Here is a 57,671-nt window from a genome sequence, read left to right as displayed (position 1 = left end):
ACATCCTCGGGACAATTAAGAAAAAACTGCCTTGGCTGAACAGGATAGGTATCTATGCCAATGCAAAGAGTATTGCCATGAAGGCGGAACAGGAACTGCTGGAACTGCATCAGGCAGGTTTGGATATCGCCTATATGGGGGTTGAATCAGGGGACGACGTGACCCTTAAGAGGATTTGTAAAGGGGCTGACAGCAAGCGCCTGATTGAAATGGGACAAAAGCTTGCAGCGAGCGGAATGACCCTGTCTCTGACTGTGCTGATCGGCGTTGCCGGTCGAGAACGCTCCCTGATTCATGCCAGGGAAACCGGCAGGGTGCTCACAGCCATTGATCCGAAGTATGTCGGTGGGCTAAGCCTCATGCTCAATCCTGGAACTCCGTTGTGTAGGGAGTATGAGCGGGGCGAATTTCAACTGCCCAATCCCATGGAGATGCTTGCGGAATTGCGGACAATGATTGAGCATACCGAACTGACAGACGGTTCTTTTCATGCCAACCATGCGTCCAACTATTTTCCGGTCAAGGCGCGGCTTCCCAAGGAAAAATCTGAAACGATTCGCCTTATTGACAGAGCGCTTAACGGGGATGTCAGCCTCAAGCCTGACTATCTGAGGGCGTTTTAACCTAGACCGTAACTGCTCGTAGGTAAATAATTTTTATATTTGATTTCTACCAGAGCGAAAGCAAAGGCCATGGCCCCATGAGATTCGCTCTCATTACATAACAGATGCTGCCGAGTTCCCCATGGCCGCACAGTGGAAGGGCCTTCGAACAATAGGTGTTGTTGTATCAGAGGCACGGAAAAGATAAAAGAACTACAGAATGCCGCTACTATATTTCGAGCCAAGAAAACAACGATGAACTATTTGCCAAAGCTGTACACTTTCATTGGGGGATAGAAAATTCTCTTCACTATGTACCTGATGTTACCTTTCGTGAAGATGAGTGCCGAATCCGAAAAGACGACGCTCCCGAAAATTTTGCCGTACTGAGGCATATAGCTCGTAATCTGCTCCAACGAGAGAAAACCAAAATGAGTATCAAGCAAAAACAATTCAGAGCAGCCTGCGACAGTCGATTTCTAGGCAGTGTACTTGCTGGCTAGGAATTTCGTGCGCTTGCCCTGTTCCTCCATGCTGACCACTGAAGACGCCGAGGACTTAAGAAAACTTATTATCAATAACAATTTAAAAGAGACAATTGGATCAAGACATGAACATCGGCCTAAAACAGTGATTTGCAGAAGGTCAAAAAAAGTATAATTGAAAATTTCAGTAAAAATGCCAACAAATTGCTCAAAGCAAGGATGTCAAGATAAAAAACTTTATAAAGGCATAAAATATAGCTATATTGTATCAATATCAATTTAATTTTTTAGGGTGTCTTGAATAATTAGATTTTTCAATCAAGGTCAAGGATTGCTGACAATTTCACCGCAGGCATATAGTTGATATTCCGAGGATAAAATTTTCAGCATGACGAGGTAAGCGTCAGACTCCGCGAGATTGGCAGGAAAAGCAATTATTCAAGATTCCCTTTATTTATTTCAATGGCCATCCTATATTTACTACATTTTTTTCAAATATACTAAGGAGGCATCAAATGACAGAAAAAACGCTGCTCTTACTCCTGGCCCTTCTTTTTTTGGGCACATTCCTGGCAAGAAATATCCAGGTACAAACCAAAACCAAACAGAAAGTAAAGGCCTCAGATTCTCTCCTGACCCTGTCAATACTAGCAACGACCTCCTGCATCGCGGCAACGCTCTTTTCCACCTCTTCAGAGAACTTCTACCATTTTTTTGGCCCCATAGCCTTTTTGCACATCCCTGCCGTTTCCTCATTTGGACTCTTGGTCTTTGCTCTTAGCATTGTTCTGGGGTGGATTTTTTCGGGACAACTAGGTGAATCCTGGCGGGTTGGGGTGCATGAAACCCAGAAAACTGAACTCATCCAAAGTGGAATTTACCAGTATATTCGCAACCCATATTTTCTTTCCCACTTCATCATGTACATGGGCCTTTTTCTGATACGTCCGAGCCTGGTGCTCCTTGTTCTCGTTGCAGCCACAATGGTGCTGTTCCATCGCCTGGTGCTCAGAGAAGAGGCCCATCTCCTGTCCACTCACGGAAAGGAATATGAAGCATACAAGGAGAGTACCGGGAGATACCTGCCTCGTCTTTTAAAAGCTAGACAGGAATAGAGGAGTAATTCGAATTTCCCTCTCTTCTATTTCCAGGCGGAAAGATGGGATTATTCACAAGGAGTTGCCGGTATTCACACACCGCCAACCTACCACAGTCCGGGGAGATGAAGTATTGTGATGGCGAGATACGAACACCATCGTGATACTGCAGGAATTTTTTATTCTCAGACGAGAATTTGATTATTCTTCAGGAAAACAATAACTTCTTCGGCGAGTGACTCTGGAGTTTTTTCACCAGCCAGGAGAAGCACTTCGGGGGAGATGGGAGGTTCATAGGGAGAATCAATACCGGTAAATCCTTTAAGTTCACCAGCTTTTGCCTTTTTATACAGGCCTTTTGGATCCCTTCTTTCGCATACAGCTAGTGGGGTATCAACAAATATTTCTATAAATTCACCAGGCAGGAGCGCATCTCGAACACGATCCCGGTCTATACGGTATGGGCTGATAAATGCTGTAATGGCTATTATTCCGTTCTGCGAAAATAATTTGGCAACAGAGCCGATACGCCGAATGTTTTCTTCGCGATCAATTGCGGAAAATCCTAAGCCGAAACGTCGTGCAAAATCCTCTTTATGTGTCCCCTTTAACATTTCAGTGCTCGCATTGAGCCCATGACGGATATTATCTCCATCCAAAACCACACTTCGAGCCTTGTACTGATGGAAAAGTATGTGATCAAGGACATTTGCAACAGTGCTTTTTCCGGATGCACTCAGGCCGGTGAACCAGATGACGCAACCTTTATGAGTGTTTAAGGATTCCCTCTGCTGACGCGTTACCATCAGATCATGCCAGTAAACATTCATAGCTGTTTCCCTAATTTTTATTCTTAATAAGACTCTGCCAAGAACAGGGAGTTCTCAAGAGATCAAGGACAAAAATTAAATTACCGATCTATGAACTTCACTATATAAGCAAAATTGATTTTTTAATACAAAATTATTTATCAATCGAAAAAAAATTTCGCCCCTCACCGTTTCCGCCGCGATCCATCGCCGCCATAGAACTCAATCCTCCTTGTACCGCTGCAGCTTGCGATAGAGCGTTTTTCGATCCACCCCCATAATCCGGGCTGCCAGAGTACGATTGCCCTGGGTGTTTTCCAGCACATACATGATATAGCGCCGCTCCATCTCTTCCAGAGTGATCAGCTCAGAAGGATCCTTGGAAGAGAGGAGAAAGTGTTCCTGATCTGCCACACGGATTTTTTCCGGCAGGTCGTCCACAACGATTTTATCGTAGAGGGTCAGGGCTACCGCATGTTCCATGGCGTTGCGCAGCTCGCGCACATTGCCCGGCCAAGGGTAGTTGAGCAATTTTTCAGCAGCAGGCTCGGAAATGCCGGTAACCGCCTTATCCTGCCGTTTGGAGAACTGCTTGATGAAGTGGTTGGCCAGTAAAAGGATATCCCCGCCCCGTGCCCTGAGTGGCGGCAGGTGCATATGAATGACGTTGAGGCGATAAAAAAGATCTTCGCGAAAAAAACCATCTTCAACCGCTGACTCCAGATCCCGGTTAGTGGCGGCAATGATGCGCACGTTAAAGGCACGTTCGGCGCTGCCGCCAATGGGACGCACCTTGCGCTCTTCAAGTGCACGCAAGAGCTTGGGCTGTAGTTCCAGGGGGATTTCCCCCACCTCGTCAAGAAAGAGGGTGCCCCCATCCGCCTCAAGAAAAAGTCCCTTGGTCGCCTGGGAGGCGCTGGTAAAGGCACCCTTGGTATGGCCAAAGAGCTCACTTTCCAAAAGCTGCGCAGGCATGGCAGCACAGTTGATGGCAATCAGGGGACGTGCTCCCCTCTGGCTCTGGTGATGAACCGCCCGGGCGACCACCTCTTTGCCCGAACCACTCTCCCCGGTAATGAGCAGCGAGGCATCGGAGTCGACAATACGATTGAGCTGAGAGAACAATTCCTCCATCACCGAGCTCTGACCAATAATATTGTCAAACTTCTGCGGCTGCCCCACCTCCTGGCTCAGCAGCTTGACTGTTCGCTGCAGCCCCCGGTACTTGGCGGCCCGCTCAAGGGCCAGCGCCAGAATATCCATATCCAGCGGCTTGGTGACAAAGTCATAGGCTCCGGCACGGATGGCGGAGATGGCAGTATCCATGCTGCCAAAGGCGGTCATGATGACCACGGGGATATCACGCATATGGGTCACGATTTCGCTACAGATATCAAGCCCGTTCATATCCGGGATATTGATATCGGCCAGCACCACATCGGTGGTGTTAATATCGACAGCGGCCAGACCTTCCCGGCCGCTGGTGTAGCTGGTCACCGTAAAATTCCGACGGCTCAAGCCTGCGGCCAGCAGGTCGCACATCTCCTGTTCGTCTTCGATAACAAGAATATTGCCCTTCATACCGCCGCCTTTTTAACCGGAAGATAAATACTAAAACAGGTCCCCTTCCCTGGCGCACTTTCCACATCTATCCAGCCGCCGTGTTCTTCAACAATACCATGGGCAATGGAAAGCCCCAGGCCGGTACCGGTCCCCAGAGTCTTGGTGGTGAAAAACGGGGTGAAGATATGTTTCAGGTTTTTTTCTGCGATTCCTTCCCCCTCATCCTCGATACGCAGCTCAATAATCGACGAAAGTGTGCCTTTGGGCACCAGCTTGGAATGGGCCGCAAGGTTCCCCACCGAGATATCGACCTTGCCGCCTTCGGGCATGGCTTGGATAGCGTTCATCAACAGGTTGACAAAGACCTGCTGCAACTGTGAGCCATCGGCCTGCAGCATCACCTCCGCCTTCGGGGTGACATGGAGGGCAAACTCGACATTCTGCTTATTGGCCATGGGGGAGAGAAACTGAAACACCTGCTTCATCAAAAAAACGATGTTCTCTTGGGCCGGTTTATATTTGGGCCTGCGGGTAAAATCCAAAAGCTGGCGAATAATGGTGGTCATCCGTTCGGCCTGGTTTTGAATGATGGTGGCGCATTCGTTGATTTCCTCGGGGCTGAGTTCTTCCCGAATTATCATCTTGGCCCGGCCATCCACCACATTGAGCGGGGTCCCGATTTCATGGGCGATACCAGCGGAGAGCAGGCCAAAGGTCGAGAGCCGCTCTGTATGCCGGAGCTGCTCCAGGGTTTTTAAGCGAGCATCACATTCAAATTTAATTTTTTCCTTGGCGATCAAGAGGCGCGAACACATTTCATTGAGCGTCTGCGCCAGGCGGGACAGTTCATCATTCCCCTTGAAGGCCACCGTGGTACAGAGATCACCATGGCCTATGCGCTCGACCTGTTCAATGAGCCTTTTTAAGGGGACGCGGATACTCCTGTTCATGAAGAAATAGAGAATAGCCGCGTTAATGCAAGTAAAAAGAAGGATAATAAGAATGGCCCGCAGCATCATTTTGTGTGAATAGTCGCTGACAGCCACCATGGGCTGTTTGATCTCAAGCGCCCCCCATTTTTCCCGTTCCGTACCCACGGGAATAAAGGTAAAAAAATCAATCTCCCCTTGCTGGTCCTGATGCTGGCCATGGACAACCATTCCCTGCTCCAGCTGATGCAGCTCATCAGCGCTCAAGACAAACTGGCCCTGTGACTTCGCCCCCTGGTCAATCCAGCGCACAGCAAACTGGTGGGGAACCTGAGCATGGGCAAGCAGCTCAAGGGCTGCCGCCTCGCCCTCCCGTTCCCAGGCGTGACGTAGCACACCGGATAGACTGGTGCCGATTTGCTCAGCACTGCGCATCAGGTCCAGCTTAAACTGTTTGGTCTCGATCTTGTAATTGATGTACTCATCCAGGCAGATCAGAGCCATTGTGCCGATGAGCAAAGAACTGAGCAAGCGGTAGAATAGTTTCATAATCCTTTAGATTGGGTTTCAAAATCTGTGGCAGCGATTTTTTTATTCGACAACCTGATCTTTGCCTGCGACCAAGCGATCAGGAAACGGGGGATTGTGGCTGCCGATACTCACTAAACAGATCGGCCGCCTCTTCAAGCACGACTGCAATCTCCTCCCAACTGAGCACGCCCTTAACCGTATTCTGCATGTTTCCATGCTCTCCACGCCCAAGGACCAAGGCTACTGCTGCATGGGGTGTATGCATTCGTTCGACCACGTTAACAAGTTTTTCGCGCTCACCCACATAAATAAAATCACGGCGCATATACGCGGCCACCTGCTGGGATTCTTCGGCCTGGTTAATCACATTTGCCCAGGCACCATCGCGGGGAATAACCCCCACAACCTTCTGCCCGTCTACCACCAAAAACCAACGTTTTTGAGGATGGGACAGGGCAAGATTCCAGAGATCCTGCAGCGATGCCTCATGATCAATACTCGCGGGTTTTTCCTGCATCACATCCTGCGAAGTTCGCATTTGCAGCAAGTTTACCTGCAAGCCAGCGGGCATGAAATGACCTCGCCGAACCAGCTTGAGCGTGTAAATGGAATCTTTTAACAGCAGCGTCCGTAGGGCAAAGCTCAGGATCACGGTTATAGTAATAGGCAGGATAACACTGTAATCCAGAGTCATCTCAAAAATCATGACAATGGCTGTCATGGGAGCACCGGTGGCACCGCCAACCATCCCCGCCATCCCGGCGACGGCAAAGGCAGCCGGGCTAATCTCCATATTCGGAAAGACCATCTGGCAGAGCACGCCAAACGCACAGCCTGCGATCGCCCCCAAAAAAAGCGCCGGCGAAAAAATGCCGCCCGACCCCCCTGAGCCCAGAGTAAGACAGGTCGCCAACAACTTGAGGGCAAAAAGGGCAGCCATCAGCCCCAAGGCCGACATCTGCCCGGAGAGTGCATCATTAATTGCACTGTAACCGACGCCATCAATGTAGTAATGGCCGGTGACGCGCATGATCAAATACATCAGGATGCCGACAAGCAGCATACCGCCGGCATGACAGCGGTAGGGATGCGCTTTGGAATACTCGGCAAAGAGATCCTCAAAACGATAGAGAGAACGTATATAGAGGGTCGCCAACACGCCCATACCAATCCCAAGGACTGCATAGTAAAGCAGTAACCAGGGACTCAGAACTGAGAAATAGGGTTGTTCCAGCGCAGGAATAACAAAGGCGGGGTGTACCCCAAAAAAAAGCTGACCAATGTAGGTGGCGGTGACGGTGGCCAAGGCAACCGGGACCAGGGTCGAAACACTGACCTCATGCATCAAAAGCTCGATGGCAAAAAGCAGCCCACCGATGGGAGTGTTAAACGTTGCGGCAATGCCGCCCCCTGCCCCGGCTGCGATCAGGGTTATGCGCTGCTTGGCAGTCATGGGAAAAATCTGACTCATGGTCGAGCCAAAGGCGGAACCGATCTGGGCTATGGGGCCTTCACGGCCAACCGAGCCTCCGGTGCCGATGCAGAAGGCTGAGGCCAGGGCCTTAAACAGAGCCACCATCGGGCGAATGAGACCTTTCCCATAATATACCGCATCCATCACTTCTGGGACACCGTGCCCCTTGGCCTCTGGTGCGAATTTGGTAACAAGAAAGGTAACAATCAGGGCGCCAAGCACTGGCACAAAAATGACTGCCAGCCCCCAGGGACTCAGGGGAGTGTGCTGGTTGGCATCATAACTCAGGCCATAGGTTCCCAGAAATAATCCATTATGCACAAGGGCGATAAGACCGCGAAACAAAAGGGCGCCAATACCGGCAACAACACCGGTGAGTACTGCCAGCAGCAGTAACGATATACGGGAAAGAGGGGGATGAATGGGTGGTGATTCCTGTTGCCCAAGCTGACTCATGGCAAGCCTCCAATGTGGCGGCAAAGGCGGAAAGCGGTTACCGCAAGGTGTGAAAAAACAGACAACACGCCTCCCCTGTCACGAACACAGAGTGGGTTGATCCTTTTTCACCTGGGGGCTCAGGTTGGAGGGACGAACAGAGTGAAGGGGGCGGAGAGCTGTTACTAACCGCCTGTAAGAGTAACGCGCTCCCAATGGAGGGCAACAAATTTTTTAAACAATCAAGCCTGTTGCCAGCAAAAAATTGCTCTGCTTGAACGAGGTTTCTTGATTGAGTTTCAGGAGAGCAGATCAGCTAACTCTTCTTGGCTCAGCAAGGAGGTAGGGGTGAATTGCCGGCGGTCATATTGCCGACGACGGTCGCGATTTTTTCTACGGTCCACCCCCAGTCGCAGACGGGTAATGGAACGCACCCACTCTATGATGGATCTGTTAGGCTTACGTGAGGTAAGGCGGGGATCGATTCGTCGTTCACGGCCACAGCGGCGATCCCCTTTTCGCCTTCGGTCGGTTGTTGCCACTCGTCGTTCAACAAAACCACTTTGTGGCTCAGCCAAAGCGACGTTTTGATCAGATATTTCTAAATCCATGGTGCAGTGTACATTTGTTTAATAGCAATATTTGCGGCACTATACAGGGAAACAAATACGAGGGAAACACCAGAGACAATAATTTTTGTTATTCCCGTAAACCTAGGAAAATTTTCCAACATACCTCCTGGGAAATCACCAGCCTCTTCCTTGGTCATAGCCTGATGAGCATATTTAGGCTTCTTAACACGATTCAAATCGAGGCTTGCTTGACGTCATCAAAAAATCCTGCATATACTCAAAGTATATGCACAATTACTGCATCAGACGATGCGGTTTCCTTCTCTCTTCAGCCCGCGAACAACTGCAATGAACATTTTCAAAAAAATCCTTCTTACCTCCAGCGCCGGTCTGCTTCTGCTTGGCCTCCTCTCCCTCTACTGGTCTTCACAATCGCTTAACCGGCAGGGGCAAAAAGAACTCGAGACCATCCGAGCTTCCATGATAGAAGATAAAACCTCGATGATCAAAAACCTGGTGGAAGTGGCCTATAAGGTCATTGAACATGCCGCAAGCCAGGATAATCTAACACTGGACCAACGCAAACAGTTGGCGATGGAGACACTTCGCTCCATGCGGTACGGAGACAACAACTACCTTTGGGTCAACACACTGGATTCAACCATGGTCATGCATCCTGCCAGTCCCAACCTGGAAGGAAAGAACATGGTCAACTTCCAGGACGCCAAGGGTGAATACATGTTTCAGCACTTCAGTCAGATTGCCCGCACCAAAGGCGAAGGGATGGTTAGGTATTCCTGGCAGAAACCTGGACACAATCAACCTGAGGATAAAATGGCCTATGTAAAAGCCTTTCCCGCCTGGAACTGGCTGGTGGGCACGGGGATATACCTCAGTGATATCGACCTGGCCATTGCCAAGAAGAAGGCGGAAATCAGCTCTGTTATTTCTACACAGCGTCTGCACCTGGGGCTGATCATTGCCGTCACCTTTGTCCTGACGTTGGTCCTGGTGGCTTTTTTAAGCAAGCGCATCACCGCCCCCATCGTCAATACGGGTGAGATCCTGCGGGAGATCGCTCAGGGGGAAGGTGATTTAACCAAACGACTCGATGTACATGGCAAAGATGAAGTGGGCAGAATGGCGGGTTGGTTTAACGCCTTTATCAGCAAACTGCATGACATTGTCCGTAACATTGCTGAATATTTCGAAACCGTGACTGCCTCTGCCAATCAGCTTTTGATCATCTCCAAACAGATGGATGAAGGCGTAACTTCCATGGGGAAAAAATCATCGGCTGTTGCCCGAGCAGCAAGTGAGATGAGTCAAAATATGCATTCAGTGGCAGCTGCCACTGAAGAGGCTGCGACCAATGTCCGTATCGTGGCCTCAACCGTTGATAATCTCAATCAGATGATGCAGGAAATAGGGAACAGTTCAGAGACTGCCCGCTCCATCTCCAATAAGGCGGTGGATGAAATGCTGCAGGCCTCAACCAAAGTCAATGACCTGGGCAAGGCGGCAGCGGAAATAAACAAGGTAACCGAGGTTATTACTGAAATTTCCGAACAGACCAATCTGCTGGCCCTCAATGCCACCATTGAGGCGGCAAGGGCTGGTGAGTCGGGCAAGGGCTTTGCCGTGGTTGCCAACGAGATTAAGGAGCTGGCCAAGCAAACTGCTGAGGCCACCTTGAATATTAGGCGACAAATTGAGGGGATTCAGAACCACATTCAGGAAACAGTGGGTGATATCGGCAACATTGCCGAGGTAATCAACGAGGTGGACACCACGGTATCTTCGATCAGTTCCTCGGTGGAGACGCAGAGAAACGCATCGGTGGAAATCATCGAGAACCTGCACCAGGCCTCAACCGGCATAGACGAAGTCAGCCGCAATGTGGCCACCAGTAGTACCTTTTCCGGCGAGATTGCATCGGATATCACCGAGGTCAACACCATCGCCCGCACCATCGCCGACAGTAGTCATAAGGTGAGTGTCAATGCCAGCGATCTCACCCGTCTGGCGTCTGATTTAAAGGTCATGATTGGTGAGTTCAAGGTGGATAGGACCCAGGCCAAGGGACCTGCCCAGACGGACGATGCCCCGGATCTCATCACCTGGGACAGTTCCATCAGCTTTGGTATCGACGCCATCGATCAACAGCATCACCACTTGGTGGATCTGGTGAACAAACTGCATCACGCCATGCGTGTTCGCGCGGGGAAATCAGTCCTTGGCGCAACCCTTGCGGAACTGGCCCAGTATACGGTGGAACATTTTAAAGACGAAGAACGAATGATGGAGGAGGCGGGATATCCAAAACTTGACGCTCACAAACGTGAACACGAGAAGCTGGTGGCTCAGGTGGTTGATTTTCAAAAACAATTCGAAAGTGGCAGCGTCACCATCACGCTGGATCTGATGAATTTCCTCAGCGACTGGCTGATCAACCATATCAAAAGGGTAGATCGTGGTTATGTGAGTTGTCTCAAAAAGGCCTGAATCCGTGAGCAACTGTCGGCACCGATTAAGAGTCAGATAAAGCGCTGCATTAATTGATCACAGATTCGATCCACATTTTCCGGAGTCACCATCCACTGCTCCACATACTGCTGGGCACGGGCTCTGAGTGAAGGGTGCTTGAGATCAGCAAGTGCATGAAAGACACCGCAACGGCGTCCTATCTGATAGAGGATCCGCTCGTCTGATGAAAGAGCAAGGAAGGTGTCAATGACCTTCAGCATTCGTGACTGGTCCTCTGGAAGCCGCCCTTCAATCTCCTCAAAGAGATTGAGAATATGATCGCTTTTCACCTGACTGGTTATCCCGGAGAGCGAGCGGAGAAAGAGGTGGAGTTCCTCAGCCGTTTGTTTATCGCCGAGTTTTTTAAAACGACCTGCAACCTGCTCTTTCGTCAGCTCAAGGGAGTCTGGCAGGGCCAAGGTCCGCAGACGGATAAAATCCGGATTGATCTGATTTAAGACCGCCGCACTCTCCTGGGCATGCGCCTGGGAGAGTTCCTCCCCTCCCAGTCCCGGCATGAAATATTCCGAGAGTTCAATACCTGCCTCTTTGACCATGATTCCCGCCTTGACATGGATGTGCGCATCGGCACCCTTTTTCACGCGGACGAGGACTGCATCGGAGCCCGATTCCAACCCAATATGAATGCGATTGAGCCCCGTTGCGGCAATGGAGGCAAGATCAGAGGCATCCATGCGGGCGATAGTCTGCGAACGGGCATAGGAGGTGATCCGCTCTATCTGGGGAAAGGCGCTACGGAGCGCCTCCAGTATGGTTATCAGTTCCTGAGGCTTAATGATCAGGCTGTTGGAATCCTGGAGAAAAACCGACTGACAGCCATCCATCACCCAGGTCCGGGCAGCATAATAGGCCACCTGCTCACTCCAGCTTAAAGCATCCACATCAACGGGATCCTTGCGCTGGAGCTGTCCAACAAAGCCTTGAACGGTCTTTATATCTTCCAATACATGCGCAAGCGGGCGGCGACTGAATTGCTGCCCTTTGTAGAGCCCGCAAAAGGTACACTTATTCCAGGGGCAGTTGCGAGTTACCCGAAGAAGCAGGCTGTTGGCCTCACTGGGGGGCCGAATCGGTCCCTGTTCAAATCCACCGTAGGGCTCTGCTGTCAAAGGTTGCTTGCTTGAGCTCATCCTTTTCGCGCCAGTTTGCGTTTAAAAGTCCAGAAATCAGGATGGAGCATCGCCAAAAAGGGAATAAGCTCCAGCCTGCCTACCACCATATCAACAATAAAAATCCCCTTGGTCCAGGGAGAGAGATTACCAAAGCTGCCCATGGGGCCGATGGTTCCATAGCCGGGGCCGATGTTGCCAATAGTGGCGGCTGTTCCGATGATGCCGACCACAGGATCATGCTCGATCACCGTGACGATCAATGAGGAAAGGGTCGCAAGAGCAATATAAAAGAGAAGAAACCCCAGGATCTGGCGTTGAATATCCCCTGGCACCGTGACCCGGTCGATTTTGATGGGCAACACCGCCTTGGGGTGCACCACCTGGGCGATCTCTCGTTTGAGATATTTAAGCCCAAAAAGCACACGTACCACTTTCACGCCGCCACCGGCGGAACCGGCGCAGCCCCCCACAAGCATCATGGTAAAGAGAATGGTCTGGGCAGGGATGGCCCAGAGGCCGAAGTCCTCAGAGGCAAAGCCTGTGGTGGTGATGATGGAGGCTATCTGGAAAAAGCTCTCCCGCAGCCCTGTCTGCCAGTCATCCCCTTCAACCAACATCAGGGAGGAGCAGAGCAGAAGCGACATGACCACCACGATAATCAGGTAGAACCGAAACTCCTCATTGTTGATCAGCGAACGGAACTTGGCCTGAAAAAAGACCCGGTACTGCAAGGCAAAGTTCCCCCCGGCAAGAAACATGAACAGGGTAATGGTCCAGGTAATACTGCTGCTGTTGTAGCCTTGAATTGACTGACCATTAGGAGAGAAACCACCGGCGGCCATGGTGGAAAAGGAGTTGCAGACCGCATCAAAGACCGGCATGCCCTGCAGTGAGAGTACCACCATCTCCAAGAGGGTCAGGAGGATGTAAATCATCCACAGGGCTTTTGCCGTATGGGTGATACGCGGGGTCACTTTTTCTTCTGTGGGGCCTGGGGCCTCGGCAAAAAACATCTGTCGCCCGGCCACGGCAAACTGGGGCAGGATGGCGACAAACAAAACGATGATCCCCATACCGCCCAGCCACTGACTGAGACTGCGCCAGAAAAAAAAGGTCTTGGGATACGGAGCAAAATCCTTGAGGATGGTGGCACCGGTGGTGGTAAAGCCCGATATTGACTCAAAATAAGCATCCAGTGGCCCCAACTGGTAAAAAAGGAAGGGAATGGCACCGATACAGCCGGTGACCAACCAGGCCAGGGTCACGATCAACATGCCCTCTGTACGCTTGAGGTTGTCAAAGTCCCGGGAAAAGCCTCCGTACCACTGGAACAAAAACCCCAGCGCCACACTGGAGCCACAGGCAACAACAAAGGGCAGGATGGAACCATACTCACCGGTGATCAGCGCCACCGATATGGGAGTGAGCATAATGGTGCCCAGGGCTACCAGTATAATCCCGATAACATTGACAATCGCGGTTATCTTCATTTGGCGAAGGCCGCCTTGATGGCCTCGGCATCCTTGGCCATGGTGAAGATGATAAGCTGATCGCCCTTCATCAGGGCAGTCTCACCATGGGGAAAGATCACGTTGCGGCCACGAATCACCAGGCCGATGATAGCACGAGCCGGAAGCTTGAACTCACGGACCAGGGTTTCGGTAAAGCTCTCCGGCAGGGTCAACCGCAGAACCTCGCCCTGCCCTCCCTCAACAAGGGCCAGGATATTGACATCCTTAGCGTGCAGTCGGTTGAGCAACTCTTTGAGCGCTGACTCGCGCGGCGAGACCACCACATCGATCCCCACCCGCTCAAACAGGGCCGAGTTGCGCACGTTGCCCACACGGGTGATGATACGCTCGCAACCGAGCTGCTTGGCCAGGAGCGAACAGAGCAGGTTTTTTTCATCGTTGTTGGTGACGCAGACGGTGACATCACTCTCGCCGATACTCTCACCTTCCAGCAGTTCCAGATCCGTCCCGTCGCCTTCCAGGATCAGACTTTTTTTCAGGTTATCTGCAAGATAGACACAACGGGCGTTATCGTGCTCGATCAGTTTGACCCGAATACCTGCCTGCTCCAGCTTCTGCGCCAGCATAAAACCGACGGAGCCCCCACCAATGACCGAGGCTGTCTTGATCTTGTTGACGTTTTGGGAAAACTGGGCCGCAAGTATATCCAGAGCCGGCCCGGTCCCCATAAAGATGACTTTGTCATCAGCCTGGATGGTGGTGGCACCGTTGGGGATAAAGAGATTGTGGTCGCGGGTAATCCCGACAATGAGCACATTCTGGGGAAAAGAGCAATCCATGATGCGGAGATTACAAATATTGGAGTGCTCTTTGATCCGGTACTCAAACATTTTCGCCTTGCCACGCACGAAATATTCCACATCAATGGCATCAGGCACGGAGACAATCCGAAAAATATCCTGGGTCAGGAGTTGCTCCGGCCAGATGATGGTGTCGATATCGTATTTGGTTTGATATCGATTTTGCGAGAGTGAATTGAGGTTGCGATACAGTTCCATCCGGCGAACAAAGCAGATGGTTTCGACCTCGATAATTTTCTTTGCTGTCCAGCAGGCAACGATGTTTGCCTCATCAATTAACGAACAGGCGATAAACAGATCGGCCTTGGCCGTATTGGCCCGCTCAAGCACCTGTACATCAGCGCCGTTCCCGGCCACAAAGCTGATATCCAGATTATTAAATTTATCAGGCAGGCGATCTACATCGTCAACAATGGTTATATTGTGTTTGCGGTACAGCTGAGAGGCCACTATATAGCCGGTCTCAGTGGCACCGTAGATAAGAACATTCATAAAAGATACTCGTCACGGCAAAAAATCTGCTTTTAGCCTTTGTACGGGAGAGATGAAAACAGGTTGCTCTTGCCGCCTCACAGTATAGGGTAGGCCCAGCGACTGCTCACGGATTCAGGGAAGTCTTGTAGGCTTCCAGTTGCAAGGTACTAGAAAATATCTATATTGTACAGGGTTAGGCAGCATCCCCAAGGCTTTTGCAACAACAACAATTAGACAAAGAGTGGCGAAAAATACCCGGTACGCCTATTTCCTTTCTTGGGGATCAGGCGGGAATTTGCTATACAAAATGATATGGAATCTTTCATTAAAAAAGAGGCCGCTGTGGCCACCATCATCTCCTGTGCCCCAGAACCCGAGGTACTGGTGCTCAAACGAAAATCCAACCCCCGTGATCCCTGGTCCGGCCATTACTCGTTTCCCGGTGGCCGCCGAGACAATGGTGATCCATCCCTGCTGGCGACCTGCATTCGAGAGACCTATGAGGAATGTGGTATCAAACTCTCCACCGACAATCTGATCAAACAGTACCCCATACGCCAAGCGGGCAATCACCTGAACCAACCGGTCCCAGTGACGACCTACCTTTTTGAGCTTCCCGAAGTTCCGCCCATTCAACTGCAGCAGTCCGAAATCAGCTGCCACGAATGGTTAGAGCTGGACTACGTATCCGATAGCGCAAATATTATCAAGCGCCCAATGAGTCCTCGTTGTCCTGAGGTACTCTTCCCCTGCATTCCAGCCACAGAAGGCTATATCTGGGGGTTCACCTACGAGACATTAATGATGGTGATTGCGGACCGATACTCGCATATTTCCTGAAAAATTTCTCTATTTCTCCTCTCGCTTTCCCCATGAAAGAGCGCTTGACTTTTTAGCCGTTGATTTGTATCAATATCGGTGCGTCTGAATGGGAATTCATTTACTTTGGGCAAAGCATCCGAGAACATTAACTTTTTCCCCGCCTTACGGATTCGTGTCGGCCACGACACCTCTCCCCCAGGCCCTCTCGCAGAAGCTGTTCCCTCATTTTCCTGTTCAAATTCATATTCCTATCTTGCTTCACATGAGTACCGAGTTCGTTTCTTGATCCAAAGTCCCCTTGGGGATTTGCATGACAACTGATGGTAGTAACCAATTTTTGGTCTACTAATTTGCAGTAGGTTCAACAACAAGGAGAAACAAATGAAAGCACCAGTACGTGTAGCAGTAACCGGAGCTGCCGGTCAGATCAGCTATTCCCTCATCTTCCGCATTGCCAGCGGCAGCATGCTCGGTCCTGATCAACCCGTTATCCTGCAGCTTCTCGAGATTCCCCCGGCAATGGGTGCCCTGCAGGGTGTATTGATGGAGCTCAACGACTGCGCCTTCCCGCTGGTAGCAGACGTTATCGCCACCGATGATCCCAACGTTGCTTTCAAAGATGCCGAATTCGCCCTGCTGGTTGGCTCCCGTCCTCGTGGTCCGGGCATGGAGCGTTCTGACCTGCTTGATGCCAACGGCGCTATCTTCACCGTACAGGGTAAAGCACTCAGCGACAACGCCAATCCCAACTGCCGCGTACTGGTTGTTGGCAACCCGGCGAACACCAATGCCCTGATCTGCATGAAAAATGCTCCCAAACTCAATCCGCGCAACGTCACCGCCATGATGCGTCTGGATCACAACCGTGCCATGTCTCAGATTGCAGAGAAAGCTGGCTCTCATTCCACCAAGGTTGAGAAAGTTGTTGTTTGGGGTAACCACTCCGCTACCCAGTATCCGGACATCAGCTACGCCTCTGTTGACGGTAAAGCGGTGAAAGATCTGGTTGACGATGCCTGGAACAAAGACTACTTCATCCCCACCGTTCAGCAGCGCGGTGCCGCCATCATTAAAGCTCGCGGTGCATCCTCTGCTGCTTCTGCTGCCTCTGCAGCCGTTGACCACATGCGCAGCTGGGCTCTGGGCAGCGAAGGCAAATGGGTCAGCATGGGTATCTACAGCGCTGGCAACCCCTACGGTGTAGACGAAGATCTGATGTTTGCTTTCCCGATCATCTGCGAAGGCGGCGATTACAAAATCGTTGAAGGTCTTGAGATCTCCGCTTACAGCCGTGAGATGATCATGAAGACCGAGGCCGAGCTCAAAAGCGAGCGTGATGCTGTTGCAAAACACATCTCATAAGGCCTGATCTCGCCAGAGAGAGGTTGTTGCAAAAAAGGGTGCTCTCTTGAAGAGCACCCTTTTTTTATGGAAACCAACCCCATACTCCAACATTAACAGCCTCAATTTCTTGACAAAGTCAGACGCAACCAGCTACCCTCTTTGTAATGATCGCCGTAAGTTCACGACAGCACAAACAACAGTCACCTGGGGTTTAAGTACTCTTTTACAGGAGCTTCGCCGTGAGCACTTTTTCAAGCAGTGACATACAGGCCCTGATTGATTCAGGTCATATTACCGAGGCAGGAACTCTGCTCACCATGCATGGGGACGAGATGCCTCCCCAAACGCGTGAGGACCTGGAGACTCGACGTCAGCAGCTATGGAATAAGGCCGAAACGCTCATTGCTCAGGGAGAGAGCCATGAACTTCAAGGAAACAACAGGGAGGCGCAGGAATGCTATCAGCAGGCGGCCAAGGTCGCCGTTGATTTTCCAGGGCTACAGGAACGAAGAAAACGCATCACCGAGACGCTGGCGCTGACCGATGCGGTGCGGCTTCGTTCAAAACGGATTCGCACTCAGGGCAAACAGGCCAAAGGCAGTAAGCGATCGGGCAGCTCTGGAGCACCTCTTTTGACAGGAGCTCTGCTGCTTGCACTGGCCGTGGGCGGCTGGTGGTATCTAAGCCAGCAAAAAAGCCAGCCCAATGTGCCAACTCAAAATGAGCAGCCCGCTGTGATCAGCCAGAATGATCAGGTGGTGCCACTAGCTCCCTCCACAACACCACCGCCACAACTCCAGGAACAGAGATCTGCGCCTCAAGCTTCCGCAGAGGCTCCGGTTGCAGAGTTGGGTGCACAGATTCGGGCGGCAACAACGGATACGGTTGAGCAGGCCGAAGCAGATGCCCAAGAGCTGGTTCAAAGCCTGACGGAAACGCAGGTTGTTGAGCAAGTGCAACTCAATGATCAACTCAGTGAACCAGAACCGTTGGCCATGGAGGCGACGCAAACACAAGAGCCCCAAGCTGAACGTCAACCGCTCCCCCAGGGGCCTCTCCCTGCGAATGAACCCAACATCCATGAGGATGCCCAACCTGCAGCTCCGGCTCAAAGTATTCAAAACCCGCCAGTCCTGGCCCCCGCTCCCACACCGCCAGCAGAGCTTGAGCCCTCGCTCCCCCTCCAAACTGAAACACAGTATTACACGGTCAAACCCGGAGATTCGCTGAGTAAGATCACCAAGCGCGTGCTTTGCAACCAGGACGCCTGGACAAAATTATATGCACGTAACAAAGAGCTGATTGATAATCCGGATCTGCTCCTCCCCGGCACCAAGCTGAACCTTCAGGGGGTGGAAAACCTGTGCTCCGGCAAGCAAACACCTTAATCAGGCCTGAACACCTACACATCAAGAAATGGTGCGGAAGATATAAACTCCAACCGCTCACCACTCTCAGGATGGTCAAAGCAGAGCCTGGCCGCATGCAGACAGAGCCTGTCGCCCAGAACCCCGGTGCCGTAAAGACGGTCGCCTGCGATAGCTGAGCCCAGCCCAAGGGGGTGAGCGGCATGCAGGCGTAGCTGGTGGGTTCGACCGGTGAGCGGGATAAACTCGATCAAACTCTGTCCCTGGAGAGTGGAGAGTTTCCGCCATCGGGTCTGCCCTAACTTTCCCTGGACCGGATCATACACCTGATGCGGTCGATTGTCGGGATCAAGACGAAAACGAAGAGCAATCTCCCCGGATTCCTTCGCCACAGAACCATCGAGCAGAGCCAGATACGTTTTTTCAACCGTTCGCTGGGAAAACTGGGCAGAGAGGTGACGATGAGCCTGGGCGGTGATCCCCAGGACCATTAAACCGGAGGTATCCATATCCAAACGATGGGCAGCCGGTTGCTCGATGCAGTCGGGAAAAAGAAGACGCACCCGCTGAGTGACACAGTCCTGCTTATCCGGGCCACGACCGGGAACAGCCAATAAGCCACCAGGTTTGTTGACCACTACAATAGCTGCATCCTGAAAGATTATCTCTAGTTCACACATCCACGCCTCCGCAGAGCTGAAATCCAAGAATGGGCTGACATTTGGCCTCACAGGCCACGTAGAGCTGCCCATGGCGCTTGGTTTGCGAATGGTTGGTGGTTCCCCAGTAAAACTCGACCAACCCTTCAGGACGCAGCCCGTGGCAGGCCGCGTGATGGAGCAACTTGGGTGCGCAGCAGTCGCCGGTCCCGGCAGGAGGCATGCCCTTCCCTTGAAAGACCTGAATGAGCGGGGCAGATTCACCGCGAAAATTTCGCAGGGTATAGAGTGCATGAATTGCCTGCATCAACTCCTGGGAAAGCTGCCGCCGCTTTCGTTTCAACTCCCTGTATTCCACCGAAACAGGCTCACAGCGTTGCAGTCTCTGCCCTAACGCCTTGATCGCCCTATCCGGCTCAGCCACCAGTGTATCGAATCGTTTGACATCAAAGATCGGCCCCACCCAGCCAGCTACCTGCCAGAGTCCGTTGAGCTGACCTGAAAATGCGCGCAGCACGACCCGCTTTCCGGCATCATCTCTGCATGAGAGCAGGCCAAACATCTTGCCGCCACCGGTCTCAAAAAGAGGGCGGGTTGCGCACCGGGGATCATCGCCACACGGTGCCTCAAGGCCGTCGATGCGCTTAACACGAGAAAGATGACTCATCAGCGCATGGCAGTCGGATAATACCGGTCCTGCCGGTAAGAGATGGCTTCGATTGCAGGCAGCGCACCAGCCACCACTGCGCATTTCTTCTATCTCTGCCCCCCTTTTCCCTCTTTCAATCATTTCCCGCTACCGACGAAACAACCAGAGCAAGAGCGAGAGGACCAGGCTCACCAGGATGCAGCTGGTCAAAGGAAATGAAAATCGAAAATTCTCACGGACAATAAGGATATCACCCGGTAGCCGTCCCAAAGGCAGCTGCTTCAACCAAGGCCAGAAAAGCCCTAGGCAAAGAAAAAGAATCCCTAGAAGAATGAAGGTCTTACTCATCGCAACAACCTGTCGTGGTATTGAGAGAAGATGGCCGACGCACACGTCCTCTTTCCTGGCTCAGAAGCACACCGGTAAAGACAAGTAAGCTTGCCAGCCATTGCCAAAGTGTGAGTCGTTCGTCTAAAATAAGAAAACCAAGAAGAATGGAAAACACCGGTATCAGATTGACAAAGGCAGAAGCCTGGCTGGCAGGAATACAGCTCACTCCATAATTATACAGCCCATAGGCGCCTAAGCTCACAACCAGCCCCAGATAAAAAATAATCCCTATCCCCCCCAGGCTGAGCCCCGATGCCTGGACTGAGGGCAAAAAGAGAATGGGCAAAAAAAAGACGGCGCCCGTAAGAGCCTGGATACCGGTAAGAAAAAAAGGATGGAAATCTTTACTTAACCGTTTCATTAGAATAGTATACCCCGTCGCACAAACCATGGCCATGAACTCTAAAAAGTTCCCCAGAGCCGGTTGTGGAGCCTGGGGGGTTTCCTCTCCGCTCAGACTGAGCCAAAGTGCACCAGCGGCGGCGACAACAAATCCGCCGATGGTCCGAACGGTGATACGTTCTCCAAGAAAAAAACCTGCTGAGAGCACCACCATCAAAGGCAGCATGGTGGTAATCATCGCGGCCTGAGATGCACTGGTGCGGGTCAGTGCTGCTGTTTCAAAAAGAAAATAGCAGCAAGGCTCGCATAAACACATGGCAAGTACAGGCACAAAGAGTTTTTTAGGGACAGGCCCTTGAGCCAACGAACCAAGAAAGGGAAGAAAAAAGAGCGAGGCAACGATCATTCTCCCCAAAATAACCACCAGGGGGTGCATTTCCTGAAAACTATATTTCAAGGCAACAAACGAACTTCCCCACAGTGCCATGGCCAACAGTAAGGCCGCCATCGGCACCACCCTCTGCAGACCTTCGGATATCACGGATCCATCTTTAGACACTATGCACACCCCTCTTTCTTTTTGTCGAACAATTCGGCGTACTGTTTTTTTATTCCAGCTCACCTTCACCCTTATCTTGGGGATTGTGGTGGTCTCCGCCCAGGTTGCCTCCTCGCAGCCGGGCGCTGTCAGTGTACAGCAGACCGTGGGGCTATACCAAAAAATCCCCGGACTGACCAGTCAGCAAAAAGCATTGGGTGCCACAGCCATTGCACGGTTGAACTATAACGGCCAGCGTATCCTCCGCAAAATCTGCACCGTTCCTGGCGTTGACTTTGATCATGCCAGCCTGATGATCGAGCGATTGCAGCATGAACGCTTCACCTTTGAACAGGTACTGACCTTTGAGGCGCTGACAGAACTTGCAGGGATGAATATCGAGCAAGCCACGGCCTCACTCACCACTGTCAAACAACTGAGCTTTGACACTGGACGTGCCTTTAGAGCCCTTCTGGGAGTTCAGGGCATTACCCTGCACCAGGCCATGGCGCTTATCCCCACCCTCAACAGCATGCCAAGCGACCATGTCCGTGCGGCGCGGGCTCTGTTTCAAATCGGTGACCTGCGTATCAACCAGGCTTTGAATGCACTCCCCCTGATTGTACGATTGCAGGGCCACCAGGCAAAGGCAGCCGAAGCCTTTGCCGGCAGCAGCAACATGACCACTGAGATTATGGTTGATGGGCTCAATCTACTCGCCCGGCTCTATCAAAACGATGCCAGAAACGCACGCTTTCTGTTTTCCAGAAAAGGGATTACCGCTCAGGAGAGCTGGGACTGGCTGGTGGCTTATTTTGCCCTGCCCGCCCACATTCAGGAAGCCCAGTATGAAAGCTTTTCCCCCCAAAAAAAATCTGCGCTGCTGCAGGCATTGTATGAGGGCGGCAAAGAGATCCTGTGGAAAATCAACAACCTTCACGCTATCACCAATCAAAATGGCTATGAGATCTCCGAGGCAAGCTTAGGACGATGGTCCATGCAGCAACTGGAAAATAAATACCAAGAGCTCCAACCTGCTGTACGCGCACGTTTTGACAACTTGAGTCAAACCAACCGGGCGACTGCCATTGGCCAGCTCAAAAGGGCAACCGCCGCCGCCCGGGTACAAACCGCACGGGACCTTACAGTGGCCAACAGTTATGCAATTATGGCCCAAGGGAGCGAGCTCTATGACTCATCCTTTCGGGATATCATGGTGCCTGTTTTGCTTACTCGCATTCAGGGCCGCTATCAGGGCGACCTCCTCAATTTTTTACAGATTATCGACCCTGAGAATCTTCTGGTGGCCGATTTTATCGCGAGTTGCGCCCAAAAAGGGAAGCTCACCGAATTTTTCCCGGAGGAACTCTACAAACAAAAAGAAATTCTCTCTCTCATCACCGACTCTGCACTGAAAAGTGAAGACTCCATTCTCCTTTTTTCCGCCACCTTCACCCACCTGCTCAAGGTCCTTTCTCCGGAAGCACGGACCTACCTCATCACCCTCATGAGCCAGCAGAGCGAGTCGGAAACCGCAACCAACGCCAAGTTGATCAACGTGATTTTACAGTATTACCTGCAAACTTCACCGGAGTTGCTGGGCAGAGAGGACCGCATCCTCATCAGCCGTATGATAGTACGTCATGGTGCGGTTGACATGGAGCGCTACCAGACCACCCCCTTTGCCCAATGGAAGGAAGATGGGCGCCTGGGTTCCGTCTCCATGTACCACCCCGATGACGATGGCCGCCAATCCTTTGCCTCCAATGCACGCATGTTGCTGGCAAGCGGCTACAAGCTCAACATCTCGGAACAATACTCCATCCCCGCAATGACAGGTAGATTTCGCGCCGAAACCAGGGGATACCTGAAGGCAGGCCTGCCTTCGCTGTTTCAGGCGATGCAAAACAAACACTTTGCCATCGCCTTTACCAAAGACATCAATGGAATTCGCATCAATCACACCCAGTTCGTCTACTCCACCCAGGACAACCAAATGGAGATGCTCAGGCGTTTTATTCTCTCCGGAGACGAGATGCTGGCCCAGCGTGGCCACAGCTACTGGCGCTCGGAGCAGATCACCGAGCCCTTGGGAAAACTGATTGAATCGGGCAGAATCAAGACAGACGAATTGCAAAACAAACAGCGTTTTCTCAGCCTGGGTTCTTGTGGTGGCGTCAAGGTGTATACCAATCTTACCCGGCTCTTTGCCTCGTCGGTGGACCTGCTGGCCACCATTGGCACCGGGCTGGCGATGATCAACGATCCTTACAATAAGATGCTCTTTGAGATTGTAGCCAAAAATGAGACCACCATCTCCTGGAAGGATGTGGCTCGCCAGTCCGCCTCCATCTTTCAAGGAGACAGAGGCCAGGACTACCTGCTTCCGGGCTCGCTAACCGCCATGCTCCACAAGATGCTTGATGAACAACAAAATAATGCTGCAAAAACCAAAAAGAAAAACTTCTTTCAACGAATTAGTGGGTAAGCCTCTCCATGCCGCTCTATAGCCGTGAAAAAACAGAGGAAATGATGGCTGTAGCCGCGAGCGGCCCAACCCAGGTCTATCTGATCTTTGGCGAACGCTATCTCTGCCGCAACGCCTCTGACCAGCTTGAGAAGGTGCTCTTGCAAGCAGGAGGGACCCTGCACTCTATTGATGGGGATCGCGAAGACTGTCAGACCACCCTGGCAAAACTCCGTGGGTTCAGCCTGTTGCCTGGCCGCCAGGTTTATCGAGTCATCGACACCCGGCTCTTTCACTCCAAACAGGTGGCAAAGAGCATCTGGGATCGAGCCCAGAAGGCGCAGGCTGCCGGTAAGCAGGAACAGGCCGCCCGTGCCCTGCGCGCCTTCGTTGAAAGCGGCGGCCTGACTCCAGCCGAATACGAAGAACTCCCAACCATGCCTGCTAGTGAGTGGCAACACTTGTTTGGCTTTGCCAAACCCGGTGGCGATTTGAACTGGACCGCCTCGCTGCTGAGATCCGACCAGGCTCAGACACAGGCAAAAGCGGCCGCAGATCCGGCTGAGTCGCTTATGGCAACACTTGAATCCGGCCTGCCACAGTCCAATATCCTCATCCTCATCACCGAGGATGTGGATAAGCGCAAAAAACTCTTTAAACAACTCAAGGAGTCCCAGTCCATCCTGGATATGAGCGTGGAGACCGGCGCCAGTTCCAAAGCGCAAAAAGCGCAAAAAGCAGTTTTACAGGATCTGGTGCAACAGACGCTGGCCAAACAAGGCAAGACCCTTGCTTCCGGGCTCACGGATCTGCTTTTTGAGCGGGTTGGGTTCCATCCGGTGGCGGTGGTCATGGAATTGGAGAAAGTCATAGCGTATGTGGGGGAGCGACGACAGATAACCCGCGAGGATCTGGATCTGCTTGTTGGTCGCACCAGGCAAGAGGCCCTCTTTGAACTCACCGGTGCCATATCGGCGGGGAACCTGGCCCAGGCACTGAAAATTGGCCAGCGTCTCCAGGAAAACGGTATTCATCCCCTGGCGGTGGTGGCCACCCTGCGCAACTATGTCCGCACCCTGATGCTGTTTCGCTCTTTGTTGGAACAGCCTGAAATAGGGTTTCAGGGATCCATGTCGGCCCAGGCTTTTCAAAATACCTGCCTGCCCCGGCTCAAAGAACGAGAGCAGTGGAAAAAAGAATTGAGCGGGCATCCGTTTGCACTGTACATGCAGTTCAAGACCGCCTCCACCATGAACCTGCTACTTCTGGGACGCTGGCTGAAACTGTTGTTGAAAGCAGAGCTGCGCTTGAAAGGCTCCCCCGTGCAGCCCGAGATTCTCTTACAGCATCTCCTGCTTTCGATGATGCGCCGTGCAACTTCAAAAGAATAACTGAGGGGTTTTGACTAACCTTGCAAAATCAAGGACGGGTATTACAATACTGATATAGAAAAATGATTTGAGTCGAATAAAAGCACCCAACCCGTTCGATTTATACAATAATTCATGGCGCTTCTAACGGGAGTCATGTACGTGTTGATACGAGAACAAGACAGTTGTTCTTAAGAGCACCCGCAGTTCACAGGACGTACAGAACGAAGGCCACAGCATACAACTCGTTGTTCTCAGGTCTTTTAATGAGAATAACCAACTTTGATTCCTCGAACAAAGTGTAATCCCATCGAGTAGAGGTATGGCAAAAGAAGATTCAATTGTTCAGGAAAAACTCGAAACCAGCGACCGGGAGGCCGTACAGGAACCGCCGCAGTACAAGGTTCTGCTGCATAACGACGATTATACCACCATGGATTTTGTCGTCATGGTTCTGCAGACGGTCTTTCACAAAAACACCGAAGAGGCCACGCAAATCATGCTCAATGTGCATCACCAGGGCATTGGCATTGCAGGGGTCTACACCCGGGAAATTGCAGAAACCAAGGTAGAGACGGTTCACCAGATGGCTAAACAGCATCAATTTCCCCTTCGCTGTTCCTTGGAAAAGGAGAGTTAACATAAAGCAGTACAGCCAGACGGGTACCCCGGTATTCGTGGATCCAAGGGGAGGATGACTCCCCGACGAGGAAATACATATGTTGAGTAAAGAACTGGAACTTGCCCTGATTAAAGCGATCAAAGAAGCAAAAAACCATCGCCACGAATATGTGACGGTCGAGCATATGCTCTACGGTTTGCTGCACGACGATCTTGCCCGGCATATCATCGACAAGTGCGGTGGCAACAACCAGAATATTAAAGAGCGGCTGGAGCGCTTTTTCGAATCCGGCATGCCGATCATGAAAGAGCTTGACGGTGAACCCGCCCAGACGGTTGCCTTTAATCGCGTCCTCCAGCGTGCGGTCAGCCATGTGCAGAGCTGTGGCAAGAAACAGGTTGACACCGGCGACGTGCTGGTCTCCATCTTCACCGAGCCAGACTCGCATGCCGTGTATTTTCTGGGAAGTGAAGGTGTTGGCCGCATGGAGGTGGTGGAGTATATCTCCCATGGCCTGCCCGAATACCTGCAGAAAGAACCCTATCAGCAGCCGCCTCCCGGACCTGGCGGTGGACAGGCACAACCTTCTAAAAAACGACAGGACCGCTCCTCTGATGCCTTGGACGAGTTTACGGTCAACTTCGCACGCCGCGCCGAGGAAGGCACCATTGACCCGCTCATCGGACGCGACTTTGAATTGAAACGTATGATGCAGGTACTCTGTCGCCGGAAGAAAAACAATCCACTTTTGGTCGGTGAACCGGGCGTGGGCAAAACCGCCATGGCAGAAGGCCTGGCCCTGCGTATTCACGAAGATGGACTTGCCCGTAAGGAAGAAAAACCTGATCCTAAAAAGCTGGTTCCCGATCTGCTCGAGGGAACGGAAATCTACATGCTTGACCTGGGCACTCTGGTTGCCGGCACTAAGTATCGTGGTGATTTTGAAAAGCGGCTCAAGGAAGTTGTTGCAGCCATCGAAGGCAAAGAGAAAGCTATTTTGTTTATCGATGAAATGCACACCATCATCGGCGCCGGCGCCACCAGCGGCGGCTCCATGGATGCCTCGAACCTGCTTAAACCGGCACTGCAGTCTGGCACGATCCGCTGCATTGGCTCCACCACCTACGAGGAGTATAAAAACCATATCGAGAAGGATCGGGCTCTTTCGCGCCGTTTCCAGAAAATCGATATAGAGGAACCCTCGGTCAAGGATACCTGCCGTATCCTCAAAGGTCTGCAACCACGCTATGAGGAACACCATCATATCCGCTACAGCAAGACCGCTATTGACGCAACGGCAGAGTTGGCCCATCGCTATATTAACGACCGTTTTCTGCCGGACAAGGCTATCGATGTCATGGATGAGGTGGGCGCCTTCTTCCGTCTTAACGGCAAAACCGGTCGCACCATTGGTGTACGCGACATTGAGCAGGTTGTCTCCAAAATCGCCCGTGTTCCGGTCAACAGTAAATCTGGCAGCGATCTCAATGATTTGCTCAAACTCGAAGATAGCCTGAAATCGGTTATCTTTGGCCAGGACCAGGCTATTGAGGCCCTGGTGAAGGCGGTGAAACGTTCCCGGGCCGGACTGGGAAACCCGCAGTCGCCCACAGGCTCGTTTCTCTTTGCAGGTCCAACCGGCGTGGGCAAGACAGAGGTTGCCCGGCAGCTGGCAGCCTCGCTCTCGGTGAACTTTGAGCGGTTCGACATGTCTGAGTACATGGAAAAACATGCGGTTGCCCGGCTCATCGGTGCACCTCCAGGCTATGTGGGCTTTGATCAAGGTGGCCTACTGACCGATGCGATCCGTAAGCATCCCTACACGGTGCTGCTCTTGGATGAAATCGAAAAGGCGCACCCGGATGTCTTCTCCATCCTGCTGCAGGTTATGGACCACTCGACCCTGACCGATAATGCAGGGCGTCGTGCAGATTTCCGCAATGTCATCCTGATTATGACCACCAATGCCGGTGCCCGTGAAATGAGCGAGCGTACCATTGGTTTTCTGGGCGACAGCTCCGGTAAAGAGCAAAAGGCAATTAAGAATATGTTTTCGCCCGAGTTTCGTAATCGCCTGGATGCGACCATTACCTTTGGCCCGCTGGGCCCCGAGACGGTGGAGAAGGTCGTCGAAAAGATGGTTGGCGAGCTGCAGCTGCAATTGGCCAGCAAAAAGGTGGAGATTTCACTCAGCCCTGCTGCCCGTGCATGGCTTGCCAAAGAAGGCTACGAGCCCGCTTTTGGCGCCCGGCCACTGCGTCGCCTGATTATGCGTGAGATCGGCGATGTACTCACCGAAGAGATCCTTTTTGGGCAGCTGATTAAGGGAGGGCTGGCGAAGGTTGGCCGGAAGAACGGAAAGACCACGTTCAGTTACAAATAGCTCATCAAACTTATCCTGCTGTTTTTTTCTAACCCGTCAAATCCTTTTGGATTTGGCGGGTTTTTTTTATTCGCACACAAAAAGTTCAATTTTTTTTACTCCCCCCTACTCCTTCATTGACATTCAAAAAAAGACAAGATACTGTGAAGTTATATTCAGGATTGTGATTTATTTCCATTTAGGATGTATAATTTTTTCCACCATCAACCAGCGTTTCATAAGATAGGAGGAGAGGGATGATTAAACGATTTTCCATGCTGGCAATAGCAGGAATGATGGTCCTGCCCACCATGGCTCTTGCCGGTGGCGGGGCTGGGAATGCAGACCTGGAGCAAAAAATTGAAGAACTCTCCAGACAGCTTGAAGAGTTGAGGGCACAGATGGCCGAACAGAAAGAGGTTGTGGCCGACTACGGTGACAAGGTCGACGACATGGATGAGAGATCCGACGCCTGGGATCTTGCCGCCCGTTTTCAGTTTAACGGAGATTTCCGTGCCCGTGGGGATTACTACGATGCAGATTATGTGTTGAGTGATCGCTATAACGATACAATTATGACAAATCGTTTACGTCTCAATATGCGGGTCAAAGCGACAGAAGATTTGACTTTTAAAGGGCGATTGGCCATGTATAAGGTCTGGGGCATGCAAGATGTTCCCACGGGATTAGCAGGTGGTTATCCCATTTATGATGGCAATACGACTAGAACACCTAATGATAGTGCACTCTACGTTGATCGCGCTTACCTCAACTGGACGAATATTGGTGGCATGCCGGTCTGGTTCTCCATTGGCCGCCGTCCCACCTCCGATGGTCCCCCCGCCCAACTGCGCATGGGTACCGATGAACGCATGGCTACGCCAGTTGCCTATATGGATTATCCTTTTGATGGTATTTCTTTGGGCTATGCCTATGACTGGGGGATCGATGCTCTTGGATCCGGGCGCATTCGTTTCTGCTACGGCCGAGGCTTTGAAAATGGTCTCCAGGAGGATACAGGAGCCCCACTAGATGATACCGATTTCGCTGGAATCAGCTGGGATGTATTCCAGCAGGGGCCTCGCTTCATGAATATCCAGGCATTCGGAGCCTTTAACCTCTTTGACTATCCAGGAACCCCAAGCAAAAATGTTGGCAACATGTTTCACACCAGCGCGGTGTACATGGACAAAATCGACGACCTGAGTTTCTTCATTGCGGGTGGTTGGAGCCGAAGTGATCCAGATAGCAGTGGTATGTTTAATGCTGGAGCCCCAAATACTGATAGCGAAGACGGATATTCAGTCTACGCAGGTATCCGTTACGACATGGATAATATAGGACTGAAGCTCGGAGCGGAGTACAACTACGGTTCACAGTACTGGGTCTCTTTCTCGCCGGGGCATGATGATCTTTATCAGTCCAAACTGGCAACCCGAGGTAATGTCTATGAACTCTATATGATCTATGATTTGCCCACGGGCGAGGCAATTTCAAAATATGCCAAGACTTTTGTTCGTCTTGGTTGGCAGTATTATGATTACCAGTATACCGGAAGTGGGGACTACACTATGTATCCCTTTGACATTGACGATCCGAACCTTCCAGCAGCTCTTACAGGAATGGGGGCAGGGATGGATGCAGTTGAAAGCGCTCATCAGGTCTACCTGACTTTTGAGGCTTACTTCTAATCAGGCAAGCAGCACAACGAACTTTGTGGGGAAAGCCATTATGGCTTTCCCCATTTTTTTAGACGGACGCTTATGCATATCCCCGAACCGATATCTTTCTATCAAAATTCTCGCCTCCTCCTGCCTCATGGCTGTTTTAACCGTCTCGGCGGGATCAGCCCATCCCCCTTTGATACACTGAATCTCAACCTCGGAGCGGGGGATGTCCCCAACAACGTGAAGGAAAATCGCGTTCGGGCCCTGGCAGCCATCGGCCTGACCCAACTCATCTCGGTGCATCAGGTGCACAGCGATGCAATCCTCTTGGCAAACAAAGAACATATTGGCCAAGAGCCTCAAGGCTATGATGCTATCATCTCAGACCTTCCAGGCGTGGCTCTGCTGATTCAACAGGCTGACTGCCAGGCTGTTCTTCTGTATGCACAACAACACCAGGTTATCGCTGCAGTCCACTGTGGCTGGCGGGGGAGTGTTCAGGGAATTATCGGCAAGACCGTTCAGGCCATGCAGGAACACCATGGGGTCAAACCGGAGACACTCACTGCCGTGATCAGCCCATCCCTTGGTCCCTGCTGCGCTGAATTCACCAACTTTATGAGTGAACTCCCTGAATGGATGCACGCTTATCAGGTGCGACCTTTCTATTTTGATTTTTGGGCGATCAGCAGAAAACAACTGGAGGAAGCGGGGGTAAAAACAGAAAATATTGACTGTGCAGCCATCTGCACCCGCTGCACTGCTGAGTACTTTTCTTACCGCCGGGCCGTGCAAACCGCTGATGGGGTTACAGGAAGGAACGGATCGTTTATTGGACTGCCCCAGTTAGGCTAAAGGATAAAAGCAGACACATTCCAAACAAGAACGTAGCGCATCCCGCCCTTGAGTTCTTTGAAAAAACACAGGATCCTTTCGGGGACGAGAAAAGCCATCGGCGCTGAGCCGGGCGGTGGGGTTTGAAGCCGGAACAAGAGGCAAACTGTTTGAGCGCAGCGAGTTTTTGCCTCGCCGGATTTAAACTCCATCGGCCGGGGTAGTCTCAGCGGCGCGGCTGCCCTTTCTTTTCGCCCTTTTCTTTGGGCAAGCAAAGAAAAGGGTGCCCCTCCGGCGAGGAGGCCAGACTAGACAATTGATCGGAATGCGCAGTGACACCCAAGCTTTCCCAGCCCCAAACAAAAATCCTGAACCTGTAGAAATGAAAGAGTTTTCAGTGAGAACAAACAACGTGCCCGCTCTACTCGACTGCTACCTTTTAGGAAAAAATGGCTAGCGGGCAAGGCCCGTCTCCTACAGTCCCTCAGTTATCCTCGACCTTAGAGCGAGCCTAACCCGCGACAAATATTGCAGCTCCGTTTCAGTAGTAATCACAAAACAACAAAAAAAATCGATTCAGCAAAAATCAAAATCACAGATCAACGGTGCGTGGTCGGAAAAAGTAATAGGTGGAATCTGAAAGTTGGTAACCCGCAACTCCGGGCTGTGGAGAATGAAATCAAGCTCCCGCTTGGGGGCGCGACTGGGAAAGGAGGGCTTGCGTTCGGGATTAGCGCTGATAAGCTTTGTCGCCCCAAGAAACAGCTCCAGCTCACGCATGCCCCAAAGGGCATTGAAATCGCCAGCAAGGATCACCGGCCGGTCCACCTCACGAATGAGCTTATAGAGGCGCTCCAGCTGGTACTGGCGGTTACGGTAGGTCAGGGAAAGATGAACCAGAAAGATAGTCAACTTCTCGGTACAAACCTGGATCACCAGCCGCTTGACCCCCTCATCGAAATAATGAAAACGGTGACTCACTATAGGCATGCGCGTCAGTACCGCATTGCCTTGGGTTTTTAACAGTGGCAACCGTTTGACCATGGAGCCTGAGCCGTACTTGGTCTCTATCACATGGTAAAAGCCAAACTCTCTGGCAATAACCTCTGCCTGGCAAAGCTTCTTCGTTCGAAATGAGCCTCCATCCACCTCCACCAACCCCATAATATCCGGCTGGACCGTATTGATAAAGGCAAGGATTTGCTCCAGAACACTATGGGAGTGGCGTAGATATCCGGCCCAGGGAAAAGGGAAATGAAAACTGTGTCCATGCCCGGTAGCATAGCGGATATTGTAGAGAAGAAAACGCAAGCTCAGACACCCTCACCACTGGTTCATCATCTGCGGGACACTATTGCTCTACTTTACGCAGCCCAAACACCCCCTGTTCCTGGGAACTGAAGGCCGGATTCACTCCTCGACGGCCCCGAGCCCCAGAATCACTGGTACTGGCAGGAACAGAGATAACCTCGGTCGCTTCTGCCGGCGCAGGTTCCACAACAAAGGATTTGGCTTCCACCGGTTTGCCCCCCTGGGTTTCCAGGTAAAAGTCGAAGAAACGTGAGCAGTTATCAAAATAGCTCTTTTTCTTAAGCCACTTGGGATAGCTCCCCATTTTACGGGCATGATGCATGGTTGAAAGGTTGATCAAGAGGGTGGTCATCCCCTCTTTGGCCATACGCTGAATATTGAAAGGTTCCCCAAAATGACGATCCACATCTTCACGAATCTTTCGGGAAAGACGATGATAGCCCTGCCCACGCACATTGGCCTCCGGCAGGTTGTAACGGCGACAGGCCCAGGGGAGCAGCAGGGTCGCCAGAAGGAAAAATTCAGGAACTTTGATGTTGTGCTCTTTGCGGCTCTTGTCATGGAGACGATCAAGTGCCCGAAACACCTGTAACAGCTCCTGCCAAATTCGCTCACCGTCTTGGGATTGCAGCGGCTGTTCATAGAGCGGGAACAACATATCCCAAAGTCTAGAGGATTTGCACAGCTCTGCCCAGGCCAGGCTGGCCCCGGATTGGAGATCCTTGAGCACTTCATCACGGATTCGTGAGGGAGGACAGAGCTTAAGTTTCTCCCGATGTTGCTCAACCGCAGCCAGGGTTTGTGCTTCGATGGTGAAACCGGTCCGAGCCGCATGGCGAATTGCCCGCATCATCCGCACCGGATCACGGGTAAATCGTCGGTCTGGATCCCCCACCACCCGAATAATCTTCTGGTCCAGATCAGTGACCCCGCCAGTATAATCGATGATGGTCCGATTTTCGATCTCGTAGAACAGAGAGTTAATGGTCAGATCTCGACGGAAGGCATCCTCTTCCAGGGTCCCGAAGGTGTTATTGGAAGGCAGGACCGCGTCATCGCCCTTAAGATCAAACTCACTGCTTGAGCGCAGGGTGGAAACCTCAATGATCTTGTTGCCGCGAAAAAAAACCTGGACCAGGCGAAACCGCCGACCAATCGTGCGGGAGTTTCGAAACAGTTTACGCAGCTGACCGGGACGAGCGTCGGTGGAGATATCAAAATCTTTGGGAGCCCGTCCCAGATAGAGATCGCGCACCCCACCACCGACCAGGTAGCCTTTAAACCCCGCATCACGCAGGCGATACAGGACTTTCAAGGCCTCCCGGTCAAGCAGGGGCTCCCGAATGGGGTGTTCCGATTCGGGAATAACCCTGGCTTTCACCGGATCTGTAGACGGTGCCTCTGTTGCAGTGTTTTTAGCTGTTTGGCTCATGGCGCCCATCAGGTTTGCGGGACCGGCTCCTTGTACACAGACTCTGCTGCCTGTACAAAACGGTTAAAAATTTCCTGCACCGAGAGGATCTCATTCATCTTGAAGGTGTTGGCACCTGAGAAGACCAGGCCATTTTCCACATCCCCCACCAGAGCATTGTGCAGCCGCTCACTGATGCAGTACTTGTAGCTGCATTTTTTCAAGCATTTGTACTGGCACTTGTCTGCGGAGATATCATCGCCACGCAGCATTTTCTCCACAAAGGGTGTCTTGACCGCTCTGCCTGGCAAGCCCACCGGCGAGGAAACCAAAACAATATCCTCTTTTTTGGCATCCAAGAAAGCCTGCTTGAACTCATCGGAGACTGAGCACTCTTTGCTGAGCACGAAACGGGAGGCGATCTGTATACCGTCTGCACCGTATTTATCCATCATTTCTGCCATATCATAGCCATCGGTGATCCCGCCGGCGGCAATCAGAGGAATTTTTTTCACTACCTTGCGGATGGAGGGAAAAAGATCTCGCAGCGGAGTCTCAGTTCCCAGATGCCCACCGGCCTCTGTTGCCTCAACGATTACGGCCGCTGCACCGAGCTTTTCTGCAAGCTTGGCCAAGCCGGGAGAGGAGACGATGGAGACAATCGGAATATTAAATTTCTTGCCGATTTTAAATACATCGCGAGAAAAACCCGCGCCGGTAATAATCATATCAGCGCCCGCTTCAATTGACCCCATAACCAGGTCATAAAAATCTCGCATGGCATACATGATATTCACTGCGATGATTCCCTTGGTGGCTTCTTTAGCTTTGCGGATATCTTCCTGCAATTCAGGAACAGGGATTCCCGAGCCACCTATGGTACCGATACCACCGCACTCAGCCACAGGTATGGCCAGTGCCGATGTCGATACACGTACAGACATCCCTCCCTGGATAATGGGAATTTTAGCGATGAGGGATCCAATTTTCAATTCTGGCAGTTTCATTCAAGCCTCTTCATCTGTTGATATATAAAAAATACTGCTTCTTTGTCTGTCCCCCAAGCGAAAGAGCGTGGAGAAATGCGTAACTTCGGCTCTTTTGAGCACCAGCATTTTGGCTATGCACAAAAAAGAAATCAAAAAAGCAGATACGTGTTGGCATTCTACCACAATACAACCACATCGGCTTGACTTTTCACCCGTTTTACGAGTACATTTCTAAATTTTTCGTGATATTTGACTGGAGTCCGAGCGACGCCTCCCCGGCAGCTCGCCGAAAAACAGGAGTTTTCCTTGAAGATTCAAGCGATTAACGGTTTTAAAGATATTCTTCCGGAAACAGCAATCCGTTGGCGGTACATTGAAGAATGTGCCCGAAACACCTTTGAACGCTTCGGAATGCGTGAAATCCGGCTGCCAATTCTGGAAAAAACAGAACTTTTTGTCCGCTCTATTGGCGAAGCGACCGATGTAGTGGAAAAAGAGATGTACACCTTTGTCGATAAAGGGTTGACCATGCGCCCCGAGGCCACGGCCTCTATAATGCGCGCCTTTATCGAGCATGGATTGCACGTGCAGCGTCCGGTGCAGCGACTTTTCACCATTGGACCCATGTTTCGTCACGAGCGTCCGCAAAAAGGACGCTTACGCCAGTTTCATCAGCTTGATGCCGAAATCATCGGTGCTGTCGAGCCCCAGATTGATGCTGAGCTCATCGCCATGGGCCAGATGCTCTTAGATACTTTGGGCATCCAAACCAGCCTTGAGATCAACTCCCTTGGCTGCCCCGTTTGTCGGCCACCGTTTAAAGAGCAGCTGGTGAACTACCTGGAAAAGGTCAGCGACTCACTCTGCGATGACTGTCGGCGCAGGACCCATACCAACCCATTGCGGGTGCTTGATTGTAAACAAAAAGGTTGCAAAGCGGTGGTTGCCGATGCCCCATCGCTGCTTGATTGCCTCTGCCCCGACTGCGAGCAGCATTTCCTTGACGTACGCCAGGCACTTGATGGACTGGAGATCAGCTACAGCATCAACCGCTTCATGGTACGCGGGCTCGATTATTACACCCGCACCACCTTTGAGTTTTTGACCACCGATCTGGGCGCCCAGGCAGCAGTGGGAGCGGGTGGCCGCTACGATGGGTTGATCGAACAGCTGGGCGGCCCAAAGCTTCCGGGCATTGGCTTTGCCATGGGTCTTGAGCGCATAGCCCTGCTCATGGAACAGCTGCAGGAGAAAGAGTTGCCTGTTGAGCAGATGGATATTTTTATCGCTGCCTTGGGCCAGGAACCTTTGACGACCTGCGCCAAACTCACACACGCATTGCGGCTGCAGGGGATCAAGGCAGCTATTGATTACAGCGGTCGCAGCTTAAAAGCCCAACTCAAACAGGCCAGCCGCGTCAACGCCCGTTACACCCTCATTGTGGGGGATGACGAGCTCGCCAAACAACAGGCCATTTTACGCAACATGGCTTCCCAGGAGCAGAATCCTTTTGATTTAAGTGGATCCAGCGCCCAACAAAGCGAACGGTTGCGCAGCCTGCTCAAGGAAACGACTGATCCTGCCTGAAAGACCTAAATCACCACTATGGTGAGGTTCACATACCTGAACAAAGAGCTTTTCCCGGATCCACACCTTCGATCCGATTTATTTTTGGAGATAGATTATGGAATCAATGGGCGCGCTACGGCGCACACACACTTGCAATGACCTGAATGCAGATTGTCTGGAGCAGGAAACCATTCTCATGGGGTGGGTCCTTCGTCGCCGCGACCATGGCGGCGTGATCTTTATCGATCTGCGTGATCGCTGGGGTATCACCCAGGTGGTTTTCAACCCTGAGATTAACCCCGAGGTGCACGCCAAGGCTCACAAGCTGCGGAGCGAGTGGGTCATTGCCGTTCGCGGTCGTGTCTGCAAGCGCCCTGATGACATGGAAAACCCGAAACTGCCCACCGGTTCCATTGAGGTCTATGTTGATGAGCTCCGCATTCTCAACACCAGCGAGACCCCGCCTTTCCCGCTTGACGAGGAGGTTGAAATCTCCGATACCCTGCGCCTGCAGTATCGCTACATGGATCTGCGCCGTCCGGAGGTCGCCAACAACCTGATCCTGCGCCACAAGGCAATCCAGACCGTTCGCAACTACCTCAACGACAACGAGTTCCTTGAGGTTGAAACCCCGATGCTGACCCGGTCCACCCCGGAAGGTGCCCGTGATTACCTGGTCCCCAGCCGTGTGCATGCCGGTAAGTTTTTTGCCCTGCCGCAGTCCCCCCAGCTCTTCAAGCAGATCCTGATGATCTCCGGCATGGATCGCTACTACCAGATCGTCAAATGTTTCCGCGACGAGGACCTTCGCGCCGACCGTCAGCCCGAATTTACCCAGATCGATATGGAGCTGAGCTTTGTCAGCGAAGAGGAAATCATCTCCATCATTGAAGGTATGATCTTCAACCTGTTTAAGGAGATTCGCGGGCATGAGCCGCAACTGCCGATCCAGCGCATGCCCTACGATGAGGCCATTCGCCGCTTTGGCACCGATCGTCCCGATACCCGTTTTGCCCTCGAGCTGGTCGACCTGACCGAGCCCCTGCGCGGATGCGGATTCAAGGTATTTGAAACCGTAATAGCCAAAGGCGGCGTAGTCAAAGCGATCAACGCCAAAGGATGCGCTAACTTCTCCCGTAAAGATCTGGATGACCTCACCGACTATGCCGGACGCTTCGGTGCCCGGGGCATGGCCTGGATCAAGATCAAAGAAGATGAGTGGCAGTCGCCGATCACCAAATTTTTCAATGAGCAGGAAATCAACGCCATGGCTCAGGCCCTGGATGCCCAGCCTGGCGACCTGATCCTCTTTGGCGCCGATAAGCCCGGTGTGGTCCATCAGGTACTGGCTGAGTTGCGCTTGGAACTGGCACGCCGGCTGGAGCTGGTTGACGAAAACTCGTTTAATTTCCTCTGGGTTACCGACTTTCCGCTGCTTGAGTACGACGAGGACCAGAAGCGCTATACTGCGGTCCATCACCCGTTCACCGCCCCCTTTGAGGAGCATATGGAACTGCTTGAATCCGATCCCGGCGCGGTCAAGAGCCGTGCCTACGACCTGGTGCTCAATGGAAACGAAATCGGCGGTGGATCGATTCGTATCCACAGTCCCCTGATGCAGAAAACCGTTTTCAAGGCCCTGGGGATCGGTGATGAGGAAGCTCAGGAAAAATTCGGTTTCCTCCTGCGCGCCCTTGAGCTGGGAGCCCCGCCCCATGGAGGCATTGCCTTTGGTGTGGATCGGTTGATGATGCTTTTGACCGGCTCCTCGTCCATCCGTGACGTTATCGCCTTTCCCAAAACCCAGAAGGCAACCTGTCCGCTCACCGAGGCACCTTCTTCCGTTGCCCGCAAGCAGCTCACCGAGTTGCATTTACGACCGGACTGGAAGGAAAAGAACTAAATCCCCCCCATCCGACAAGACAAAAAACGCTGGAATCGATGTATCGATTCCAGCGTTTTTTTATCTTCGAGCCCCCTCTTCAGCTTCGCTCCTGCCACCGTCCATCTATGAGCACCTCATGTGGCCTGAAATGGCTCTTATAGCTCATTCCCTGATGACCATCAATCCAGTAGCCAAGGTAGAGATATTTCATCTCATGCTGCAAGCAGATACGGTTTAAAGCCAAAATATTAAGGGTTCCCGGGCTTCGCCAGCTTTCATCAGGATCAAAGAAAAAATAGACCGCATTAAGCCAATCCCCCGAGCCATCCACGATAGAAACACCGATCAGCCTCTCTTCAAGCTTGTAATGAATCTCAAAGCAGCGACTGATACTGGTAATAAAAAAACCAGCATAGTAGCTCTCCGCACTGGATTGCCCCTTGGGAAAGCGGGTAGAAAGAAACCGTTGCAACAGGCTCAAATTTGTTTTGGACATGGTCAGCGGGGCGATTTCCACACTGACATCACGGTTCTTATTCCACACCCTTCGTTGATTGCGGTTGGGACGGAACCGTTCAGGGCGAAGACGAATGGGCACACAGAGTGAACAGTTGGGACAGCGCATGTTGTACATGCAGTTGCCATTGCGCCGGTATCCCAGAGCCAGAAGGTGTCCCATGCTCCTGTCATCAACCTGAGCAAGCACCGCCTGGTGATAGATGGCTCGATCCTGCTGCTCATAAGGGCATTCGGCCACTGCATTGACAAAGTAGCGTTCCAGACCGCCCAACACCGGGAAACGATTTCCTTGTTGTCCCTGTTCCTTACCGATCATACAACGCCCTGATCCAGCATGGCATTGCCCACCTTGACAAAACCAGCAATATTGGCCCCGGCCAGATAATCACCGGGGTGCCCGTAATAGGCGGCAGCATCGACACAGGTCTGATGAATTTTTTCCATAATGGAACGCAGCCGGGTGTCAACCTCATCCCGGGTCCAGCTCAAACGCATAGCATCCTGCGCCATCTCCAGCCCAGAGACCGCCACCCCACCGGCATTGGCCGCCTTGGCCGGACCAAAAAGCACGTCATTTTCCGCAAAAAGGCTGATTGCCTCCGGCACACAGGGCATATTGGCCCCCTCGCAGACCAACTTCACGCCCACCTCCACCAGATGCTGTGCATCCTTGGCATTAATCTCGTTCTGGGTTGCTGCGGGAAAGGCACAGTCCGCCTCGTGCTGCCAGAGTGGATTATAATCAAGATCAGGATCAACCGGGACATACTCTGCATGCGGATAGCGCTGACAATACTTTTCAATACGTCCCCGCTCGACATTCTTCAACTCTTTCAGGTGTTCAAGCTTGGCAATATCAATTCCTTCTTCATCAAAGATATACCCCGATGAGTCGGACATGGTCAGCACCCGCCCCCCAAGCTGCAATACTTTTTCTGCAGTATACTGGGCCACATTGCCTGAACCGGAGATCAGACAGTGCTTGCACTCCATGGTCTGCCCAATCAGGGTGAGCATCTCCGAGGCAAAGTAGACAACGCCATAGCCGGTCGCCTCCGGCCGGATCAGGCTTCCGCCCCAGCTCACCCCTTTTCCGGTGAGCACGCCGGTAAATTTATTTTGCAGCTTTTTGTACATACCAAAGAGAAACCCGATTTCCCGGCCGCTTACCCCGATGTCACCGGCAGGAACATCCGTATCCTCGCCAATGTGACGAAAAAGCTCGGACATGAACGACTGGCAAAAACGCATCACCTCAGTATCAGAGCGATCTCTGGGATCAAAATCAGCCCCACCTTTGCCGCCTCCAAGGCTTAAGGTGGTCAACGCGTTTTTAAACACCTGCTCAAAGGCAAGAAATTTGATCACTGAGAGATTCACCGAAGGGTGAAAGCGCAAGCCTCCTTTATAGGGACCGATGGCTGAGTTCATCTCGACCCGATAGCCGCGATTCACATGCACCCTCCCCCGATCATCCATCCAGGGTACCCGAAACATGATCATCCGCTCCGGCTCAACCAGACGCTCAAGAACGGCAAAATTACGATACTCCGGATGTCGATCGAGCACCGGCTTCACAGTTTCCAAAAACTCTGTAACGGCCTGATGAAATTCCTGTTGTTCTGGGTCACGTTGGAGAACTGTGGCTAGAACTTGTTCCATGCGTCATCCTTAACGATGAGAGGTTGGGGGGACACCTGAATCCGAAACAGGGTGCTCCCGTTCACAGTAATCAGCCTTTGGCGAAAAGGCGAAACTGAAGCGATATATCCTCACGGATTCAGGGAAGATATCCTTGTGGGTGTCTTGAATAATTAGATTTTTCAATCAAGGCCAAGGATTGCGTAAAATTTTACGTATGACGTCGGGATTGGCAGAAAAAGCAATTATTCAAGATGCCCTTGTGACTGGGCCAAATCTATGGGTGTATTGATATTGTGCCAGGAATCGTGAAGATTTGAAGGGGGAGTTGGTGTTTTTACACCAGAAATTGTCTGTAATCGATTCATGCGCCGATGCCCCTGCGCAGCCATAGCCTCAAGAATCAATGCTATATTACGATCATAGTAGGCAAGCAGGGGCTCAACCCGGCCTGTACCGGCAATATCTGGGAGCACGGCCAACACTCCGGTCGCCCTGCAGGAAAGCAACCAATCAATAGCCTCAAAGGAGATATCAGGCTGATCACAGGCAACCACCAGCCACGAAACCTGGGGATAGGCACGAAAAGCAGCCAAAATGCCAGCAAGGGGGCCACCAATACCGGCGGCATCCTCTATACGCGGAGAGGACGCAAGCGAAGAGGGAACCTCGCCCGCTCCGGCAATAACGACCTGATCGAATCTGCGGCGCAACATGTTGACCGTGCGCTCAACCCAGGTCTGCCCATCCTGTACAATCAGGTGTTTTGGAGTCCCCATACGACTTGATTTTCCGCCAATGAGCACACAACCCCAAACAGGAGTCAACGTCTGTTGTGTTGTATCCATTAAAAAAGCGTGGAATGACGGGGAAACAGACCAATCTCAGCACCTCGAGCGAGCAGCTCCCGTACCGCGGCACCCCCTTCATTACCAAGATCCTTTGAAAATTCGTTAACGTACAGTCCGATATGACTATTGACCACCTCAGGTGCCATCTCTTGGCTGTGCTCTTGGATATAAGGGAGGCAGGCCTGGGGATTGGCATCGGCCCAAAGAATACTCTCACGTATCACCCTCCCAAGTTCAGCACGACGGTCCTCATCGATGCTCCGCCTGGCAACGATGCACCCCAGAGGAATAGGCAGGCCCGTGGTGGACTCCCACCACTGCCCCAGATCCTGCACACAATTCAACCCCAGGGTCTGATACGTAAAACGGCTCTCATGAATAATAACACCGCCGTCAACCTGTCCCTGAAGAAGAGCTTCCATGATCTGATCAAAACGCAACACAACCAAATTTTCGCAGGCGGGATGATACAGACGCAACAGCAGGGCCGCCGTGGTCAGACGACCGGGGATGGCAATTTTCCACTGGCTCAAAGGTTTGGTCGGTGCAGTGGGGCCGGTGATCAGCAAAGGCCCGCAGCCCCTTCCCAGAGCGGCGCCCGAGGGCAACAGGGCATACTCATCAAGTACATGTCCAAGGGCGTGAAAGGAAAGCTTGGTGACATCGAGCCGCTGCTCCAGAGCCCAACTGTTGAGCGTTTCCACATCCTCAAGCATTGGTGGCTGCAGCTGAATCTGCTTTGCACACACCTTTCCATGAACAAGGGCATTAAAAATATAGGTGTCGTTGGGACAGGGAGAAAAGCCCAGAGAGAGGGCCGCGGTATCAGACATGAGTCAATCCTTGATGATAGGTAAAAATCGAGCCCCCTTCAGGCTGCAGGGCAGGCCAACGCCTGGACAACCGCTGCAACCACCTGGCCGCAGCGCTGGCAGGCTTCGACCAGACACCAGTTGTCGGGATTACGGTCTTCCACCAGGTTGGATATACAGCGCAGCTCTATAAGAGGAAGTTGAAAATGGCGACAGACCCGCGCCACTGCGGCCCCCTCCATATTTTCGCAGAGACCATCATGTTGCCTGGCTAGCGCATCGCCTCGTCTGCGGGTACCACTGGTCCCGTTGACCGTGATAAAATTCCCCTGATACCAGGAAAGATCCATTGTGCCCAGCAGACTGGCCGTACGTTGCAGCTCAGGGCTGTCGAGAGAAAACGAATCCATAATTTCCAGGGCCGGAAGACGAAGCGGAATCACTTGCTCCCCAGTACAGATACCCAGGTCACCTAAAACCTCGCGCTCAGCGAGGCAGATATCCAGAAGACCGGCCCCAGCGGAATTGCCAATGTAGGCTCCCGCAACCCCAAAATTGATAACGACCTCAAATGGCTGTTGACTGCGGGCGAGAAAATCCGTCACTTGCAGGGCGCTCTCCACCGGACCAATACCAGTAAGCAACGAACACCACCCGGTGTTCGTTTGCACGGAGGCAAGAAAGACATCAAGTTCAAACCTGGTTGCAGCAGTTACAAGAATCATGGAAAACAAAAACCGTGGAAACAGTCGCACATTCGCGGAGAATCTCTCCGCCACCATCTTTCTTTATATGAGTGTCTTTTGGCCAAGACTTTTTGGGCAATGTAAAGTAGGTTAGCCCCCTTTGCAAGAAAATCACTCTGTGTAACCACCCCTGCAGTTTCTTCCCTGTTCCGTTCCCGCAAAAATAAACGTTCTCCAATCATTGCATGCAGGCAGACAGTTTATGAACAACAGGGTTCCTTTTTTTTACAGGGGCCTGAAGCGTTACCTTTGCTCCCGATCGCCGAAAGACTATAAGGGTATGCAAAGGGTAAAAAAAGCGCTCTTCTCAAGCCCCATGCTTTTTACGAGGCAAGCATGACTGATTACATCTACCAACTTGATGCCTACGATTACGAGCTCCCAGCCGATCGCATTGCCCAATTTCCCGAGACAGAGCGGGACCAATCCAAACTGCTGATTCTGGAGTCGAATACAAACGAATCCAAGCATGGGCACTTTGCCGATATTACCCAGTACCTGCGCAAAGGCGACCTGCTCGTTGTCAACGCCACCAAGGTGTTTCCTGCCCGGCTGCTTGGACGCAAAGAAAGCGGTGGCAAGGTCGAGCTCTTTCTTCTGCATTTCCCCCACCAGCTTCCCGCAGAAAACACCAGGCAAACCTGGCAGGACGCAACGGCTCTCGCTCTGGTCAAAAGTTCCAAGCGGCCCCAAATAGGCAGTATCCTGTTCTTTAGCGACAATCTGCAGGCTCGTGTCGATACTTTTACGGAAGAAGGGAAGGTGGAGGTTACCCTGCAGTACCGACTTGGCGAACATGCATCACTTGAAGAACTTTTACAATCCCAGGGACAGGTGCCCCTGCCCCCGTATATCAGCAGGCCCGAGGGAAGCCTGGCTGAAGATATCGATCGCTACCAGACACGCTATGCCCGTGAGACCGGCTCCGTTGCAGCTCCCACTGCAGGTCTCCACTTCAGTGATGACCTGCTTGCCGAGATACGCGCACTTGGGGTGGAAGTGGCCCAGGTTGTTCTTCATGTCGGCTACGGCACCTTTGCCCCGGTCCGAACTGAAGATATTCGCAAGCACCGCATTCACCGGGAATGGATTGAGATCAGCGAGGAGACAGCTACGCTCATCAACAGAAAAAAAGCCGCAGCAAGCCGTATCTGGGCAGTGGGGACCACCACAGTGCGGACCCTTGAGTTTGCCGCCCAAAAAACCGGTGTGGTGCAGGCAATGGCAGGGGAATGCGATCTCTTTATTTACCCAGGATTTTCTTTTCAGGTAATCGATAACCTCATCACAAACTTCCACCTGCCAAAATCATCGCTGCTTTTCCTCGTCTCAGCTCTCGCGGGACGAGAACGCATTCTTGCGGCCTACCAGGAGGCCATCGAGCAGAATTATCGTTTTTTTTCCTATGGCGATGCCATGGCAATTATTACAGAGGGCTAAAGAGCACCAACACGTCCCAGACGTTTGCTCGCCCCCATAAAAAAAACCCGGCCTAAGACCGGGTCAAAACATGGGGCTTTTACACTCGTTAATGCCCATCCAGAAACAATTATTTTTTACTCAGATCCAGCAACGGGGACGGGGTTCAGACACTCGAGCGGTTGCCCCTGCTCCTGAACAAAAAATTGCTCATTTCTGGATAAACACTAGTTAGTAGCCGCTGGACACTGGCAACAGCTTCCACCTGCAGCGCAAGAACCACCGCTGCCGGAGTTACTCGATCCGCCAGATTCATTACCAACGCTTCCAGAACAGCTGCTGTAGCCGTCGGAATACCAGCCACCACCTTTTAACTGAAACGAGCTCCGGGAAATCAACTTACGGACCGCAGCACCACATTCGGGACATTTTTCCAAGGGCGCATCAGCAATACGTTGCTGAATTTCAAACACTTTTTTACACCCACTACACTCGTACTCATAGACAGGCATCAAACCACCTCACGACACTCTATATTTTCAGGTTAAAACAACGACCGTATTTGCAAACAGGATGAAAGTAATGCCTTCGCCTATACCTGTCAACTCTTGCCCCCAAATTTGATAGCCGAGTAAAACGGACACGACTCGAAAATCCCCCATCGTAAACTCAGGAGCTTACAAAGCGCGAGTGGCGCACTCTCAGCTCTTTGGAAAAAGACAAAATGGGGATGAACCTGCCTGGTACTTAACAAGAACGGTTCACCCCACCACCCTTTAGGTAGACTTTTACAATCAGCAGGCAAAAATCTGTCAAAACACCCTGCAACGAGTAAAGGAGAAATGCACTCTCCTACCCTTCCCCCTTTTATTGCAAATAAATAAAAAAATAATATTGCAATTATTGACGATCTATAATTATACTGGCCTATAGAGGGGAGAAATAAGTAATTTTTTCAAATTAATACTCAGGAGAATCCTATGAGTAAATCACTCGTTGAAATGACCGCCGAGATTATTCAATCTCAAATTGGCAGCAAACAGATGACAACCGATGAAATAAAGGCGGCACTTAACGATACATTCCAAACCCTTAAATCACTCCAGGATTCCGAATCCACAGGCATTGAAGCAGAGCAGGAAGATTCGGGGCCTGCTATTGACCCCAAAAAATCTATCCAGAAAAATAAAATCATTTGCCTGGAGTGTGGCCAGGAGTTCAAGATGCTTTCTCCCAAGCACCTAAAATCACATGGCCTGGACTCTAAAGAGTATCGTAAAAAATATGGTTTTTCTGCGCGCCAACCCCTTTGTGCCAGGGCTTTATCAGAAAAACGTTCTCAATCTGGTAAAGAACGCGGCTTGCCCGACAACCTGCGCAAAGCCATTGAGGCACGCACCAAGGACGCGAACAAAAAAAAGTAATTCCCTCCTAACGAATATCCTGTAGAGTAGCGCCAACCGATACGCCAATATTGCGTTTCGGTTGGCGCGTCCTGTTGCTTTGCGCCTCAGGCACGAAGCGTCTTTCAATGCATGAACATCTCATGCACAGGCACACTTGCCCTGTTCTTCCCAGCACATTAATTGCTTTATTTGCACCACTTTTGCTCCAAGTAGGCATACTGTAATGATAGGTATTTTTGACTCCGGTGTAGGCGGCATGACCGTTGCCCGCGCCATAGAGACCCTGTGCCCAGGGTATCCACTGGTCTACCTGGGAGATATCGCCCGCTCTCCCTACGGCTCTAAAAGCCCGGCAATGATTGCCGAGTACTCCAGAAGAAATACAGAATTTCTACTCACCCAGGGGGCAAAGCTGATCGTTATTGCCTGCAACTCAGCGGCTAGCACCGCCTCTAGCATGCTGCGCCAGGAGTACTCACCCCCCATTGTTGATGTTATTGCCCCGGCCGTCCAAAAAGCGGCAAAGGTTAGTCGTTCCGGAAAAATAGGAATAATAGGGACTCGGGCGACCATCAACTCAGGGCTCTACGAACAACGAATTCACGAGGCATTCCCCAAGGCCCAGGTACACAGCCAGGCCTGTCCCCTGCTGGTGCCACTTGTGGAAGAAGGATGGCTGGCCAGGCGAGAAACAAAAATGATCACCAAGGAATATATACGGCCACTGCGCAACAAGCAGATCGATACCCTGATCCTGGGCTGCACCCATTACCCGCTCCTCAAAAAAATCATTGCTCCGCGTATTGGTCGCAAGGTAGAAATTATAGATTCCTCAGTTGAAGTTGCCTTGCACTTACGAGGCCTGCTTGCAGTCAACAAGGACCTGCACCAGGAACTTTTTGCCCCCGAGGTTACCAATCGATTCTTTGTTTCCGATCTGCCTGCCCCGGTTCATAGTCTGGCCAACACTATTTTCGGCCGTACTGTTCATCTGGAGAAAACTGATGTTTAGCTTCTTGCGCTCTTTGCTGTTTTTTTACTGCTGTCTTTTCTTTTTCCCTCCGGGCAGTTGCTTTGCCGCTCCCAACAACCAACAGTTGCGAGATTCTCTTGCGCAACTGCAAACCAGATATGAAAAACTTCACAGCCTCCAATTCGATTTTGCCCAGATAACCGATTCTGGAGGTCGCAGCAAAGAGGGCAATGGTTTTGCAGCCTTCTATCGAACAGCAAGCAACAAGGGAACATCATCAGGCATCATGCGTTGGGATTACACTACACCGACGCCACAGGTGATACTCAATAACGGGGTTGAACTCTCCATATACACCCCGATGGACAAGCAACTCATCATTACGCCCATTCAGGACCAGGATGCCGATATCACCTTTGCCCTGTTCACCGGATCCAAACAACTCAGCGATGAGTTTGATCTGATCCCAGCAGATACGAACTTCCTGATCCAGGAACCGCCCGACCAGACCCGTGCAATCCAGCTGGTCCCCAAAACACCGCATCCGCAGCTCAAACGGCTCCAGCTCTGGTATGATAGTACCTATCAACTCCGACGCCTCATTCTCGAAGATCACTTTGGCGCTCTCACCGAATTGAGTTTCAGCAACATGCGATTTGATACCCTGCCAGCCAAAAGCGCTCAGCAGGCTGAGACTCTACTCAAGCTCGACCTAGCCCCGGGAACAGAAATCATTCGCCAGTAATTAAGAAATTTTTTCGCAGTTGCAGCCTATTGCTGCAAAAGCCATTGCCCCAAACACAGAAGAAGGGTAAAGAGGAGCAGTACATACAGAAGCGTACCTGTTCCTCCTTTTTACCCTGAGCCAGCACACCGACGCCCCAAGCACATCGTCCATGCGTATTGCCGTTTTATCCGATAGTCACGACCAGATCCCCAACCTGCACGCAGCCGTCAAAAGAGCCAACAAGGCTCAAGCGGATGTTCTCATCCATTGCGGCGACCTTATCTCACCGTTCATGCTGCGTTACCTCAATGCGTTTGAGGGACCGGTCCATCTTATCTACGGCAACAATGTCGGCGATCAACATCTGATCTCATCACGCTGCGGCACGCTCTTTCCCAATATTGAGCATCATGGTACCCATGGCCAGATTACGCTTGGAAAGTGGCGGATAGCCTTTGTCCATTACCCGCGACTGGCCCGAGAGGTCGCGCAATCCGGTGTGTACCATCTGGTCTGTTATGGACATGACCATATTTTTCACAGTGAACACCTTGGCACCTGCCTTCTGGTGAACCCTGGCGATTTACTGGGGAAAGAAGAAAGACCGTCGTTTGCTCTGGTCGACCTGGAGCTGGGAAAAACCCAGCGCGAATTCGTCGGCAGCAAACTCATCTTTGAAACTGAACCTCAAAAATAATTTTACCAGAGGCTGGCGGAATTGACCGGAGTGTGCAAGTATGATCAGTCAAGCACATCCCCATACAAGACAATTCGCTGGTAACTTTTTCTCCTAACTAGACAACATCATGAGCGACGAAACTTTTGCAGACCTGATCCAGGCACAAACGGTCTCACAGACCGCCCTCAAACCAGGCACCAAGATCGAAGCCCGCATTGTAGGCATCAGCGGCGAATCCATTTTTCTGGATGTCGGCGGGAAAAGTGAGGGGGTCCTGCAGGCTTCTGAACTGCGCAATGAGGAAGACGAGTTAACCGTCTCCATCGGGGAGGCTGTTCAGGTCTTTTTTCTAGCGGCCCGTGGGGGCGAGATGCTCTTCACCACCCGACTGGGCTCCAATCAGAGCGGAGTCCGAGAACTCGAAGACGCCTTCCAGGCAGGTATTCCAGTAGAAGGAAAGGTGACCGGTGAGGTCAAAGGTGGATTTTCCGTCACGGTTGCCAACCAACGCTGTTTCTGCCCCTATTCCCAGATGGATGTACGCAAGGTCGAATCAGCCGACGAGTACCTTGAGAAGACAATGACCTTCAAAATCATTGAATTCTCCAATCAGGGGCGTAACATCATTCTTTCCGCCCGTGCCATTCAGGAAGAACAGCGGCGCGAGCAACGCGAAGCCTTGAAAGAGCAACTCAGTGAAGGCGACCAGGTCAGCGGCGTGGTCACCTCGATTCGAGATTTTGGCGCCTTTGTCGATATAGGCGGTGTGGACGGATTAATTCCGATTTCCGAGCTGGCCTGGGGACAAACCGATCGGGTCGATGACGTGCTTGAGCGGGGGCAGCAGGTTGAGGTGATGGTCAAACGTCTTGATTGGGATCGGGACCGCATCTCGTTAAGCCTTCGCGAGACGCTCCCCAACCCCTGGGATACGGTTATTACCAAGTATCCGGTCGGCTCCATTCAGCAGGGCACCGTCTGTCGCCTGGCAAATTTTGGAGCTTTTATCACCCTGGAGCCGGGTATCGATGGCCTGATGCATATCTCGAAGCTGGGAGCAGGTCGCCGCATCAATCACCCACGAGAGGTGGTTGAGGTGGGCCAGGAAATGACAGTCAAGATAGAGTCCATTGACGAGGCACAGAAGCGTATCGCCCTGGTTCCTGAAGATTTTGTCGCCAAAGAGGGCAGCAGCCCAAACAAACGCGAGGACTACATGCCGCCACCGGCAAGCAAGGAGTCACAGTCCATGGGCACACTGGGGGATTTACTCAAATCACAGCTTAAGAAAAAGAAGTAATCTCAAGCTATTGAGCTTTTCTCGCGCATAAGGCGGAAAAAAATGCCGAAGTGGTTCTCCCCACTTCGGCGTTTTTTTATTCAACCTGTTTTTCGGCCTTACAAGGAGCGGCGAGCGACCTCAAACATGATGACAGCGGCTGCAACCGAGGCATTGAGCGAATTAAAACTGCCTGGCATGGGAATGGTTACAAGATGGTCGCACTGCTTACGTACAAGCGGACGAATTCCCTTGCCCTCACTGCCGATAACCAGGGCAACAGGCCCGGAGAAATCCGTGCTATAAATCGAGGCTGCATCTTCCTCGGCCACAGCCCCAAAAATCCAGAACCCTCGCTCCTTCAACACATTGAGGGTATCAGCCAGGTTCACCACTCTGCAGATCTGCATATGAGCAACAGCTCCAGCCGATGTCCGGGCAACGGTACCCGTGACGGGGACGCTTCGTTCCCTGGTCATAATGATTCGAGAAAATCCGGCGGCCAGGGCCGAACGGAGGATGGAGCCCAGATTACGTGGGTCTTGAATGGAATCAAGCACAAGTACCTTCGGGGCCTGTTCCTGGCGAGGCTCGCCAAGCCCAGAGAGCAGGGTGTCCAAATCGAGCAACTTCGCTTCACTGAGACGGGCCACAACCCCCTGATGACGGCAGGTACGCGGAACCCGCATACGTGCAGGATCGACAAAGCGCACAGCGATAGAGCGCTCGCGGGCTGTATCTATAATCTGTTGCAGACGCGGGCCTGCCTTGCCCGACTGCACCAGGATTTCACTCACTCCTCCGCCAGCCGACTGGGCCAGGGCCTCGGAAACCGCATTAATTCCCCAGATCAGGTCTTCGCTGGCGGCCTCTTGAGGTTCCGTGACCGGAGATGATGGTTGTTTTTTTCTTGAACGAGCCTTCACTGGCCTCTCTTTTTAATACAGCTACAATCTCACGAACCTTGAGTTCTCAATGCCAGGCAATTTGCTGTTATTGCATGGCGCTTCAAGAGAGCACAAGAAAAGGACTTAGTGCTCCGCCCACTGCAGGGCCACACCACGACGATCGCGTCGTTGGCGGCTTCGTTCGGCAATGATGATGCTGCACAGGGCCTCCACAGCCTCTTCAAGCACATCATTGACGATCACGTACTCATACGCATCGACCTGGGCAAGTTCTGCTCGGGCATTTTTTAACCGTTTGCTTACGGTCTCCTCGGTCTCTGTTCCCCGGCCACGTAAGCGTTGCTCCAGAATCTCCAGAGAGGGGGGAGCGATAAAAACGGTCACCGGCAGGGCCCCTTGGCGCACCTGCTCAGCTCCCTGCACATCTATATCCAGAATCACATCCTGCCCCTGCTGACATCGGGCATTGACCTCGGCGACACTGGTTCCATAGAAATTTCCATGCACCTCGGCCCATTCTAAAAAGCCACAGGGTTCTTGATCTCGGAGAGCCATAAAGGCATCAACAGAGACAAAATGATAGTGCTCTTTATCTTTCTCACCCGAACGTGGGTTTCGGGTTGTATGAGAAACAGAAAAAACCAGTGCAGGTATACGCTGCATGACCTCTTTGAGGATGGTGGTCTTTCCACAGCCAGAAGGTGCGGAGATGACAAAAAGCAGTCCTTTATGCATCACTCGCCTCCTGCTTGATTTTGGCAAGCATATGTTTAGGATTCCGTTGCTCCTGATCCATCGTCACCAGTCGTTGATTTATGGTTTCCGGCTGCACCGACGAAAGCACCATATGGCCGGAATCAAGGAGAATAATAGCACGGGTTCTTCGCCCTTCAGTCACATCGATCAACTGTTTTTTCAGGCGGGCCTCTTCTTTGAGCTTACGAATCGGCGAAGACCCCGGATTAACCACAGCGAGAATACGCCCCACCTTCACCGCGTTACCGAACCCGACATTGACCAGACGACTATCCATAGGCCCTTATCTCCATTCGCAGCTGACCAGGGAGCACAATGGAGGACTCGCCTTCAGAGCCCCCATGCCCTTACTCAACATTCTGCACCTGCTCGCGCAACTTCTCGATTTCGTTTTTCATTTCCACTCCCAGTTGCGCAATTCCAGCATTGGCGATCTTGGAAGAGAGGGTATTGACCTCACGTAAAAACTCCTGTAACAGGAAGTCGAGACGGCGGCCAACAGGTTCATCACTCAACAAAAATGCACGGAACTGGGCGATGTGGCTATGCAGCCGGGTAATTTCCTCGGTGACATCACTTTTATCCGCCATGATAGCGGTTTCCTGGGCCAGGCGGATGGGATCTATATCAAGCCCATCCAACAATTTCCCGATACGAGCACGCAGGTCATGTTGTCGTTGCTGGTGCAATTCGGGAATATTTCCCTCGATTTCGACAACAATACCTTCAAATTTTTCCAATCTGCCGAGCAGATCTTCCTGTAGGGCTTTCCCCTCCTGTTCCCGCATGGCGTTGCAGTTACTTAATGCTTCCTCCAGCGCTTGGCTGATCACCTTCCATTCACTGTCCATATCCGGACGAGGCTCTTCCAAGCTGATAATATCACGTTGGGTCAACATATCTCTGAGCTCAACATTATCAGTGAGCTGATAATCATCGACGAGCTGCCGCAGACATCGATGGTACTGCCGCGCAACGCTCTCGTTAACCACCAACTGCGGTTCTACAGCAGAAACACCATGGAGGCTAAAAGTAATATCAACACGACCACGGTCCAACACCTTGGCAACCAATTTTTTAACAGGATCCTCAAGGGCGGAAAAAAGTCGGGGTAAAATCACCCGCTGATCCAAAAAACGGTGATTCACCGTTCGAATTTCGGCAACCCAAGCCCTCCCGCCTTCGCTGGCTTCCCCCCTTCCAAATCCTGTCATACTCCGCAGTCGCATGTTCTTTAAAACTCCTTCGAGGCCTGGAGCCTCTTCACCCGGAACAGAGCGTTCAATCAACACATAGCATCCAGGTTCATTTATTCTTTTTAAAAACGAAGCATCTTCGTTTATCCCCGCGCAAACGGCGTGTAAGTCCTCATAAATGAAAGCGAATTCTGGAGAAAGAAAATAGACCGTCTGCCTGGTGACAACAGAAAAAACCAGGTGCACTCCTCCACCCGGCAACGATCATACATTCCCTTCATGCATCAGAATCCCTTCTCTGAAATGTATACACCGCCCCCCTTCTCCGTGTAAAACCAGCACCGATCAGCACACACAAGAGCAAGGTAACATATTGGTATCATACTAGAAGGATGAAGCCCTCTCCCCGAACACTCTGCCCAAAAACACGCAGGCGATAGAATTGGAAGCATCGGCTTCATTCCAGATCAATGTATCTAATCGTCATTGCATGATGACGCATTAGAAAAGGAAGTGTCTTTATAAGAAAAAAATGACTTCTCTCCAGGTTTTCATACCATGAAGCAGCAAGAGAAAACAGAATTTTCCACGTGAATATCGCCAGGAAAATGGCAAAAAGAAGATATCTGCAAGCAGAAAGAGTTGCGCTGCGGTCGGCTAGAGAGCGCCGACCGCATAATGCTCCAGATGAAACCGCCGTAGATACGCCTGAATGACGCCTAATCCGAATTGCTTCGGGCCTAAGGGTGTCTTGAATAATTAGATTTTTCAATCAAGGTCAAGGATTGTGAAAAATTTTACCGCAGGCATATAGTTGATATTCCGAGGATAAAATTTTGAGTATGACGAGGTAAGCGCCAGACTCCGGGAGATTGGCAGAAAAAGCAATTATTCAAGATTTCCCTAAGAAGCACCCGCCCAAAGGCAGGGTGAAAGAAAACGGGAAGTATACTGCAAAAGAAAACCTGAATCCGTGACGGCGCGTGACCACTGAACAAGGTATCCCGTGAACGAGACTGAGGTTTTTTAACTCATTTATTTGTTGTTCAGTTGCCCGCGCCGTCCCTTGGGGCATCCATCAGCACGCCACCTTCATCGTTCGCAACACGCCGATGAATGCTCACGGACTCAGGGAAAAGCTTACCGCATCGCCTTATTCAGCTTTGAAACGATAGTATCGGTGATATCTATAGATTTGGCAGAATACAGCACAACGTTTCTCGGCAAAACAAGGGTATAGCCTTTATCAGAGGCCACGTCATCGACGATATCCTCAAGTTTTTTGAGGATGGGGTTGATGTTTTCCTCCCGCAGAGCCTGCATTTCGCGGTTAGCCTTTTCCCGTGTCTCAAGCATGTCCCGCCGTTTTTGCTGAAATGCTATCGCCTTTTCTTTTTTTACCTTATCACTCCAGGCAGCACCTTTCTTTTTCATTTCATCCTGCATCTTAGCAAGTTCTTTCTCGTCTTTTTGGAAAGACTCCTGCAAAGATTTCATTTTTTTCTCGATAACGCCCTGGGCTTTTTTCCCGGCTTTGGATGTGGCAAGCACCTGTTTCATGTCAATGATCGCAATCTTGACGTTAGCGGCCAGTGAAACCTGGCTCTGCAGACAAAAGACGGCGACGACAACCACACACCCCAGCACACGTTTCATGTTTTTCACAGTTGATGCTCCAGATAATTTGAGATGAATATTTTTGCCACATGCATTCCTGCGGCGGATAATGAGAAAGAAAAAGAGACCTGAATGCTCACGGATTCAGGAGAGAGGAAAAAAGCAAAACCGGATGCAGAGCATGTGCCCTCACCCGGCTGTTGGCATTGAAGTAACAGCTTACTTTATAAGAACAAAATCATCCCTTCGGTTTTGTGCCCAGGATATTTCATCATGGCCCAAAAGCAGCAGTTTCTCCTCGCCAAAGCTGACTGTTGTCAGTTGGTCAGGCTGAACTCCCAGTGCAATCAGGCCTTTTTTTGCGCTGAGCGCGCGGCGCTCACCCAAGGCCAGGTTGTACTCCTGGGTACCCCGCGGATCGCAGTTTCCTTCGATCCGGACGTTAAAATTTGGATTACTCTTCAAAAAATTAGCATTTATCCCTATACGTTGCATCTGTTCGCCCTCAATTTTAGAGCTGTCAAAGGCAAAGTAAACGGGAACCATCGGCCCGGAGGTTCGACCTTCCATGATGCCGTTTTCCTCTGTCTCCAGAGGCTCGGGCACGCCTGCCCCTTCCGATGCATTCATCTGCGGCGCAGTCATGGCGGTCTTTTTGCTGCAGCCTGTCAGGCTCATGCCCAATACAAGCACCACGAAGGTGGCTAAATGCAACATCTTTTTACTGCTCATTTTTCCCTCCATATGGATGAAATTAAGTTAAAAACAGTTGCTCCAAATGTAGCGCACCATTGAAGAAATACAACAAATATTTCTTGCCCGCCCCAAAGTCCTTGGGCTGCAAGCCCTCCACCCTCAGGCGTTTTTTTCTTCCCATCTACCAGGAGTTGCGTACTGGAAGCGCTCTCTTTAGACAGACTCGAATACAAACCTTAATCCGTGAGCATTCATCGGTGCGTCAGTTTTATTGCCTGCAACATAGCGATTAAAGTACACTTTATCGGTGTTTTGCAGGCAATGAGGGTGACGTACTAATGAATGCCCCAAAGGGCGCCGGGTGAAACTGAACAGTACATGAATTTGTAAAAAAAAAGTTGTCTCATCACAAGAATACGTTGTTCAGTGCCCCCCCACCGTCATGGATTCAGGGAAAAAGCTTGCAAAAGCATCGAGGCTGATTAAACTCGCCTAAAGTTTTGTCCTTTCGTGTCTCTTTTGCTTATTGAGAATTTTTATTAATTTTTTTAATAGTGTATATACGATGTCCTCTTCTTCATTGGCTTCGCTTGTCAGCAGTAACCGTTTTGGCACCTATTTTGGTGTCTCCCAAGAGCTTTTTGATACCGTCTGGTCAAATCTTGCCAACCCGGAGATTAACAGCATTGCATATATCTCCATGGAAATTGGCGCAGATCCCGATGTATTTCATCCCATTAAAGATTTTCTCGAGACAGAGAACATCCTCCAGGACCCCAACCCGCAGCTGAACGCCTATGTACAGAAGTATCGCTTCAACGAGCGTAAAATCCCCAACTACAGTGGTGGGCTCGGTGTCCTCGCCGGCGACACCTTAAAATCCTTTGCCGACCTGCACCTGCCGGTCCTGGCGATCAGCCTACTGTACCGCGAAGGGTATTTTTCCCAGATTGTCGACTCCAAGGTGGGGCAGATCGATCATGCCACGTACTGGAAGCCGGGAGCAACGCCGACACTTTTCCCTTTACACACACCAGGAGCACCTGGCAAACCGCTGACCATTGACATCCCATTTTACAATGGCCTGCAACATCCAATTGTCGTCCAGGCCCAGGTCTGGATGAAAATTGAACTCAGCGATGCCCGCGATTATTTTGTGCCTGAATTTCTGCTTGATTACAGCCTCCCGGAGGCGCCTAACTGGGTCAAGGAATCTGCCCAGCAACTTTATAACGCCAAGTCCACCATCATCAAAGCCAACCAACGAAGAATGCTTGGTTCAGCGATTCTCCCTCTTGTGGATGCACTGGGACTCACACCACATACGCTCCATCTCAACGAGCAGCACGGAGTCACCGTGACCCTGCACATGATTGTTCGAGAACTGCAAAAGCAGTATGGTGAGAATTTTGGCGAGCTGATGACAGATGCTGATATTCTTGCAGCTGCCCAGAAAGTTGCCCAGCAGATTGTCTACACCATTCATACCCCGGTGAAGGCAGGGCACGATCGTTTTTCAAGGGACCTCTACTCCTCCATCAGCCATAAGGCCTTTGAACGGATTCTCAATCTAGTGGCTCATGACGACGACATAGCCCATGAATACAACTTCACAGCCATGGCCATGCGCCTGAATCGGGCCATTAACAGTGTCAGCCGCCTGCATCGCGATGTGACCAGAAAGCAGTTCCCAGCCTTTGCGCCAAAAATCAAAGCCATAACCAATGGCGTGCATCATCTCACCTGGATCAGCGCCCAGCGCAAGGCCTGTTTTGACCGTTCGCCCAGTTTAACCAACTGGCGTCAGGACCCAAGCTGTTTCACCAGCCTGATCCCTGCCCAGGAGCAGAAACTCAGCCAGGAATTACACCAGGCCTGGCAGGCGGATAATCAAGCGCTCGTCGATTATATCAACATCATGCTGCGTCGTCACCGGGAACAGATGGTCGAGACCTGGATCGATCCCCCCAATTTTCTCTCCAGCCTGCCAGAACAGCAGTGGCTTGAACCTGGTGTCTTTACCCTGGGCTTTGCCCGTCGTTTCTCCACCTACAAACGCGCGGATCTTATTTTTGATGACATGGGCCGCCTGGCGGATATTCTACTGAAAAATAATTGGCCGGTGAACTTTGTCTTTGCGGGAAAAGCCCATCCGGCAGATGAGCCAGGAAAATCTGTCTTAAAACTGATTTTAGATAATCAAGAAGAACTCTACCGCCGCAGTCAGGGATTGGGAAAACTGATCTTCATTCCAGGCTATGATATGCATATTGCAAAACTCATGGTTGCGGGTGTGCACGCATGGCTCAATAGTCCCAAGCGACCTTTGGAAGCCAGCGGAACCAGTGGTATGAAGGCGGCCATGAACGGCGTGCCCAATATCAGCATCATGGATGGTTGGTGGGTCGAGGGCTACCACAACGGACTTACTGGCTGGAAGTTTGGCTATGAAGGCCCCGTTGATGAGGCCGATTTAAGCGAGGATCCGGAGTCCCTCCTCTATGCGGAAGATTCCTCTGCCTTTTACGAACTGTTGCCCCAGATTCTCGATATTTTCTACAACAAACAGCAGGACTTCATGACCCGAGCCCTGGAAAACCTGCGGCTCAATATCCCTATCTTTAATACCCACCGCATGGCTGCCGAGTACGTCAATCAGTACGCAGTCTCTCTCTCGCCGGAGTTGCAGAGTTCCATCGAACGTTTCCGCAAACTCTATCAGAGTGAAGAAAGTAGGTTATAATTCATACTTTTACACGCATTCAGAAGGCCCAGTATTTTTAGAGCTGGGCCTTTTCCTTTACAAAAGCAGTGCTTATCACTGATAGGTGCAGTATAAGAGGGGCATCTTTTTTAAGCAGGCCCCAGATTAAAGTGGTCCTGCGACCGCCCACGCCCCATCATCCCGGAAATACATCACCAGATCATGTATAATCTTCAACGGGGGGAGGTTGTGTGGCTTGAGACGGCCAGGAACCGCGGCTGTGGCACCATTTTTCTCTCCTGTGGAATCGTGAAGACACCGGTTCCCCGTGCCACCCGCTTTACTCAACAACACATCGTTTTAACGAGTAGACTATACAAGGAGCAATGCCATGGCCCGCCATATGAATCCAAGTAGCTCAACCAACAAAACCATTGATGCCATTGACCGCAAGCGGGAACGCGAGCGGAACATGATGCTGAAAAAGTCGCGGGAAATGGCGCCGGAATTGGCAGTTGCCCTGGTGCAGCGGTTACTGGATAATCAAATCATTGAGACCAACTCTGTCCATGCCATTCAGGAAAGTGTGGCAAAACAGCTGCAAGGGTTGGGCGAGATGGAAGAGTTTGACATGCAGTTTAAAATCGCACCGATTCGCAATCTGGTACCCGATCCCAATGTCATCAGCCTCTACCTGACCCAGTACATTATCGAAGATCTCATTGATCACCCCCACATTCAGGATGTTTTTGGCGATGATCTGGATATTTACCGAGCTGTCGATTCCATCCTCAAACGCATCCGTCCCCGGTGATCCACCAGGTCTTTCAACGTGCATCTAACAAGTCAACCCTCCCTGCTTTTTGCAAACGCCCAAGGTGAAATCCTTGATTACGATGGGCTATATATGGCGGGGAGTGGTGCCGGACATATCTATCTGCCCTCACCGGAGCACCTCATAGAGTTGCCGGAAGGGAGCGAACTTTTCACCCTGCCCCAGCGACTTCCCATCGGTATAGAGCCGGATACCGGCGAGCCGGCACTTCTAGCCACCAATCCCTATCAGGATGATGAACCGGTTCAGGCCGTGGCAGCTTTTATGGCTCCTGCCCATACAGCTATTTACACGGCCGCCTATCAAAGCGAGGAAAACTGCTCTCAGCGTCTTCCGCTTTTTGCCTA

General features: G+C 51.6%; 52 protein-coding genes (2 of these 52 cut by a window edge). 24 read left to right on the top strand and 28 right to left on the bottom strand.

Annotation, left to right across the window (positions count from 1 at the left end; all coding sequences use genetic code 11):
* The 3 genes from JWJ90_RS08715 to JWJ90_RS08705 all read left to right on the top strand — a co-directional run.
* On the top strand, positions 1–623 hold the 3' portion of the coding sequence (locus JWJ90_RS08715; RefSeq protein ID WP_205226828.1) for a radical SAM protein. It extends 247 nt beyond the left edge of the window; the window shows 623 of its 870 coding nt (coding positions 248–870); its start codon lies off the left edge, out of view; it ends in the stop codon at positions 621–623.
* Between the two features lie 155 nt (positions 624–778).
* Complete coding sequence (locus JWJ90_RS23915) at positions 779–1,105, top strand: ISAs1 family transposase (protein ID WP_205226827.1); 327 nt, start codon at positions 779–781, stop codon at positions 1,103–1,105.
* A gap of 497 nt (positions 1,106–1,602) precedes the next feature.
* A complete protein-coding gene (locus tag JWJ90_RS08705; protein ID WP_205226826.1) occupies positions 1,603–2,202 on the top strand; it encodes a methyltransferase family protein in 600 nt (199 codons plus the stop codon).
* A gap of 167 nt (positions 2,203–2,369) precedes the next feature.
* Here the strand turns inward: JWJ90_RS08705 and cysC are convergent, their stop codons facing one another.
* The 6 genes from cysC to JWJ90_RS08675 form a co-directional block, all read right to left on the bottom strand.
* Positions 2,370–3,014 carry an adenylyl-sulfate kinase gene (gene cysC / locus JWJ90_RS08700; RefSeq protein WP_205226825.1) on the bottom strand — a complete coding sequence of 215 codons (645 nt, stop codon included), beginning with the start codon at positions 3,012–3,014 and terminating at the stop codon, positions 2,370–2,372.
* 201 nt (positions 3,015–3,215) lie between these two features.
* Positions 3,216–4,574 carry a sigma-54-dependent transcriptional regulator gene (locus tag JWJ90_RS08695; RefSeq protein WP_205226824.1) on the bottom strand — a complete coding sequence of 453 codons (1,359 nt, stop codon included), beginning with the start codon at positions 4,572–4,574 and terminating at the stop codon, positions 3,216–3,218.
* The gene (locus JWJ90_RS08690) at positions 4,571–6,034 is read right to left on the bottom strand and encodes a sensor histidine kinase (protein WP_205226823.1); all 1,464 of its coding nucleotides are present in this window, start codon (positions 6,032–6,034) and stop codon (positions 4,571–4,573) included. Before JWJ90_RS08690 ends, JWJ90_RS08695 begins: the two co-directional genes overlap by 4 nt.
* A gap of 79 nt (positions 6,035–6,113) precedes the next feature.
* Positions 6,114–7,946: a chloride channel protein gene (locus JWJ90_RS08685; protein ID WP_205226822.1), complete on the bottom strand. Its 1,833-nt coding sequence runs from the start codon at positions 7,944–7,946 to the stop codon at positions 6,114–6,116.
* A gap of 278 nt (positions 7,947–8,224) precedes the next feature.
* Entirely contained in the window at positions 8,225–8,536 is a 312-nt protein-coding gene (locus JWJ90_RS08680; protein WP_205226821.1) for a hypothetical protein, read from the bottom strand.
* Positions 8,527–8,733, bottom strand: a complete 207-nt coding sequence (locus tag JWJ90_RS08675) for a hypothetical protein (RefSeq protein ID WP_205226820.1) — start codon at positions 8,731–8,733, stop codon at positions 8,527–8,529. The genes JWJ90_RS08680 and JWJ90_RS08675 overlap by 10 nt, the downstream gene beginning before the upstream one ends.
* A gap of 112 nt (positions 8,734–8,845) precedes the next feature.
* Between JWJ90_RS08675 and JWJ90_RS08670 the strand changes: the two genes are divergently transcribed.
* Entirely contained in the window at positions 8,846–11,002 is a 2,157-nt protein-coding gene (locus JWJ90_RS08670; protein ID WP_205226819.1) for a bacteriohemerythrin, read from the top strand.
* Between the two features lie 32 nt (positions 11,003–11,034).
* Here JWJ90_RS08670 and JWJ90_RS08665 read toward each other — a convergent pair whose 3' ends face one another.
* Genes JWJ90_RS08665 through trkA form a run of 3 tightly spaced genes read right to left on the bottom strand, consistent with a single transcriptional unit; the run spans position 11,035 to position 14,980 of the window.
* A complete protein-coding gene (locus JWJ90_RS08665; protein WP_205226818.1) occupies positions 11,035–12,174 on the bottom strand; it encodes a radical SAM protein in 1,140 nt (379 codons plus the stop codon).
* Complete coding sequence (locus tag JWJ90_RS08660; RefSeq protein WP_205226817.1) at positions 12,171–13,646, bottom strand: TrkH family potassium uptake protein; 1,476 nt, start codon at positions 13,644–13,646, stop codon at positions 12,171–12,173. Before JWJ90_RS08660 ends, JWJ90_RS08665 begins: the two co-directional genes overlap by 4 nt.
* Positions 13,643–14,980: a Trk system potassium transporter TrkA gene (trkA, locus tag JWJ90_RS08655; protein ID WP_205226816.1), complete on the bottom strand. Its 1,338-nt coding sequence runs from the start codon at positions 14,978–14,980 to the stop codon at positions 13,643–13,645. The genes JWJ90_RS08660 and trkA overlap by 4 nt, the downstream gene beginning before the upstream one ends.
* Positions 14,981–15,274: 294 nt before the next feature.
* Between trkA and JWJ90_RS08650 the strand changes: the two genes are divergently transcribed.
* From JWJ90_RS08650 to JWJ90_RS23720, 3 genes are all read left to right on the top strand, one after another.
* Entirely contained in the window at positions 15,275–15,802 is a 528-nt protein-coding gene (locus JWJ90_RS08650; RefSeq protein WP_205226815.1) for an NUDIX hydrolase, read from the top strand.
* Between the two features lie 363 nt (positions 15,803–16,165).
* A complete protein-coding gene (locus JWJ90_RS08645) occupies positions 16,166–17,146 on the top strand; it encodes a malate dehydrogenase (protein WP_205226814.1) in 981 nt (326 codons plus the stop codon).
* 221 nt (positions 17,147–17,367) lie between these two features.
* Positions 17,368–18,516 carry a LysM peptidoglycan-binding domain-containing protein gene (locus JWJ90_RS23720; protein WP_205226813.1) on the top strand — a complete coding sequence of 383 codons (1,149 nt, stop codon included), beginning with the start codon at positions 17,368–17,370 and terminating at the stop codon, positions 18,514–18,516.
* Positions 18,517–18,530: 14 nt separating this feature from the next.
* Here the strand turns inward: JWJ90_RS23720 and JWJ90_RS08635 are convergent, their stop codons facing one another.
* Genes JWJ90_RS08635 through JWJ90_RS08620 form a run of 4 tightly spaced genes read right to left on the bottom strand, consistent with a single transcriptional unit; the run spans position 18,531 to position 21,043 of the window.
* Complete coding sequence (locus JWJ90_RS08635; RefSeq protein WP_205226812.1) at positions 18,531–19,175, bottom strand: RluA family pseudouridine synthase; 645 nt, start codon at positions 19,173–19,175, stop codon at positions 18,531–18,533.
* Positions 19,168–19,944 carry a hypothetical protein gene (locus tag JWJ90_RS08630; RefSeq protein WP_205226811.1) on the bottom strand — a complete coding sequence of 259 codons (777 nt, stop codon included), beginning with the start codon at positions 19,942–19,944 and terminating at the stop codon, positions 19,168–19,170. The genes JWJ90_RS08635 and JWJ90_RS08630 overlap by 8 nt, the downstream gene beginning before the upstream one ends.
* Positions 19,945–19,950: 6 nt before the next feature.
* Complete coding sequence (locus tag JWJ90_RS08625; protein WP_205226810.1) at positions 19,951–20,151, bottom strand: DUF2905 domain-containing protein; 201 nt, start codon at positions 20,149–20,151, stop codon at positions 19,951–19,953.
* Positions 20,144–21,043 carry a DMT family transporter gene (locus JWJ90_RS08620; protein WP_240194827.1) on the bottom strand — a complete coding sequence of 300 codons (900 nt, stop codon included), beginning with the start codon at positions 21,041–21,043 and terminating at the stop codon, positions 20,144–20,146. The genes JWJ90_RS08625 and JWJ90_RS08620 overlap by 8 nt, the downstream gene beginning before the upstream one ends.
* Between JWJ90_RS08620 and JWJ90_RS08615 the strand changes: the two genes are divergently transcribed.
* The 6 genes from JWJ90_RS08615 to pgeF all read left to right on the top strand — a co-directional run bounded on the left by JWJ90_RS08615 (position 21,021) and on the right by pgeF (position 30,416).
* On the top strand, positions 21,021–23,561 hold the full coding sequence (locus tag JWJ90_RS08615; protein ID WP_205226809.1) for a hypothetical protein: 2,541 nt from the start codon (positions 21,021–21,023) through the stop codon (positions 23,559–23,561). The two genes, JWJ90_RS08620 and JWJ90_RS08615, sit on opposite strands and share 23 nt — an antisense overlap.
* Positions 23,562–23,569: 8 nt before the next feature.
* A complete protein-coding gene (holA, locus tag JWJ90_RS08610) occupies positions 23,570–24,931 on the top strand; it encodes a DNA polymerase III subunit delta (RefSeq protein WP_205226808.1) in 1,362 nt (453 codons plus the stop codon).
* Positions 24,932–25,232: 301 nt separating this feature from the next.
* Positions 25,233–25,550 carry an ATP-dependent Clp protease adapter ClpS gene (gene clpS, locus JWJ90_RS08605; RefSeq protein WP_205226807.1) on the top strand — a complete coding sequence of 106 codons (318 nt, stop codon included), beginning with the start codon at positions 25,233–25,235 and terminating at the stop codon, positions 25,548–25,550.
* Between the two features lie 79 nt (positions 25,551–25,629).
* Positions 25,630–27,915 carry an ATP-dependent Clp protease ATP-binding subunit ClpA gene (gene clpA / locus JWJ90_RS08600; RefSeq protein WP_205226806.1) on the top strand — a complete coding sequence of 762 codons (2,286 nt, stop codon included), beginning with the start codon at positions 25,630–25,632 and terminating at the stop codon, positions 27,913–27,915.
* Between the two features lie 236 nt (positions 27,916–28,151).
* On the top strand, positions 28,152–29,585 hold the full coding sequence (locus tag JWJ90_RS08595) for a DUF3373 family protein (RefSeq protein WP_205226805.1): 1,434 nt from the start codon (positions 28,152–28,154) through the stop codon (positions 29,583–29,585).
* Positions 29,586–29,657: 72 nt separating this feature from the next.
* Complete coding sequence (gene pgeF / locus JWJ90_RS08590) at positions 29,658–30,416, top strand: peptidoglycan editing factor PgeF (protein ID WP_205226804.1); 759 nt, start codon at positions 29,658–29,660, stop codon at positions 30,414–30,416.
* 555 nt (positions 30,417–30,971) lie between these two features.
* On the opposite strand, the gene JWJ90_RS08585 is transcribed toward pgeF, so the two are convergent.
* From JWJ90_RS08585 to JWJ90_RS08575, 3 genes are read right to left on the bottom strand one after another with little or no spacing between them, the layout of a single operon-like run.
* Positions 30,972–31,706, bottom strand: a complete 735-nt coding sequence (locus tag JWJ90_RS08585; protein WP_205226803.1) for an endonuclease/exonuclease/phosphatase family protein — start codon at positions 31,704–31,706, stop codon at positions 30,972–30,974.
* A 40-nt stretch (positions 31,707–31,746) separates the two neighbouring features.
* Positions 31,747–33,138 carry a polynucleotide adenylyltransferase PcnB gene (gene pcnB / locus JWJ90_RS08580; protein ID WP_205226802.1) on the bottom strand — a complete coding sequence of 464 codons (1,392 nt, stop codon included), beginning with the start codon at positions 33,136–33,138 and terminating at the stop codon, positions 31,747–31,749.
* A gap of 8 nt (positions 33,139–33,146) precedes the next feature.
* A complete protein-coding gene (locus JWJ90_RS08575; RefSeq protein WP_205226801.1) occupies positions 33,147–34,124 on the bottom strand; it encodes an NAD(P)H-dependent flavin oxidoreductase in 978 nt (325 codons plus the stop codon).
* Positions 34,125–34,412: 288 nt separating this feature from the next.
* Here JWJ90_RS08575 and hisS point away from each other — a divergent pair, with 288 nt between their 5' ends.
* Positions 34,413–35,693, top strand: a complete 1,281-nt coding sequence (gene hisS, locus JWJ90_RS08570) for a histidine--tRNA ligase (RefSeq protein ID WP_205226800.1) — start codon at positions 34,413–34,415, stop codon at positions 35,691–35,693.
* 97 nt (positions 35,694–35,790) lie between these two features.
* Positions 35,791–37,578: an aspartate--tRNA ligase gene (gene aspS, locus JWJ90_RS08565; protein WP_205226799.1), complete on the top strand. Its 1,788-nt coding sequence runs from the start codon at positions 35,791–35,793 to the stop codon at positions 37,576–37,578.
* A 79-nt stretch (positions 37,579–37,657) separates the two neighbouring features.
* Here the strand turns inward: aspS and JWJ90_RS08560 are convergent, their stop codons facing one another.
* From JWJ90_RS08560 to mqnB, 5 genes are all read right to left on the bottom strand, one after another.
* Positions 37,658–38,395, bottom strand: a complete 738-nt coding sequence (locus tag JWJ90_RS08560) for an arginyltransferase (protein WP_205226798.1) — start codon at positions 38,393–38,395, stop codon at positions 37,658–37,660.
* On the bottom strand, positions 38,392–39,741 hold the full coding sequence (gdhA, locus tag JWJ90_RS08555) for an NADP-specific glutamate dehydrogenase (protein ID WP_205226797.1): 1,350 nt from the start codon (positions 39,739–39,741) through the stop codon (positions 38,392–38,394). Before gdhA ends, JWJ90_RS08560 begins: the two co-directional genes overlap by 4 nt.
* 224 nt (positions 39,742–39,965) lie before the next feature.
* Entirely contained in the window at positions 39,966–40,568 is a 603-nt protein-coding gene (gene mobA, locus JWJ90_RS08550; RefSeq protein ID WP_205226796.1) for a molybdenum cofactor guanylyltransferase, read from the bottom strand.
* Positions 40,568–41,404 (bottom strand): 1,4-dihydroxy-6-naphtoate synthase, encoded by an 837-nt coding sequence (locus JWJ90_RS08545; RefSeq protein WP_205226795.1) that lies wholly within the window; start codon positions 41,402–41,404, stop codon positions 40,568–40,570. Before JWJ90_RS08545 ends, mobA begins: the two co-directional genes overlap by 1 nt.
* 38 nt (positions 41,405–41,442) lie before the next feature.
* Positions 41,443–42,138, bottom strand: coding sequence for a futalosine hydrolase (gene mqnB / locus JWJ90_RS08540; protein ID WP_205226794.1), 696 nt, complete (start codon positions 42,136–42,138; stop codon positions 41,443–41,445).
* A 327-nt stretch (positions 42,139–42,465) separates the two neighbouring features.
* Here mqnB and queA point away from each other — a divergent pair, with 327 nt between their 5' ends.
* A complete protein-coding gene (gene queA / locus JWJ90_RS08535; protein WP_205226793.1) occupies positions 42,466–43,569 on the top strand; it encodes a tRNA preQ1(34) S-adenosylmethionine ribosyltransferase-isomerase QueA in 1,104 nt (367 codons plus the stop codon).
* 206 nt (positions 43,570–43,775) lie between these two features.
* On the opposite strand, the gene JWJ90_RS08530 is transcribed toward queA, so the two are convergent.
* The gene (locus JWJ90_RS08530; RefSeq protein ID WP_205226792.1) at positions 43,776–44,060 is read right to left on the bottom strand and encodes an FmdB family zinc ribbon protein; all 285 of its coding nucleotides are present in this window, start codon (positions 44,058–44,060) and stop codon (positions 43,776–43,778) included.
* A gap of 468 nt (positions 44,061–44,528) precedes the next feature.
* Here JWJ90_RS08530 and JWJ90_RS08525 point away from each other — a divergent pair, with 468 nt between their 5' ends.
* From JWJ90_RS08525 to rpsA, 5 genes are all read left to right on the top strand, one after another.
* A complete protein-coding gene (locus JWJ90_RS08525; protein WP_205226791.1) occupies positions 44,529–44,972 on the top strand; it encodes a Ros/MucR family transcriptional regulator in 444 nt (147 codons plus the stop codon).
* 205 nt (positions 44,973–45,177) lie between these two features.
* On the top strand, positions 45,178–45,966 hold the full coding sequence (gene murI / locus JWJ90_RS08520) for a glutamate racemase (protein ID WP_205226790.1): 789 nt from the start codon (positions 45,178–45,180) through the stop codon (positions 45,964–45,966).
* Positions 45,959–46,672, top strand: a complete 714-nt coding sequence (locus tag JWJ90_RS08515; RefSeq protein WP_205226789.1) for a LolA family protein — start codon at positions 45,959–45,961, stop codon at positions 46,670–46,672. The genes murI and JWJ90_RS08515 overlap by 8 nt, the downstream gene beginning before the upstream one ends.
* Positions 46,673–46,823: 151 nt before the next feature.
* Complete coding sequence (locus tag JWJ90_RS08510) at positions 46,824–47,351, top strand: YfcE family phosphodiesterase (RefSeq protein ID WP_205226788.1); 528 nt, start codon at positions 46,824–46,826, stop codon at positions 47,349–47,351.
* A gap of 109 nt (positions 47,352–47,460) precedes the next feature.
* Complete coding sequence (rpsA, locus tag JWJ90_RS08505) at positions 47,461–48,633, top strand: 30S ribosomal protein S1 (protein ID WP_205226787.1); 1,173 nt, start codon at positions 47,461–47,463, stop codon at positions 48,631–48,633.
* A gap of 98 nt (positions 48,634–48,731) precedes the next feature.
* Here rpsA and rlmB read toward each other — a convergent pair whose 3' ends face one another.
* The 6 genes from rlmB to JWJ90_RS08475 all read right to left on the bottom strand — a co-directional run bounded on the left by rlmB (position 48,732) and on the right by JWJ90_RS08475 (position 53,821).
* Positions 48,732–49,538 (bottom strand): 23S rRNA (guanosine(2251)-2'-O)-methyltransferase RlmB, encoded by an 807-nt coding sequence (gene rlmB / locus JWJ90_RS08500; RefSeq protein WP_205226786.1) that lies wholly within the window; start codon positions 49,536–49,538, stop codon positions 48,732–48,734.
* A gap of 105 nt (positions 49,539–49,643) precedes the next feature.
* Positions 49,644–50,255, bottom strand: coding sequence for a guanylate kinase (gmk, locus tag JWJ90_RS08495; RefSeq protein ID WP_205226785.1), 612 nt, complete (start codon positions 50,253–50,255; stop codon positions 49,644–49,646).
* Positions 50,248–50,553: a DUF370 domain-containing protein gene (locus JWJ90_RS08490; RefSeq protein WP_205226784.1), complete on the bottom strand. Its 306-nt coding sequence runs from the start codon at positions 50,551–50,553 to the stop codon at positions 50,248–50,250. The genes gmk and JWJ90_RS08490 overlap by 8 nt, the downstream gene beginning before the upstream one ends.
* A 70-nt stretch (positions 50,554–50,623) precedes the next feature.
* On the bottom strand, positions 50,624–51,505 hold the full coding sequence (locus JWJ90_RS08485; protein WP_205226783.1) for a YicC/YloC family endoribonuclease: 882 nt from the start codon (positions 51,503–51,505) through the stop codon (positions 50,624–50,626).
* 1,107 nt (positions 51,506–52,612) lie between these two features.
* The gene (locus JWJ90_RS08480) at positions 52,613–53,128 is read right to left on the bottom strand and encodes an OmpH/Skp family outer membrane protein (RefSeq protein ID WP_240194831.1); all 516 of its coding nucleotides are present in this window, start codon (positions 53,126–53,128) and stop codon (positions 52,613–52,615) included.
* Between the two features lie 180 nt (positions 53,129–53,308).
* Positions 53,309–53,821: an OmpA family protein gene (locus tag JWJ90_RS08475; RefSeq protein ID WP_205226781.1), complete on the bottom strand. Its 513-nt coding sequence runs from the start codon at positions 53,819–53,821 to the stop codon at positions 53,309–53,311.
* Between the two features lie 529 nt (positions 53,822–54,350).
* Between JWJ90_RS08475 and glgP the strand changes: the two genes are divergently transcribed.
* The 3 genes from glgP to JWJ90_RS08460 form a co-directional block, all read left to right on the top strand.
* Positions 54,351–56,528: an alpha-glucan family phosphorylase gene (gene glgP, locus JWJ90_RS08470; RefSeq protein ID WP_205226780.1), complete on the top strand. Its 2,178-nt coding sequence runs from the start codon at positions 54,351–54,353 to the stop codon at positions 56,526–56,528.
* Positions 56,529–56,880: 352 nt separating this feature from the next.
* Positions 56,881–57,303 (top strand): hypothetical protein, encoded by a 423-nt coding sequence (locus JWJ90_RS08465; RefSeq protein ID WP_205226779.1) that lies wholly within the window; start codon positions 56,881–56,883, stop codon positions 57,301–57,303.
* Positions 57,304–57,321: 18 nt separating this feature from the next.
* On the top strand, positions 57,322–57,671 hold the 5' end (the start) of the coding sequence (locus JWJ90_RS08460) for a radical SAM family protein (RefSeq protein ID WP_338032306.1). The gene runs 937 nt beyond the window's last position; only the first 350 of its 1,287 coding nucleotides appear in the window; its start codon is at positions 57,322–57,324; its stop codon lies beyond the right edge, outside the window.

The organism is Desulfobulbus rhabdoformis (assembly GCF_016919065.1).
Lineage (GTDB): Bacteria > Desulfobacterota > Desulfobulbia > Desulfobulbales > Desulfobulbaceae > Desulfobulbus > Desulfobulbus rhabdoformis.
The sequence above is the reverse complement of the archived record's forward strand: the minus strand, read 5'-3'. Positions and strand labels throughout refer to the sequence as shown.

What these genes read in the sequence shown, in the direction of transcription:
- JWJ90_RS08705 (WP_205226826.1), top strand. Translation starts at nt 1,603, where the DNA reads ATGACAGAAAAAACGCTGCTCTTACTCCTGGCCCTTCTTTTTTTGGGC.
- cysC (WP_205226825.1), bottom strand. Translation starts at nt 3,014, where the DNA reads ATGAATGTTTACTGGCATGATCTGATGGTAACGCGTCAGCAGAGGGAA.
- JWJ90_RS08695 (WP_205226824.1), bottom strand. Translation starts at nt 4,574, where the DNA reads ATGAAGGGCAATATTCTTGTTATCGAAGACGAACAGGAGATGTGCGAC.
- JWJ90_RS08690 (WP_205226823.1), bottom strand. Translation starts at nt 6,034, where the DNA reads ATGAAACTATTCTACCGCTTGCTCAGTTCTTTGCTCATCGGCACAATG.
- JWJ90_RS08685 (WP_205226822.1), bottom strand. Translation starts at nt 7,946, where the DNA reads ATGAGTCAGCTTGGGCAACAGGAATCACCACCCATTCATCCCCCTCTT.
- JWJ90_RS08680 (WP_205226821.1), bottom strand. Translation starts at nt 8,536, where the DNA reads ATGGATTTAGAAATATCTGATCAAAACGTCGCTTTGGCTGAGCCACAA.
- JWJ90_RS08670 (WP_205226819.1), top strand. Translation starts at nt 8,846, where the DNA reads ATGAACATTTTCAAAAAAATCCTTCTTACCTCCAGCGCCGGTCTGCTT.
- JWJ90_RS08665 (WP_205226818.1), bottom strand. Translation starts at nt 12,174, where the DNA reads ATGAGCTCAAGCAAGCAACCTTTGACAGCAGAGCCCTACGGTGGATTT.
- JWJ90_RS08660 (WP_205226817.1), bottom strand. Translation starts at nt 13,646, where the DNA reads ATGAAGATAACCGCGATTGTCAATGTTATCGGGATTATACTGGTAGCC.
- trkA (WP_205226816.1), bottom strand. Translation starts at nt 14,980, where the DNA reads ATGAATGTTCTTATCTACGGTGCCACTGAGACCGGCTATATAGTGGCC.
- JWJ90_RS08650 (WP_205226815.1), top strand. Translation starts at nt 15,275, where the DNA reads ATGGAATCTTTCATTAAAAAAGAGGCCGCTGTGGCCACCATCATCTCC.
- JWJ90_RS08645 (WP_205226814.1), top strand. Translation starts at nt 16,166, where the DNA reads ATGAAAGCACCAGTACGTGTAGCAGTAACCGGAGCTGCCGGTCAGATC.
- JWJ90_RS08635 (WP_205226812.1), bottom strand. Translation starts at nt 19,175, where the DNA reads ATGTGTGAACTAGAGATAATCTTTCAGGATGCAGCTATTGTAGTGGTC.
- JWJ90_RS08630 (WP_205226811.1), bottom strand. Translation starts at nt 19,944, where the DNA reads ATGATTGAAAGAGGGAAAAGGGGGGCAGAGATAGAAGAAATGCGCAGT.
- JWJ90_RS08625 (WP_205226810.1), bottom strand. Translation starts at nt 20,151, where the DNA reads ATGAGTAAGACCTTCATTCTTCTAGGGATTCTTTTTCTTTGCCTAGGG.
- JWJ90_RS08615 (WP_205226809.1), top strand. Translation starts at nt 21,021, where the DNA reads ATGGCCAACAGTAAGGCCGCCATCGGCACCACCCTCTGCAGACCTTCG.
- JWJ90_RS08620 (WP_240194827.1), bottom strand. Translation starts at nt 21,043, where the DNA reads ATGGCGGCCTTACTGTTGGCCATGGCACTGTGGGGAAGTTCGTTTGTT.
- holA (WP_205226808.1), top strand. Translation starts at nt 23,570, where the DNA reads ATGCCGCTCTATAGCCGTGAAAAAACAGAGGAAATGATGGCTGTAGCC.
- clpS (WP_205226807.1), top strand. Translation starts at nt 25,233, where the DNA reads ATGGCAAAAGAAGATTCAATTGTTCAGGAAAAACTCGAAACCAGCGAC.
- clpA (WP_205226806.1), top strand. Translation starts at nt 25,630, where the DNA reads ATGTTGAGTAAAGAACTGGAACTTGCCCTGATTAAAGCGATCAAAGAA.
- JWJ90_RS08595 (WP_205226805.1), top strand. Translation starts at nt 28,152, where the DNA reads ATGATTAAACGATTTTCCATGCTGGCAATAGCAGGAATGATGGTCCTG.
- pgeF (WP_205226804.1), top strand. Translation starts at nt 29,658, where the DNA reads ATGCATATCCCCGAACCGATATCTTTCTATCAAAATTCTCGCCTCCTC.
- pcnB (WP_205226802.1), bottom strand. Translation starts at nt 33,138, where the DNA reads ATGAGCCAAACAGCTAAAAACACTGCAACAGAGGCACCGTCTACAGAT.
- JWJ90_RS08575 (WP_205226801.1), bottom strand. Translation starts at nt 34,124, where the DNA reads ATGAAACTGCCAGAATTGAAAATTGGATCCCTCATCGCTAAAATTCCC.
- aspS (WP_205226799.1), top strand. Translation starts at nt 35,791, where the DNA reads ATGGAATCAATGGGCGCGCTACGGCGCACACACACTTGCAATGACCTG.
- JWJ90_RS08560 (WP_205226798.1), bottom strand. Translation starts at nt 38,395, where the DNA reads ATGATCGGTAAGGAACAGGGACAACAAGGAAATCGTTTCCCGGTGTTG.
- gdhA (WP_205226797.1), bottom strand. Translation starts at nt 39,741, where the DNA reads ATGGAACAAGTTCTAGCCACAGTTCTCCAACGTGACCCAGAACAACAG.
- mobA (WP_205226796.1), bottom strand. Translation starts at nt 40,568, where the DNA reads ATGGATACAACACAACAGACGTTGACTCCTGTTTGGGGTTGTGTGCTC.
- JWJ90_RS08545 (WP_205226795.1), bottom strand. Translation starts at nt 41,404, where the DNA reads ATGTCTGATACCGCGGCCCTCTCTCTGGGCTTTTCTCCCTGTCCCAAC.
- queA (WP_205226793.1), top strand. Translation starts at nt 42,466, where the DNA reads ATGACTGATTACATCTACCAACTTGATGCCTACGATTACGAGCTCCCA.
- JWJ90_RS08530 (WP_205226792.1), bottom strand. Translation starts at nt 44,060, where the DNA reads ATGCCTGTCTATGAGTACGAGTGTAGTGGGTGTAAAAAAGTGTTTGAA.
- JWJ90_RS08525 (WP_205226791.1), top strand. Translation starts at nt 44,529, where the DNA reads ATGAGTAAATCACTCGTTGAAATGACCGCCGAGATTATTCAATCTCAA.
- murI (WP_205226790.1), top strand. Translation starts at nt 45,178, where the DNA reads ATGATAGGTATTTTTGACTCCGGTGTAGGCGGCATGACCGTTGCCCGC.
- JWJ90_RS08515 (WP_205226789.1), top strand. Translation starts at nt 45,959, where the DNA reads ATGTTTAGCTTCTTGCGCTCTTTGCTGTTTTTTTACTGCTGTCTTTTC.
- JWJ90_RS08510 (WP_205226788.1), top strand. Translation starts at nt 46,824, where the DNA reads ATGCGTATTGCCGTTTTATCCGATAGTCACGACCAGATCCCCAACCTG.
- rpsA (WP_205226787.1), top strand. Translation starts at nt 47,461, where the DNA reads ATGAGCGACGAAACTTTTGCAGACCTGATCCAGGCACAAACGGTCTCA.
- gmk (WP_205226785.1), bottom strand. Translation starts at nt 50,255, where the DNA reads ATGCATAAAGGACTGCTTTTTGTCATCTCCGCACCTTCTGGCTGTGGA.
- JWJ90_RS08490 (WP_205226784.1), bottom strand. Translation starts at nt 50,553, where the DNA reads ATGGATAGTCGTCTGGTCAATGTCGGGTTCGGTAACGCGGTGAAGGTG.
- JWJ90_RS08485 (WP_205226783.1), bottom strand. Translation starts at nt 51,505, where the DNA reads ATGCGACTGCGGAGTATGACAGGATTTGGAAGGGGGGAAGCCAGCGAA.
- JWJ90_RS08480 (WP_240194831.1), bottom strand. Translation starts at nt 53,128, where the DNA reads ATGAAACGTGTGCTGGGGTGTGTGGTTGTCGTCGCCGTCTTTTGTCTG.
- JWJ90_RS08475 (WP_205226781.1), bottom strand. Translation starts at nt 53,821, where the DNA reads ATGAGCAGTAAAAAGATGTTGCATTTAGCCACCTTCGTGGTGCTTGTA.
- glgP (WP_205226780.1), top strand. Translation starts at nt 54,351, where the DNA reads ATGTCCTCTTCTTCATTGGCTTCGCTTGTCAGCAGTAACCGTTTTGGC.
- JWJ90_RS08465 (WP_205226779.1), top strand. Translation starts at nt 56,881, where the DNA reads ATGGCCCGCCATATGAATCCAAGTAGCTCAACCAACAAAACCATTGAT.